Here is a 56,180-nt window from a genome sequence, read left to right as displayed (position 1 = left end):
AGAGATTTTCTACCGTCACCGCGGTGCGGCTATCGGTGGCGGGAGGCAGACAGCAAATGACTGACGCCGCAGCGGTTCAGGAGCGCGTAACCACCGGGATAGCGGTCGCCGCTACCAACGGGCGAACATATGCTTGTCAGCTCTTGCACGCGGCCGATGCCCTCAGAGCTTTGTCTGCACTGGAATAGCTCGAGTAGGTTTTCTTGCCGACAGCCGTCATCTTAACTCCGTCCGGCTTCATAGAGACCACCGTGCACGTCTTGGTGCTCGTGTCCTTGGCGACCCAATAGTGCGTCGCAGCAATTGCGGGAGCACCCGACAAGCCTACCAGTGCGGCGGCGACTATAACGGTGCGTATCATAGTTTCCTCCATGTTCGTCGTCCAACGACAGTTCGCTTGCCAAAGTCGAGCGGCAGACGAGCGACCGGACGGGTCAGCCACAACTGCGTCCGGGCGGCGAATGAACGACAATAAGGAACCATTGTTCCCCCCGAAATTTGTCTCCGACCTACAAATTTGCGAATCACTTGTTGCTTGCGAGCGAGCGGTAGATCGCCATACCGTTGCGACACATGCGCCCGACCAAGACCGCATTTCAATAGTTCCCGGACCCGTGCGCGGTCGAGACGAGCCATCCGCCGTCGAGCCTCCACAGCTTCGTCGACGCTGGCTACGATCGGTCCGACCACAATATCATCGATGACTTCCGGAACGGCACCGGGTCTGAAGGCTTAACGGATGCCGTTGCTGTTCCCATCAACTGGCCGGCACCGTTCGGCCTCTGAGCGCTGTCGCACTGCCGCCTTCTGCCGCTCATTGATCTCGCCCATGAACTCGACAATTGAATGCTGAAGCACCTGCGGTTCGACCCTGTCACCCCCAAACGATTTAACCGCGTCTATCTTGGCCGCGATCTTCGGCGGCATTCCGGCGCGTGCGGAAGTGCGGGGCCACCTGGGTTATGCCGATGCGGCGGGGACAAGGCAGGTGTGCCTCTCAATCCGGTGATGGGGGCCTTTCGCGCAGTCCAATCACTAGCGGAAGGGACAGCACACAAAGTCCTGCCATCATGAGGAACCCGGGCGGACCATAGGCTCCATAAAGCTGACCTGATACCCAGACAAGGCCCGCGGTGGCGAGCCCCGGGCCAATCGCGTAAAGGGCCTGCGCCGTGGCGGCAAGGTGTGTAGGTACGCTGCTGGCGATAACACGCATACACGCAAGATGCAGCAGTGCGAACGTAATGCCGTGAAGCGGCTGCACGAGCGCAAGTATCCAGACCGATGCGGTTTCCGCTTCCACGACCCAGCGCAGGATTCCGGCGACCGCCGCCAGAGCGGCGGCCCCGGCCACGCCAAGCCGGCGCAGCAGGATCGGCCCGACCAAAACAAACACTACCACCTCTGCTGCGACGGCTTCCGACCAAAGTAGGCTACTCGCAGCCGTGCCAACCCCGGCCGCAGTCCAGCGGATGACCGAGAACGTGTCATGCATCGCATGGCTGCCATAGATCAGCGCTGCAATCAACACGATGCGCCGGAAAGTCGGGAGATCGAGCAATTCACGTAGCCCGCCGATTACGCTTTGCCCCACCGGGTCCGCAGCCCGCTCGGCTCTAGTGTCTGCTTCCGGTACCAGCGCGGCGGCGGCCAGCGCTGCGGCGAGCAGCGCCGCGTACATCCATATAATGGCATCCAGCTCGAAAACTCCGAGCACCTGGCCAGCCGCGAGGGTACCAGCAACGAAGGCCGCTGATGCTGCACCCCGGACCCAACCATACTCAAAACCGGGCTCGCGCACCGACGCGCCCGCCGCAAGTGCGTCGGCCAGGGTTGTGATCGGTGCCAGCCCGGCTGACTGGGCCAGATAAACGATCAGCAGAAGAAAGACACCCTGCACGGCAGCCAGCCCAAGCGTCGCCGCCACCGCGATCCCGATGCAGACCGCTAGGGTGACACGGAGAGCGCCGAAAATGTCTGCAATTCGATTGGCGAGCGGTCCGGCAATCAGCCGGGCTGCGTTGCCTAACCCAAACAGAATGCCCAACTCTTGAGGTGTCAGGCCACGTGCCTCAAAATACCGTGGCCAGAACGGGGACGCTGTCCCGAATGCTGCATACATCGCAGCATAGAGCGCTAAAAATGCCAGCAGTGGGCGCAGGCGTGCCATGCCAAAATTCTGCCACGGACGTGCCTCGCGTCATAGGGGGATTGGGACCAGGCGAATCATAGCCTCCTCTGCTTCAGTACCATTCGGTCATGAAGAGCGACCGGTCGATCCGACCGAGCTCCCGTAGCGCCCTTCTGAGCTGGCTTTCCTTCGATGCGGACAGCTTCTTCAGGATCATAGACGGGATCATCGATCGCGCGAGTTCGACGGGCACTGTCACGTCGCTGGTCAGGCGAGGCTCGGCGCCCCGGCTGAGCGCACGAGCCCGCCCGGCCGCCGCGACGGCCAGCGCGAAACGGTTCGGCACGGCGTTTTCACAATCGAGCACGATCAGCGGATCCATGGTGCCACCTCACACTGCCTTCTGCTTCTGTTCAGGAATGGAAACGGCCAGGTTCGTCGCCATAACCGGCTCCAGTGCGAGCAGGGCCGATTCCACTTCGTCGAGCCGTGTCGGACGCGCGTTCTCCGGCATCCCCTCGGCGGTGGCGAGGTCAACCAGATACTCATTCCATGCCCAGTTGCGCAGGATGGCGCGTTTCTCGTCGGCTGTCAGAAGAGGATCGGCCACCACGTCCATCGGCGACGCATAAAGCACCTCCGGGTCCGTCAGAGCCGGTCCATAATGCGGCGCCTGCGAAACCCCGCCATGGCTGCTCTGCAGCAAGGCCAGCTGTAGGCGGTTCAAGACGACGTCTGCGCCGGCCTGTAGTCGCCTTTCGGCCTCGGAAGGCTGAACACTGGACTTTTCCGCCACCGGGCCTCCTTGCACCGTATAGGCAAGGCCTTGGCGTGGGGCATAGTCGATGGCCGCCTGGAGCGTCGGAAAATCAAGCTCCACCTGGGTCAGCGTGTCACCACTTCCGGTGTAGCCCATCAGCGGTTCGATGACCGGCGCGGCACGCCGCTCGAACACCAATCGCCAGCCTCTCGGCCTTGCGCGGCCCGAGGTCATGACTGAGCGGCAAGGCTTGTAGATCCGTGCGACCGCATCATGCGGGAACTCGGATCTGCCGAATGACAGCGCTCGCCCGCGGTTGTCGTTTGCCGGCACGAGATTTTCTACGGCTTGTGTGACTTCTCTTTCTAGCTTCTGCATCTCTCATCCCTCCCATTTTGGCGAAGGATGCGCCGGAGGCGGCGGCCTGCCGCCCTCCGGCTTGCTCCATGCGTCAGTGGGTGATCGGGATGCGCTTCACCTTCGACTGCGCGTTAGGGTCCTTCGGCAGCGTCAGGGTCAGGACGCCATTGGCAAAGGACGCCTTGACCTTGTCGTCCTCGACCTCGTAGCCGAGGGGTATGCGCCGCTCGAAGCGGCCATAGAAGCGCTCGGAGTAGCCCTTCTCGTCGGTCTCCGACCGCTTTTCGCCACGCAGGGTCAGCACGTCTTCGTCGAGCAGAACTTCGATGTCCTTCTCTTCCATACCGGGGACCTCGGCGGTGACGCGAAGCTCATTATCCGACTCCGAAATCTCCACCTTCGGCCAGCCGTTGTCGAAAGACGAGAGCTGCCCCATAGAGGGCAAACGCGTCTCGAAGCTCTTCAACATATCGTCAAAGAGCCTGTTTACCTCGCGGTGAAGCGACAGAAAGGGATCGCCACCGCCATAGATGCTCGGGGCCTGGTTGTTGTTGCGGCCCCACGGGATAAGGTCACGCATGTTCATCTTCATTCACCTCCATGTTCATCGCACGGCACCGGACGATCGCCGGTGCCTGTCGCGTCTGATTCTCTCCGACTTAGGCGGCGTTCTTCTCGGCTTCGATCTGCCGTGGCTTCGCCTGGGCCGTGCTGCCGGCGATGGCGATTCGGCGCGGTTTCATCTCTTCGGGAAGCTCGCGCTTGAGATCGATGTTCAGCAGCCCGTTATCCAGGCTGGCGCCGACGACCTTCACGTGGTCTGCCAGTTCGAACTGCCGCTCGAAGGCGCGCCCGGGAAGACCGCGATAAAGATACTGGCCGTTGTCCTCACCCGATTGCGAGCCGCTCACAAACAGCAAGTTCGGTTGATGAGTGATGGTCAGTTGATCCTGCGAAAAACCGGCGACCGCCATTGTGATGCGATAGTCGTCCTCAGCAGTCTTGACGATGTCGTAGGGCGGCCAATTGTCTATCGCGGTGACACGGCTCGCATTTTCAAGCAGGTTGAAAATGCGGTCGAAGCCGACGCTGGATCGGAACAGCGGGGTAAAATCGAGGTTTGTCTTCATAGCCACATCCTCCTTTGAGCAACATGGATACAAGAAGACGCCAAGAGAGCCTTGACGCCTCCTGACTTAGTGCCGGCCCCCTCAGGCGACCGGCGATTGTCGATTTAGAACAGCGAGTTCCGCGTTCAAGAGGACGATAGGAAAATTTTCAGGCAAGACCCCGACATATAGGGGAATGGCGGGAAGAACGCGCTCGGTGCTATCCGCTGGCGAATTCTTCGCCAGCGGATAGGGCCTCGGATTCCAAAAAGGGGCAGCGTTCCCTCAAAGTCGATCGACCAATGCTGTGAATCCGGCGGCCGCGATGTCGATCTCATGACTGCGACCGACGGCGGGAAGCGTCTCGCATTGATCCAACTGGCGCAATGCGTCCACGATAGCATCGAAGCTGACCGGTTCGGTGGCTCCGGGCGGCATGCGCAGCGCCGGCACCGATTCCACTGCACAAGCATCCGATGCCCATGACGAGAGGATTGCACGCTTCTCCTCGGCGTCGAGCGTCATGTCGGCCAGCACGTCCTGAGGCCGCTCGAAATGCCGTGCCGGATGGAGCAACCGGTCAAGAAAAACATCAGGACCCTCGGGCCCGACTGGGGGAAAACTCGTCGAAATGGCTCCTTCCATCGATGGTCCTCCGCTTTCAATAGGCTCCTCTGTTGACGTTACCCTGGTGGCTCGTGATTTCCACCGGCTGAAATTTGGAGAGTTTCGGCCAAATTTCAACGGCCCGGCAAAGGCACATGTTCAACCAGCAATCAACATTTTCCGGCCGGTGAAACAATCGGCTTCAATCTCAGTTCGAGCACTTAGCAGGCAACGTGCCGCGGGCGCCGGCGCGGTCCGGACAGGAGAACCGATCATGTCTTACATATCCAGGAAGCGGCTGTGCATTGGCCTCGTCGCGGGAGCGCTAATGCTCTCAGCTGGCGGCTTTGCTCCGGTTTCAGCACAGGAAATCCCAAACGACTTCAGCATGATCGTGCGCCAAAAGCTGCCGGCGGTGGTCGCCATCACGACCAGGCAGATCATCCAGGACCAAACGACCCTCAACGACTTTCTCGATCCCTTCGACAGCCGCGGACAGGTGCAGCCGCAGGTGCGAGAGGCGCTGGGCTCTGGCTTTGTCATCAGTCCCGAGGGTTACATCGTCACCAACAATCATGTCGTTGCCGGTGCAACCGAGATTCACGTCGTGTTCTCCGACAAGGAGACTTCGCCCGCGCGACTGGTGGGCCGCGATCCGGCCACCGACATCGCGGTGCTGAAGATCGAGCCACGCCCCAACATGACGACCACCGCCTGGGGTGACTCAGACGCAATGCAGCCGGGTGCCTGGACCATCGCGATCGGCAGTCCCTTCGGACTTGGGGGAACAGTCACCGTCGGCGTTCTTTCCGCCCGCTCGCGCGACATCCAAGCCGGCCCTTATGACGATTTCCTCCAGACAGACGCCTCGATCAACAGAGGCAATTCCGGCGGCCCCCTATTTAACGCGCGCGGCGAGGTGATCGGCGTCAACACGGCCATCGTCTCTCCGTCAGGCGGCAGCATAGGTATCGGTTTCGCCGTGCCGTCCCGAACTGCACGGAGCATCGCCGAACAGCTGATCCGCACCGGTCGTATCGAGCGCGGTTTCATCGGTGTGCGCCTCCAGGAGGTGACCCCGTCGCTTGCCGAGGCCCTTGGGATGTCGGGCACCAAGGGAGCGTTGGTCGCCTCGGTCGAGCCCGGCAGTCCGGCGGAGAAGGCCGGCTTACGATCGGGCGATGTAATCACCCGGTTCAACGGCAAGGACATCCAGGGCGTCCATGACTTGACGCTTGCGGCGGCGAACGAAAAGCCAGGGTCGAAAGCGACGCTGACAAGGAACCGCGGCGGCTCCCAGCAGGAGGTGGAGCTGACGGTCGGGCAACGCAAGGACGAGGAGGTGCAGACCGGTGCCGTTCCGGGTCCGGAAGCGGCGGACCAACGTCTTGGATTGTCGCTCAGCCCCATTCCGGACGAAGCGCGCCAGCAACTCGGTCTCCAGCCGGGTACCACCGGCGTGTTCGTCCAGGAAGTGGCGCCAAACAGTCTTGCCGCTGAAAACGGTTTAAAGCCCGGCGATGTGATCGTCTCGGCAAACAACCTGACGGTTACCCAGCCCTCGGATGTGCGAGAGGAGTGGACAAAATCCCGGCAGCAGAACAAGCCAATCCTGTTCCGCATCGAGCGGCAGGGGCAATCGCTTTTCGTGGCCGTCTCAACCTCTTGAGCGACAGTGCACAGATGAAGATAGCCCAGATCGCACCCCTGATGGAGTCGGTTCCGCCCAAGCTTTATGGCGGGACCGAGCGGATCGTTTCCTACTTGACCGAAGAGCTCGTTCGACAGGGCCACGATGTGACGTTGTTCGCCAGCGGCGATTCAAACACTTCGGCCGAACTGGTGGCGTGTTGCGACACCGCACTACGCCTGAACCCGAACGCCCATAATCACATCCCGTACCACGTCATGATGCTGGAACAGGTTCGCCGACGGGCGGATGAATTCGACGTGCTGCATTTTCACGTCGATGTTCTACACTTTCCTATAATCCGTGAGTTCGCGCGGCGAACCGTTACGACCCTTCATGGCCGGCTCGACCTTCCGGACCTGGCGCAGCTTTACGCGATGTTCCACGACATTCCGCTGGTCTCGATTTCCAATGACCAGCGCCGGCCCATGCCGCCGGTCAATTGGCTCGGAACCGTCTACCATGGCTTGCCGCCGAACATTCTCCGCTTCCAACCCAAAGCCTCGGGTTATCTGGCGTTCCTTGGCCGCATCTCCCCGGAAAAAGGGCCTGAAGTCGCGATGGAAATCGCTGGGCGAGCCGGAATGCCGCTAAAGATCGCGGCCAAAATCGACGCGGTAGATCAATCCTTTTGGAGTGAGAAAGTCGAACCCCAGTTGCTTCGACATTCGAAGGTCGAGTTCATTGGCGAGATCGATGAGCGGCAGAAGGCGCAATTTTTGGGCAATGCGACGGCGCTGCTATTTCCGATCGACTGGCCCGAACCGTTCGGCCTCGTAACGATCGAGGCGATGGCCTGCGGCACCCCGGTCATAGCCTTCAATCGTGGCGCCGTTCCAGAGGTTATCGACGATGGTGTATCCGGTCTGATCGTGGAAGGTGTGGACGAAGCTGTCGAGGCCGTACGGCGGGTAGGATATCTTGATCGTGCACGGGTGCGGGAAACTTTTGAAAAGCGGTTCACGGTTGGGCGTATGTGCCGCGACTACATGGCGGTCTACCGCTCGCTCGCGGCCGGCAAGCGACGTGCACTTGGGTCTCAAAATGGTTTTGCTGAAGATGCGGCTGCGATGGTCCTGGCCGAGACCGGGCCGGCGGCTTAGAGCCGATGGCTTCGCCGCTTTTGACCTGGCCAAAATAGACGTTCGTCAATTATTCGCCAAGAATTCGAACCACGCTTTGCGCGACCGCACTCGAGTGCGGGATTGACGCGAGATGCTGTTGATGAAGGATGCTTCGGTGCAGGCGTATGGGACCCCGTGCGTTTCTGCCGCCCAAGTCTCTTCTGAACAGGAGGGCTGACATGACCATTGAAGTCGAAGAACGCAAGCTTAATCCAGCGGTGGCTCTCCCGTCGCTCGACGAATCGGCACCGCGCGAGCCGCACCGGCAATTTGCTCTGAAGCATGAGGACTGTTTCATCGTCGCCGACAGCTATGGCGACATACGTGGCACTGGCGACGGGCTCTTCCGCGACGATACGCGTGTGCTGTCGCGCTTCCGTCTATTCGTCGGCGGCCGCATGCCCTCGCTGCTTGGCGCCTCGCTCTCGCAGGACAACATTCTATTCAGCGCCAATCTGACCAATCTGGCCACCATCGGACCAGACGGCAGCGAAACGCTACCGGGCGTCGTTCACATCGAGCGGACCCGATTCATCTGGCAAGATCGCATGTTCGAGCGAATCACATTCTCGAACTACTCCGGACGGGAGGTGTTGCTGCCGGTCCGTTTCGACTTTGACGCCGATTTCCGTGACATGTTCGAGGTGCGTGGCACCACTCGAAGCCGCCGTGGTCGCGCGCATGATGCACTGGTCGGCGAGACGAGCGTCACGTTCCGGTACGAGGGCCTCGACAATGTTTCGCGCCAATCCGTCATCGCGTTTTCGTTGCGGCCCGATCAGGTGCATGCCGATCACGCCGAGTTCCTCATTCTGGTAAAAAGGCGCGACAGAAGAGCACTGTATCTGGAGGTCGGTCACAACGAAGAGATCCCATCCAGCGATCGTTTCCGCGCTGCCGCGGCGCGAGCGCGATTTGCCATGCGCTCAAAGCGTCGACACGGCGCCACTGTGTTCAGCTCCGGCCGCGTGTTCAACGACTGGCTCACGCGTACACGCGCCGACATTGCGTTGCTGACCACGGATCTGGAGACCGGACCATATCCGTATGCCGGGATTCCTTGGTTCTCGACTGCCTTTGGCCGCGACGGCGTCATTTCCGCCTTGCAGATGCTGTGGCTGAACCCGGCGCTCGCCCGCGGCGTCCTGGCGTTCCTTGCCCGCTATCAGTCGACAGAGACCTCGATATTTGACGATGCCGAGCCCGGCAAGATCATGCATGAAACCCGCAAGGGGGAGATGGCTATTCTGCGCGAGCTGCCGTTCGGCCGCTACTATGGTGGCGTCGACACCACTCCGCTCTATGTCTACTTGGCTTGTTGCTACGCCGATCGCACCGGCGACCACGAATTCGTCGATCGCATGTGGGATTCGCTGTGCGCAGCAATCGGATGGATGGAGGAGGTGGGAGCTCGCAACGGGGACAGCTTCGTCACCTACAGCAGGGCGGCAGATACCGGGCTTTTCAACCAGGGCTGGAAGGACAGCGCCGATGCGATCTTCCATGCCGATGGCACGATACCGAGAGGGCCAATCGCCCTGGTCGAGGTGCAAGGCTATGTCTTCGCAGCCTATCAGGGCATGGCTGGGCTGGCGGCAAGGCGCGGCGACGCCGCCAAGGCAGCGCACTGGAGCGCCATGGCAGAAAAAATCCGCAGCGCGGTGGAGACGCGGTTTTGGATGCCGGAGCGAAACTTCTACGCTTTGGCAATCGATGGGCAAGGCAAGCAATGCGCGGTGCGCGCCTCCAACGCGGGTCACCTGCTTTATGTCGGGTTGCCATCGGCGGAACGCGCGCGATCAATTGCCGAGCAGTTGCTGTCGGCGCATCTCCACAGCGGTTGGGGCGTTCGCACCTTGGCCGACGATGAGCTTCCGTTCAACCCGATGTCCTATCATAACGGCTCGATCTGGCCGCATGACACCGCAATCTGTGCCGCGGGGCTCGCCCGCTACCAGGAGCGCACCAGCGTCGTGAAGCTCATGAGCAGCATGTTCGAGGCGGCGGTCCAGTTCAACATGCGGCTTCCGGAGCTGTTCTGCGGCTTTACGCGCGCCATCGGGGACGCGCCGATCGCCTATCCGGTTGCCTGTCTGCCGCAGGCGTGGTCTGCCGGTTCGGCTTTTATGATGCTGCAGGCCTGTCTGGGGATCCGCATCGATGGCTGGAAGGGCGAGATCAATGTCGAACGCCCGCGACTACCGATAGGCATCGACAACATCGTCATCCGGCATTTAGCCGTGGGCGAGGCGAAGGTCGATCTCAATTTCCAGCGCGTCGGCGACCGGGTCGTCTGCTACCTCGGCGAGGGGCACGAGGGCCTGGTGCCGCTGGCCGTTCGCTCTTAGAAATCGCCGCGGCAGGGCCTGCCATTCGGTGCCAAATGTCGCGTCGAGATGCTGCTGGCGGTCGCCTGCCAAGCTGCTCTTGAATTAAAAAGAGGTGCTTCCAACCTTTTTTGTGTCCAGTTGGATTCAGCGGTTCGAGTACGAGCAGTGCATCTGCGGAAACCATCGCCAGGTTCAGTTGTTGAAGGGAGGTCACTATGCAAAGTGATGCTTTCAAGCAGCCAGTTTTCGTAGGAAAAACTAGCTACATTCAAAAGATCGACTGCGTCGTGGATGCCATTGAGTTCTTAGAGGAATGGCCTGTCGAAAGACGGGGCCTCCTTCACGCGGCGGCCTGTGAGGCGTGCTACTCCGCCTACGACGGTCGGAAGCCTGTCGAGGTCGCGCGCAAGGCCTTTACGACTTGGGCCCGCAAGATCGGCCTCATTGAGCACGTGCCAGCCGCACCGCCGTGGATGACAGGACCAAAGATCAGTAACGCAGACCGCGTGTGAGGGTGCGGAAGATCTCTTCATCCAACGCAGCTTGCGAGGGGATCGCACCCGCGGAAGCGTATATCCGCCTTGGCCGGTCGGCGTCCGGGATCGATTGGGCCCGTTGTGTTGTCCGAGGAGGGGCGCCACGGAATTGCCGGCCGAAACGCAACGTCGCCGCTCTTACGCACGACGACCCCCTCTGGCCTGTCGGCCATCACTCCTCTGGCGGCGGGTTCCGCGCGCCATCTTACCCGGCGCGAAATCGCGTCGCTCGCCTGGTTGCGCTTGCCGTAAAGCCAGCGGCTCGCGTCCAGCGTGCGCGTCATTGTCGCCGGTTGCGCTACCACGGCGCCGCGGTGCCCATGCCATGGCACTGGCCGCGCGGATAGACACTTCGGCTTTGATCCCGGCGAGCAGGCAAAGTTTCAGCGACAACCCAGTCGAGACGATCTCGGCGCCCCGAGAAAGCTGGACGGAAACCTGTCATCGCGCGCGGCGACATCAGCCACCAAGGCTTTGCGCGCTCGCTGGTGCAACGGGCTATGGACGAATGCGGACGGCTCGACGTCCTGGTCAACACGCCACGCATTAGGCGACTTTCGAGAAGCTGGAGGATATCACAGCCGAGGAATGGGACCGCACTTTCCGCGCGAACATCTATTCGCTATTCTATCTCTTGCAGGAGGCCGTGAAGCACAGGCCGGCATGCCAATGGCGCTGGATGTCGTGAATGCAATGCGGGACGACGGTGTGCTGATCAGCACGACAGGGGCCAAGGAGGATCCATTGAAAGTGCGCCCGCCGCTCGTCTGCAGGGCTGAACAGGTCGACATCTTTCTTGCGTCCATGGAGCACGCGCTCATCAAGGTCGCTGGCTCGGCACTATCACGACGCGACCGCTGCTTTGCGCCCTATCTCGGTCGTCTGGGCTGCCTCGGCTGATTTCCAAATGCGGACCTTTCAGTGGCCAAGAAGGCTTTGCCCACCTCAAAAAGTCGGCGACAGTGGAGGCAACCCAAGACGAGCCCGCCCAGCATCCTCCATGGCGACACGCTGCAGGACGATTTGCCCCATGATTGCATGGGCGTCGCGATGTGCTCGCTCGAAAGGATGCGATTCCAAAAGTGCGTGACCTCCGGCTGCTCGGCAGCAGAGATCAACGGCTTCGACGCTGGCTTCCGCAGCATGCACCGAGGCGCGCCGGGCATGGGTCCGCTGCTCCAGGCTGATTTCGTCACCGCCGCCGACAGCTGCCCAGATATCGGCAATTGATCGGCGTAGGTATGCGCCGCCGGATTCGGTCAGCGCCTGCGCTTTGGCGACAGAATACTGGGCGAAGGCTTGGTCACGTAGGGACGGTCGCCCGGCAGGCCCGCGCTTGATCGCCGCGAGCTCCGTCAGCGCCTCGATCGAGCCAAGCGCGATGCCGACCGCCACAGTAGCGACGATAGCGCTGAAGAAGGCGCCTGGCAGCCTGAATATCTGGGCTGAGTGAAGTGGCTTGCCCATGAACATCTGGAAGGTCATCCCGGCGGGCACAAACAGATTTTCAACCTCATATTCGCTGCTGCCAGTGCCGCGCATGCCGCTCGTATGCCATGTGTCCAGGATTCGGAATGTCTCGCGAGGCGCAAGAGCCTGGAGGCCATTCATGCGGCCGCTCTCGCCCACCGTGAAGCCGAATACCATCCAGCGTGCCTGATCGACACCGCTTGCCCAGCCCCAATGGCCGCTCACTCGATATCCGCCGGGAACGGATATGCCACGCCCAATCGGCGCATAGGCGCCTGCAATGCAACAATCCGGATCCGCAAACATCTTCCTGCTCCGCTCGGGCGGCAGATAACCGGCGTAGAGACCAGAGCCGATTCCGATAGCCAGGCACCAAGCGGTCGACCCGTCAACGCGGGCGATGTCCTCGATGAGTTGTAGGTAATCGAGCGGGTCGACCGCCGAGCCGGCGAGATCATGTGGCAGCAGCAGGCGATAAACGTCGTGCCTGACGAACGCCTCTGCCAGAGGCGTCGGTAGTCTACGCATCGTGTCACCCTCGGCCTTGTGCTCGGCGGCCAGCGTAGCGATCTCGTCGCGAAGGGTATCAAGACGGCCGATTGTCGGGCGCATGGAAGTTTTCATTTCTCGTTGTAGATGAAGCACGTGCAAGCATCCTTCTTGTTTCCTTTGATGTCGTTTCCCAGCCCGTGGCCAACTTTTCGTATGTGGCGGCTTCTCGACAGCTCAGCTCAGCTCAGCTCAGTTCGGATCGGCTCGGTCGGACGAACCACGAAGCGCGGATGGCGCGCGTACCTTCAGCGCCGACATTGCGGCCGACATGGATCGGCCACCTAGCCCGGCAGTCCATAACATTGACGCCGAGGCTGCCTGTCGGTCTTCGTCGACGAGCAAAAGGTAGGCATGTACAGGTCGGGCCGCACACAAGCCCCGTTGCTGTCGCCATTACGCCTTCCGGTAAACGCTCACGTGACGCCAGCTTCTCGCGTCGAACGGCTCATGCCTCCAGCCGCCATAGCGCCGATCCAGCTTGAGGCCCGCGCAGCGCGCCATCAGGTCGAACTCCGGTGGATGCGCCAGTCGCAATCTGAGCGGAACCATTTGAATTCCGTCGTTGCTTAGATCGATATGCGAGAGATCGAGCACCTGGCTGACAGGGTCGTATCGGCAGGTGGCAAGGTGAACCGATGTGGTGCCGATATTGTACACGTCGACAAATCCTTCACCCTCCCGTTTGGGCGCCGTTGGGATCCGGCACTCGAGCACGAACAGACCGCCTTCATCGAGATGCCGGGCCGCGTTCTCAAAGCATTCGACCTGGCCATCCTGGGTGATCACGTTGCCAATCGAATTGAAGACCAGATAAACAAGACCATAGCGGCGACCCATGTCTGCCAAGGTCATGTCGGCATTAACGACTGTCAGGTTCGCACCGCCGGGTTTGGCGCGCAGCACATTGATCATATCGGGCGACAGTTCGATGCCGTCGACGCGAAGTCCTCTCGCAGAAAGCAGCAGTGCGATGCGTCCGGTGCCAACCGCAAACTCGAGACAATCCTTACCGGCCGCGAGTTCCTCCAAAAAGGCGACCGTCTCCTCTTCGTCACCTCGTAGGTTGTCGTCATAGCGTTTGGCGACGTCGCCGCGGAAACTGTTTTCAGGTTTGAATCCTTCCATGTTTCACCTCTTGGCTATCGTTTCGCTCCCGGGTTCAACTAAGCCCGCAATGAGGTCAGCATCGCCAGCGCCAAACCGCCCCTGGCTTCCTCGCCGGCGAGTGCGATGCGCGCCGGGGAAGGCTGCGCCAGCAAAAACCGGTCGGCCTCGACAGCGTCTTTCTGAGCCGCCGGAAAAGGGTGCTCGAGAGCCAAGCGGTAACGGGCTGCAAAAGTCGTTGCTTGCGCCTTTCGGCCCGCCTGAGCGACCATGTGCCGGTGGCTACGCAAGGAGCCTGTGACATAGCCGCCGCCGTGCAAAAACGTCACGATCCAAGTTGGGTCGACATGTGGCGAAGCGGTCCACTCGGCGGCCACGCTGCCTGCATTGACTGGCTGAACCTCGATGTCTGGTCCTAGTGGGAACTGTGCTGCCAGACCGTCCATTCGTTGCCGACCTTCGGCCAGAGCAGCATGTCGAGGATGCACCGTCAACGCCGCGCGAATTGCGTCCATATCGGGGTCCGCCACTGCTACTGTTCTCCATCACGTGTAACTTGGTAGCGGCCGAGCGATTGCTCTGGTTCACTCGCTCCACCGCTTCAACCTAGCCGATGCAACGACGTCGGCCATCAAGCGTTTCGGCGATAGATTATTCCGCAAAATGGAATACCGAATGGAGCGTTTGAACGATCTCGAAGCCTTTCTGGTTATCGTGGAGAAGGGAACGCAAGCGGCGGCCGCCCGCCATTTGCGCCGATCTTTACAATCGGTGAACCGGTCGCTTGCCGCAGTCGAGGCATCAGTCGGCGTGCAACTGATCCGGCGATCAACCCGTTCTTCTGAGCCGACCGAAGTCGGCCTGGACTACTACAACAGCATCAAGTCGGCTTTCGCCGACATCGTGCGGGCTCGGGACAAAGCGTCGAGCCAGCGCGACGGTCTGACCGGTCTGCTGACGATCGGCGCACCTCATCTGTTTGCATCCGCACATGTGGCGCCGGCCATCTGCGATTTTATGCAGCGCTACCCTGGGATCGAAGTCGAGTTGAAAACGGCTGATGAGCAGGTTGATGTGATCGCCGCCGGGCTCGATCTCGCGGTGCGGATCGGTAAGTCGTCGGATGAGGGACTGATTGCCCGGCAATTAGGTGGCATGCGCGTCGTGGTCGTTGGGGCCGCAAGCTATTTTGCCGTTCATGGTAAGCCGAATACGCCCACCGATCTAACCTCTCACGAGTGCGTCTTGCGGGCCGGCGCCGACCCGATTGCCGAGTGGCCGTTTGCAACGGACGGCCGTGAATTGAGGGTAAAGCTGCGTGGCAAACTTCGCACTAACAGCGCCAGCGTGATGCGAAGCGCCATGGCAAAGGGTCTTGGAATTGCCCGCTTGCCGTATTGGCAGGTTGAGCCGCTGGTCCGTGCCGGCGAAGCTGAAATCGTTCTGGCCACTTTCGAGCCTGACCGGATTCCGATGCAAATCGTATGGTCTCCTACGGGTGCGCTGTTGGAACGCGTTCGCAAGCTGATAGACTTTCTCGCCACCCGCCTGAAATCGCAGGGGTTCTGATCAGGGCGTGGGCCTCACGCTGGAGCGGATTAGTTTGGCGCGGTGGCAGCGGTTCCGCCCGGCGGTATGATCCGCATCATGGATCTCGACACCGTGTCGCCAGGCTTGAACCGACCCGGGACCTTGTTGCTTATCGGCTTCACACTTTGCAGGAACGCCGCGATCGCCATGGCATCGTCCGCTGTGAGATGCGCAAAAGCCGGCCAGGGCATAATCGGCGCCAAGGTGCGGCCGTCCGGCCGCTGGCCTGTCTGGATCGCAGCGACGAGCTGCTCCGGGGTCCAGCTGCCGATGCCGGTCTCCTTGTCGGGCGTGATGTTTCGACCGGCAAACACGCCCTGGGTATCTCGAAGCCCATATCCGAGCCAACGAGAAAACGCCGCTTCCGATCTCCGCTGCGAAAGTAGAGCGATGAGCGAGCGTTCAAGCATGGTAGCCCCAACAGAACGACGCTTAGCGCGATTGCTGAAACCAACGCCACAACGGAGCCTGACGCGAGCTCTCAGAATCCCGTCAGATTTGTAACTCTCATCATTCGGTATCCAGGCCTACGCTCCCTCACACGGACCACTACCGGAACACGCAAGGAGCGAGGGCTGACCGGTAAATTTAGCCGAGCACACTGGATAAAGAGGGCGTCATGCGATCAAAATCACCTCCTGGCCTCACGAAGCCTGGCAAGCGTCGGCGCGGTCCTGGATGGGCCTGGGCGTCATCGCACTACCTTGCATCCTGGTATCGATGGACATGACCGTGCTGAACCTCGCGGTCCCACATCTGGCCGCCGACCTCGGCCCGAGCGCAGCCGAGTTGCTGTGGATCGCTGACGTCTACGGCTTCATGGTCGCGGGCGCGCTCATGACAATGGGCACGCTCGGCGACCGCATCGGACGCCGGCGGCTGCTGCTGATCGGTGCTGCTTTCTTCGGCGTAGCCTCGGCAGCGGCGGCATTTGCGACCAGCCCCATTCAACTCATCGCGGCGCGGGCCCTGCTGGGCCTTGCCGCCGCGACTCTGGCGCCCTCCACCCTCTCCCTGATCCGCAACATGTTCGAGGAAGATGGTGAGCGGCGTATCGCGATCGGCTTGTGGATCGCAAGCTTCTCCGCTGGGGCTGCGATAGGACCCGTCGTGGGCGGGCTGCTGCTCGAGTTCTTCTGGTGGGGTTCGGTGTTCCTCGTAAACGTACCGATAATGATGGTTTTGCTCATCCTCGGCCCGATGCTGCTGCCGGAGTATCGCGACTCGAACGCTGGGCGGCTCGACGTGGTCAGCGCCGGCCAGTCGCTCGTCGCGGTGCTCTCAGTCGTTTGGGGCCTGAAACGCGCAGCGGAGCACGGGCCGGACGCGATTGTCGGAGCGGCGATCGTCGCGGGACTGGCGCTTGGTGTCATTTTCCTCCGACGCCAGCGTCGATTGGCAGATCCGTTAGTCGACCTCGAACTGTTCCGCAGCACGGCATTCAGTGTCGCGGTGGGCGTGAACCTGGCGGGCTTCTTCTTCATGTTCAGCATATTCTTCTTTGTCCCGCAGTACCTGCAACTCGTGGTCGGCTTATCTCCCTTCGAGGCCGGGCTGTGGACTTTGCCCTCGGGCATTGCCTTCATCGCGGGTTCGCTCCTCGTGCCGTGGATCGCGGCCAGGCTGCGGGCGGAACGGGTGCTGATAGCCGCGCTTGTGGTGGCTGCAACAGGGTTTGCGGTGTTGACGCAAGTGGATGCGACCGGCTCGCTCGCTACTGCTGTAGTCGGCTCGGTGGCTTTCTCGCTCGGGTTGACGCCGGTGATCACGTTGACCACCGACATAGTAGTGGGCGCGGCTCCCCCGGAGCGCGCCGGCTCCGCGGCCGCACTTAGCGAGACAAGCAACGAGCTTGGCGGAACGCTCGGGATCGCGGTCCTCGGCAGCGTCGCCATGGCGGTCTACAGAGGCGCAATGGCGAGCGAACCCGCTGCTGCCTCGTCAGAGGCGGCGCGTGCCACGATCGGCGGGGCGGTAGCCGCGGCTGAGATGCTCTCGGCGGACGAAGCCGGTGCGCTCGTTGCAGCGGCGCGGGAAGCTTTTACAGCCGGCATGCAACTGACCGCCGGTATTTCCGTCCTGGGCCTGCTCGCAACCGCAGCGCTCGCGGCGGTGTTGCTAGGCCGGGCGCGATCTGCACCCTTCCGCGAGGAGGCCTGAGGTCCCGTGGTGGTCCGAGTGGACGGGCAACGGTTGAAAGGAGTTGCGGAAGGCCGCCGACAAGGTGGGTTGCCGCAGCACTGAATCCCACAGGCGAAGATGGAGGAAGGAATGAACCACATTATGGGAGATCAAATCGCGGCCCCGGAGGTCGTTGATCGCACCGTGTTCGAGACGCGACTCGAGGCCTTGCGCATTCGAGAGAAAGCTTACACCCGCCTGGGCGATGCCATCGCGGCTGATCGCCGGCGGCTGCCGATGGTCGCGATCGATGGCACAACTCCGCTTGTTGGCGAACATGGGAATGCGACGCTGATCGATGCATTCGAGGAGCGCAGGATGCTCATCGCCTATTATTTCATGTGGTTTCCGGGCAAACCGGCGCCGCAACAGTGCGAAGGATGCACGTTCTTCAGCACACAGCTTCGAGAACTGTCGCACCTGCATTCACGGGATGTGACTTACGCCACGTTCAGCCAGGGTCCTTACGAAGAGAGCAAGCGCTACCGTGACTTCATGGGCTGGACGATGCCTTGGTATTCGGCGCAGGCCTCGCTCGATAAGCTGCTGGTCGGGCGCCAGATCGGCATGATGCACATCGTGTGCTATCTTCGGCGCGGATCCGATGTGTTCGAGACATACTGGACGACTCGGCGTGGCGTCGAGGCATTGGACAACACCTACCGGTTGCTTGATCTGACCGTCTATGGGCGGCAGGAGGATTTTGAAGACTCGCCAGCCGATTGGCCAAAGCACTGGGGCGAAGCCAGCCATCCGTTTCGTCGCGACGGCCGTCCGATTTCTCAATGGCCTCGGCTGGAAGCCGCGCATTCCGACAACCTTATGACCGGCGGAGGTGCGGACCGATAACGGGCGCCGTCGTTGACGTGAAGGCAAATACCTGCGCTTGGCAGCATCGGTTTCGTCGAAGTCAAGGATAGTCAATTTCGGAGCCGAAGCGTCGCGCTTCCTCGATGCGTCCAAGCCGACCTACGCTTCTGCGCGAGTTCTGGGGTGCCGACCTGCTGATCGCAGAGTCGCCGCGACAGAATCGCCGGCCGCGCTGCATGACTTTTCCGAAGCGGGGCTCGAGGCTGCGGCGGTCTTAAGCCGAATGCTCGCACCGGGGCGGATTGATTTTCGGCCGGCATCTGGCTAAGGCGATGGAGTTCTCCGCGATCAGTTCGGTCATCGACATCGGCGGAGGCCCCCAGGACCATTCTCGCCTGACTCGCAAGCGGTGGCCGCAGATTGCGGGGACGCTGGTGGAACTCCCGTTAGTCTCAGCGGCCGCGCCGGATATCTTGTCGGAATACAGTGCCGACGGCGTGGCCTTCGAAGAAGGGACATAACTGCCCTCAATCGGAGGGTACGATCTGGCGATCCTAAAGTGGTCGGGGTCAGCGCGACTGAGCGTCAACTATGTTGCCTTATATCACTGCCCGCGTCGGCGCGACCAAGTATGAAGTTTCAGCGTTCAGGGTCGGCATCGGTGAGCCAGCTGGACCACTGGCGTCGGCCTTGAGCACGCCTTCACCGACAAGGGAATCGCCGCCAAGAAATGTTGGACCGCTGGGAAACGACTTGCGGCCCGTAAAACCTCAAGAACACCTCCAATCGGGAGGCTGCCCCGCGATTGCGTTCACCTTGCGATACGTCCGCTTTTCGCTCCAATCTGCCTGATCGTCGATTGCATCCCTCTGCCAAGCGCAATAGGGACACTCGCGAGTTTTGCGTCGGCTGCGTGGGGCCCGACAGCACCATCCCCATCCGGGGCAGGGTAGTAGTCGCGTGATGTAGGAAACGCGGAAACCGACGACAAGCTGTTAGGCCCGCCGCCGTTCGGATCGTCCGGGCTCGGATAGTACGCGTTCGGGTCGGGTCTGCCTCTGTCACTATTCGGATCGGGCTTGCCCTCCTCGTTTTCCGGATCTGCGGGAGCTTCTTCGTCGTCGATCATCGAAAGCGTATCGGTATCCTCGCTCGCCTGATCGGCGTCTGACTCCGGGATGCCGCCGCTGGAATCCCCACTCGCATCGTTTCCCGAATGCTCAGGCTGTTTTGTATCAAGTAAGCCGAGGCCAACGCCAATGGCTACGGCTCCCGCAAAGGCGAGTCCAATTCCTACAGCCGGCGCGGCTGCGGCACTAGCCGTGGTGCCTGCCGCATAAATGAGCCCTCCGACAAGCATTCCGGCACCTGCTCCGACAAGCGGCGCGCCCATATCATGACTATCCGTGCGTTGTTCACCAGGCGATCTACCTCGACCGAACGGACCGGCGAGTTCACCCGAACCGGGACCGTAGCCGCCCATGCCGCCGCCGGGGCCGTAGCCGCCCATGCCGCCGCCGGGGCCGTAGCCGCCCATGCCGCCGCCGGGACCGTAGCCGCCCGTACCGCCGCCAGGGCCGTAGCCGCCCATGCCGTTGCCGCCGGGACCGTAGCCGCCGAACTTGCCCACTGCGCCGTTCGGTCGAGTCTTGACACGTCGCCCAAGATCAAGCGCTTCAAGGTCGGCAACATCGAAGAGATCGAACTCCGCGCTGCCGCCGTTAAGTACCGTTATTCCCTCCGAACGTGCCTGCGCTCCTGTTGGCACGTACCGAAGCCACGTTTCGCAAGCCATTGCTGCAAGCTCGTCGTTGCAATAGGGCCAGGCAGATTCGATTGCGGAGGACAGGATCGTCTCAAAGCCAGTGGCATCGCGTTTCCACAGGACAAAATCACATATCAGTTTCAAATAGCGCAGCCGTGAAATGGGATCACAGATGGACAACGAGTAAAGAACGGCAAGCTGAAAATTCTTCAGCGTTTGCAGCCGCCTTGCCGGTTCAATGCGCTTCGTGAAGGTCGATCTTGAACGGACCTCTCGACCGAACGTCAGCATTGCCAGTTCATGGCCATAAGCCAAACCGACTGACGTCTCCAAGGTCAACATTCCTGCGCGACGAAAAAATATTGTTCCGGTCGCGGTCCTTTCCGGAATGCGGAGGTAGTCTCGTTGACGCATGAAATACTTTTTTCTGGCTTCTAGCGCATTTTCTCTAAGTCCATCTTTTATATTTCGGCGCCCTATTGCATTGACCACAATTTTCTCCTCTGCATGTTGTCGGTTTGCGGGAACCAGAGCGCCGCGACGAAACGGACTGGGAAAACGGGACACTCAAAGACAACGGCATTTGCTGACTGGTGCCGGTTTTTGGTCGAGGAAGATGAGGCGCCGCCATTCGCGCCCTGAGCACGATACGCTCGTCATCTACTGGTGATCGTGTTGCCGTACGACGGGTTAGTAAGCGCATTGCGATCTCCGCACCGACTGGATGGGCGGCTGCTCATGCATAAATTCCGGAGAGACCGCCGACGAAGAATGCCGGCGAGGCCAGCAACCGCGCATACGCCTCAGGGTGGTCGCGTGAGTGGAGCGACTGAAGCGCGACTTTTCGCTTGTGTCGAATCCGTCGGTATTCGCCAGCAGGCCGTACCCTCTTTCGAGCTTCATCCTGTGCTCCGCTGGTGGTCATTGATTGCAAATGGCAAGGACGACCATCGGCACTTGGTACTGATGACCTAGAAACGGAGAAAGCGACAGTCGGCATTTGACGACTACAAGCCCTCAAAAACGCGCCCGTGCCATAAAGCACAGGAACCCAAAGCTGTCTGTTCCGGAGCCGGTCTGCCGTGATCCTGCGTTCAGGTGCCGCTTCGGTGAGGCTCGTTTTGGGGAATATGCGCTTAAGATATTTGCGGGCGGCGCGGCGGTGATATTGGCCCTTGCCGTCCAACGGCCTAGGCCAGCTAATCGACGACGGCCCGCCGTTTCCACCGGCCTGTACGAGAAATGCGCTTGCCACGAAGAATTCGCGCTCGTGGTCGCGTTGCCGATCCGGCGTGCAACGGGTCTTCGGTCACTCGTTTTCCCAAGTTGGCCCGCAGCAATCTAGGGTTGACCTCACCTTCCATTATGGCATTTTGGTCGTTCGAGAGCCGGTTGCGTGTAGGAGCTTTCGCAATCTCGACAGCTATGTGCCGATCCTAGAACAGGCTCGCTCCCATGTTTGACGATCTTACGGACAAGATCTACGAGGCCGCCTTTGTGCCGGATTTGTGGGCGGGGGCGCTTGAAACGGCCAGCGCTCTTTCGGGTTCGGCCAGCGGCTCGATTTTCGTCTTTACTGACGGTTCTCCTGCTCGCGGCAGGCTCAGTAACGAGTCGCCCGGTCACGCCAAGTCCCTTGAAAGAATCCGGCCTCTATTCGATGAGTTCCTAATCGGCGACAACTGGAAGTTATCGTCTGCGGTGATGCGGATGTATGACATGCGACCGGCGAGCTTTGTGCAGGTCGAAGATTTCTTGACAGCCGACGAGGTCGAACGTGATCGGGTGCGTATACAGCTGAGAGCGGCTGGTATCGGCGCTCACGCTTGCGCAGCAATTCCCGTTCCGAGCGGGGAACTTATCACATTCGTCTTTCAACGTTGGATCAAAGATGCTTCTTACGATCAGGGCGCGATCGACAGCCTCGACCAGCTTCGCCCGCATCTCGCGCGGGCCGGCATGGTCTCGGCGCGATTGGGATTGGAGCAGGCGAAGGCGACGGTCTCGGCGCTCGAGGCGCTGGGGTTGCCGGCCGCGGTGATGACCGCATCAGGGCGCGTGCTGACGGCCAACAGCCTTCTCGAAGACATGCCCGACGTTTTTCTGCCAACCGCGTACGGGGGTGTGGCGATCAGCAATGCCTCCGCCAATGCGCTTTTCCAAGAGGCGATCCTGGAAAACCGGCACAATTTCGCAGTGCGCTCCGTTCCCACCGCGGCGAACGAAAGCCGGCCGGCTCTGGTGATCCACCTTTTGCCGCTGCGTCGGGCCGCACATGATATTTTCTCCGGCGCCGACATCCTGGTCGCAGCGACAGCGGTGAGCGCCAGCTCCGTCGTACCATCACCAACAATTCTCATCGGCCTGTTTGATCTGACGCCCGCCGAGGCACGTCTGGCCGCCGCGCTGTCGCAAGGGCAGCCCTTGAAGGATGTTGCCTCAGGCTTAAAGATCACGGTGAAGACCAGCCGGACCTATCTGGAACGGATATTCGCCAAGACCGGAACGCATCAGCAAAGCCAACTCGTCGCGCTGCTCAAGAGCACCGAGCCGCTCAATCGCAGATAAGACGCTACATGTTTTAGCCCCCTCAAGAGCTCGGCTTCTGCCGGCGTCAGGTCGAACAGTCTGCGCACATGCACCTCGAAGCCGTCGGGAATGCGTTGCCCAACCTCCGTCATCGTGATCCGCGCATCGGCCCGACGCCAAGCCGTAGGCAGGGCATCGAATGGCGCTGCCGACAGCACCGATTGCGTCATGTCGGATCGCTGGCGATTAAATTGCACCAGCAAGTTTCCGCCGGTTCCTGGCATAAAAACGCCCACATTGCGGCATCAACTGGAAGAGCCTTTTAGTCGACGTGCCAGACATTGCAAAGTAGACAAGGGTCGCCATGCATCAGATAAATAGTCCGCTTTTTCTGGAGGAGGCCTACTATTCCCGATCTTTAGTTGCGGACGGTCTGCCCCAACAGCTTTACGCGCCCGGTGCCTGAACTCTAGCGCGGCCCGTTCCGCGTATGTCGTGGTGATCTCAATTCCAGCCAGGTTTGCGGGTTAGTTCCCCATCTACTCGACCCCGTCATGCTCCTGGGTGCACTGGACTTGCTTGGCTGCGAATGAAGCTGCCCACCGGTAAACCTGAACAGCCGACCCAATCCTCAGCTAACGCAGTAAGGTCGTCATGAGAACTCAATCACTGTGGAATTGAACGGCTATGTCGCCGTTCTTCAAGAGTCTGTCGTCTCCTTCAGGCTGGCAAAAGAGCTCCGGCCGGCGCCGGCTAGCCTGCCAGCGCTGCAGTGCCATGCCGCAGGATCGGTGATCGGATCTGCGCACTCCTCTTCTCGGGTCAGAGCCCGAGTGTCTGACCTGCTTCGAGGTGAAGGAAAGCTGCCGACGAGGTCCTGAAGACCGCGTCCTGAAATGCCACGACAGCAGAACCATGGGTAACATCAATCAGAACGGCCGCCGCACGCTCAACCTCATCGGCCAAGCGATCAACCCGGCCCATATAGTTCACGAGGCGATCGTGCAGCATCGACGACCGCGCGGCGTGGTAAAGGACGCTGCGCTTGTGACCGTCAGAGTTCAGTGGCTCGAACAGCATTGTCATGGCGGGAAACCTCAATGTGTCTTTGCGTCCGCAACCTCCATTAGAAACTCGTCACTTAACCCTTTCGTTCCGCTGGCGGACCCAAAAAGTGCCGCACCAAGTGCAACATCTGAGGCGGGTGCAGAATGACGAACACCGTGCGCAAGCTCGCACGCCTAAGCAGATCGCAATCACGCCGCCGGTCGGCGGGCGAATAACAGAACACAAACCTGCGGTCTCATCCGCTTCGCTTTGACGTTACGCCCGGCCGGCCATGGGATCGGTAGTCGGCGGCATCCCTGGCTTCCATTCGCGCGGGCAAGCTCATCGCGAGCTATCGACATACGCTCGCGCGTCCACACGTCTGTCACGGAGCTCACGCGCTAGTCGACGTCGGTTATGATGATTGATGGATCGGGAGCCAGCGCCCAACCCACACCCCGATCGTTCCGCGAACAACAACCGCAGCATCACGCAACGCCATGCGTAGGGATCAGAAGGGGTCCTCCCGCGAGCCAGATATCCGATCTCTTGCTCAGAAATTTCTATCAAACATTCCCGCCTCTGTACGTCTAATTTGATTGGAGGCTCGGTTCGAAAGGGATTAAATAAAATTCTACGAAGGGAGGCAGGCGATGCTCGACACGCATACAGAGATCACGCGCGCCATTGAAGCCACCTTCCTGCTGCGGCAAAATTCTATTGCTGGAACCGCCGCCTTTCGCCGCGATATAGACAATACCCGAAAGGCGATCAAAGCATCGCGCGAGCTGCTGAAGCACCTTCGCCGGCACCAGGGCGAGGACACTGCCCGACCCCGGGAAGATGCAGATCCGGCTGCCATTGCCGTGTCCGCGTTCGATGCCGACCTTCTCCACGCTTCATTTCGAAATTTGGTCGTAGAAATGAACTTGCCGGAGTCTCAATGGCACGATCTGGCCAAGAGCTTGGTACTCGAATACGCCGGGTGCGAGCAGATCGAAGGTGGCTTGGTAGGTTGGATCATAAGCAAGTGAGAGCCGTCCAACCTTGTTGCATTTTCCCACAGCTTGTCCCCATAGTGCCCGAGAGAGGGAGCTTGGGAGGTACCCAGTGGATCACCTGTGGAAATCCACCGACGCAATCATCCAGAATGCCATTGACGAAGCTCTCGAAGGCAACGTCGTCTCCCTAAAAAAGGCCGTCGCCCTAATTCGAGCAAAGCGTCCGGAATTGAAGGACGAGCTGGACGAGCTCGGCACGGTTAACGAGCTTTCAGAGCGGGTGGTCTTTGTGGCGTCAGCGACCGGAAAGGCGGTTCTCTTCGACCTCCACGAATAGGGAACCATCTGAGCGTCCCGGGAGACTCACTTCTTTTGGTTCGAGGGAGCCTTTCCATATTCTGCTGTCCAACATGACAAGCAGTTCGCGCGCCCGCTGGTGATCGGAGGAATAATAGACCGTATTGTTGTCGTAGCGGACACGAACCAAGCCAAGTCTTCGCAACTCGGCCATCTGTTGAGAGAGTGCCGACGGGCTAAGTCGCAGTTGCTCCCGAAGCGCCTCCGCCGACAATTCACGGTCTAGCACCAGGCTCAAAAATAATAAGGCGTCGCCCGTTAGACATGGCCCTCAGAAATGCGGGCAGCCCGGCTAACGTTGGCTAAAAATTGATCTGAGACCTCGAGACCTCCCCCTTATAACGTGGCGCTACGATGCGGCTCGGCCCGACACCGAACCAGTCGACGCCAAAGTAGTTCCGAGCGGAGGTGTCCAGTCGATGCCTCTCCGCGCCACGGGTGCGGAACCATCCAGGCAGCCTCGAAGTTCGATGCTGAACTAGTCGTGCAGGCCGACTATGGAAGAACTCGACAACGCACACCAGCGGGCCATCGCCCGCCTTATTCGCCAGTGGATCAAGACAGAGACGTTCCGCCGTCACCTTCGTCAGTTGCTGGGGCTGCGGGTAGACGACGAACTTCCCCAGGAGCATCGGTCCCTGCTCGACGAACTGAAACGCAGATACGGCGAATGGTCTCATGGACCCAAGGTACGAACTGAAAAGAGACCCCGAGGGATGGACGGTGGTCGACCGAAAGACCGGGAAACCCACTGAACCCGAGGGTCACCCCGCGGTCGGCCTCGAGATCACCTACGCGACGGACCTCGTGATGCTCCTGAACGCCATCTGCATGAAGGACAGGATCTCCTCAGGCCGGTTCTTCTGATGGCAACCCACTGGTTCTCCCCACCGGTCCCGATCAGCGGCAAGCAGTCAGGCATTATCTACATCGTCAGCAACGTCGAGGCAGCATGCGAACATCTCCTCACATGGACAAAGGGCGGCCCTAAGTGGAACCAGGCGGTGCGCACATGCATGAACGCTCTGGTGGACCGAGCGACACCTCAGGAGGCCCGAGAGGCGTTTCTCGCCGCCGCTAGGGAAGCGGGAGTGCTACGACCCAATTAACAAATGACACACGCCTGAGGGAACCTAGCCGGCCTCTTGCCGTTGACCCCGTTGGGGATTAGCGAAAGCGCAAATTTTAATGACATCAGGTGCCGTCCTGGTCGCCGAGGATGAGAGCATCATCCTCTTGGACGTCGAGCACTCCCTGGTCGAGGCCGGGTTCGAGGTGATGGCCGTCTACAGCGGGAATGATGCTATCGCAGCCTTTGATCGTGACCCGCAGCATATTGCCGCTCTTTTGACGGACATAAGGCTTAGAGACGGTCCAACTGGCTGGGAGCTTGCCCGGCATATGCGAAGCATCAATCCGACTTTGCCGGTCATTTACATGAGCGGCGATGGTGCCGAAGATTGGTCTTCACTTGGGGTGCCAAACAGCCTCATGATCACCAAGCCGTTCGTCATGGCCCAGATCATCACGGGGCTTGCAAACCTGCTCAATGCGCAAGGGGTAGGAACAGCTCCTGGCTGACTAGGTACCTGTTCTCCTCAGTCACACCTTGGGAGAACTGCGGGGGACCGAGAGCGAGCCTTGACGGAAGGCTATCAGGTGGATCATAGCCCTGGCTGCGGAGGAGTGCTCTTCGTTCGTCTTTCTCTTCCCCTTCGGCCGACGCGGATTCTGAGGCCTCCTCGTCCCTTTAGTGCATAGCTCCACCTGCCGAAGGCAAATACTCGCGGCCCTTCGAAGGCCGCGGGCTCCGGCCGGCGCTTTTCTATTTGGCAGCGAAACGAGACCGCCTCCGGCAAATTCGGAGATTAAAGGAGGTTCCGATGCGAGAGGACGGCGGCGGACCCGAAGATGACGAGGGCATGCTGTTGCGTGGTCGGCGGCTGGCTGCGGAGGCCGGCATCTCGGAACGAGAAGCGCACGGCTTGACCCAGCTCATTGGCACCGACTGGAGTTCTTTGCTGCGCGAAGCCCGTTTCCTAAAAACCAGCGCTGACCGTTTTGATCTCGACCAGGATCGCTGTCCTTGAAGGCCTTGCACGGCCGGAGGGCCTGCTGCATGTTCTTGGTGGTGGATTCCGGGAGAAAATCATGCCAATTCAACGAAAGGCGGCCGAGAGCGGTATTTTCGACGCATCTGAGTTGGCATTGCTTGGGCGGGTCTTCGACAAGCTTAAGCTGGGCAACCCATCGCCTGACGAGCGCGAGGTGATTGCCTCCCGAATTATCGCGAATTACATGGCAGGTGTGGTTGACGAGGCCGAGTTGGTTTTGCTTTCGAAGCAGCCGCTGGGCCGCTAGCCAACTCTCGGAACTTACCGCCCGCCCCGTTTTTGCGTTTCGGGGCCTCGTCGGTCTTTTTTCGTTGACGCGGAACAACGTGCTATTTCCGAAGTTGGAGCGCCGGAAGCTTCGCAGCGAGACTCCCAGCTTCCGCAGCCCGTCTCGCCCACGGCAATGGCTTGAGGCGGGCTGCTTTTGCATTTCGACGATGCTACGGCGGCCATTAAAAACGCGTCCACTGGCGAAAGGTGGCGGGTTTTTTGCTGTCCGGGGGAACCCGGCCTAGGGACACTCGTTCTGTGCGGCAACACTGGGCGGCAACGTCAGATCAGGGTAGTGATGCGGAAAAGGCAGCGGTTCACCGAGAAGGAAAAACAAGACAGAACGGAGCGCACCTCGGATGCTGCGCGCGAGTTGATCGAGGTCGAGCGCGCGGCAAGGGATGCGAAAACAGCTCGGCTGCGGGAGCAGCGGCTGACGCCTGACATTCCCTACACGACTTCGGCGCCCAGCAAAAAGCGCGAGAACGCGCGCCCCCAATAGCCCGCCAGCGCTCGACGGAACATCGGCGCGAGAGATCGTGGCACCAGTTAATCGATCTCGAGCGGCTCGTGGTCTGGGTGTTCATGCCCGGTGACCTGATGCAAAAAGGTAGCGCCGCCAGCCGGTATCCTTCATACCCATTCTGTCCAGCGAAGCGCAACCGCCACCGCAAGCCGACGTCCATCGGGTGAAAAGACGGCCGGCGCCGGTCGGGAGCTGGCGGGCATAGGGCGCCGGCCAAGTGGACACGGATCCGCCGAGTTTTATTTTATCGACGATCTCGTTATGGCGTCATCGCGGAAGCGCTTAGCTTAAGCGCTCCCGTCCGTTTCGCTGTCCTCATCGATTTGGCGCATCGGGAGATAGGCGTTAGTTTCCAGCCATTCGCGCAACACAATCTGAATGAGATCCGACCGGCTGATCTTCATCTCAGTCGCAAGGGCGGTGAGTGCATCTTCCGTTGCCGGCTCCAAGTTAACGCCGGCTATGTTTCGGAGCATCAGGGCGGCCCGGCGAAGGATGATTTGAAGTTCCGGCCGCGGAATGTCCGCAATGCGGTCGGCGGCACTTTCTAGCTCTTTGGCGAAGGATGCTCGGGTCATGACCCCATCTTTGCCATACCGCAGGTGCGCTGCCAAATAGTACACAGCAGTTCAATTCAACAGCGATGGTATCGGGGAACGTCGCAGACTCACCTTGGATGGATTGGCAGCAGCGATCACTTTCCACGCCGTCGGGCATCAATGGGCAAGCTTCCATGACGGCAGAACCTTCATGTCAACGCGGGCAATCTGCCGCCAGGTACAATCCTAATCCTTCAGGCCTCATGCCAGACGTTTGTATCGAGCCCCTGCGAAACGTCGGCCACCTCGGCGAGCGCAATCTGTAGGCCGAAAGCGTGGCCGGTGGAGTAATGCTGGCGCCCTGTCTGTATTGCTCCAGCGCAGTTTGCGCCGAACGGGACTAATAAGGTGCTTCGACCTGGCCTATTGATGCCTCGTCCGCTGTCGATGGCCGCTCGTGCGCCGCTGGGGGGCAGGAAAGCCCATTTGGGTGTCAGAAAGCGGTGGAGGATTTCGTCAGGGCCGATTTGGATGGTCTTCACCCGCGCGCCCCGTTTCGAGATCCCGGATAAAGGCGAGGACTGCTTCGACCTGGCCGTCGGCGACGAGCTCGGCCGCCGTGCGATGGCCACAGTCGGCGAAACCATCTCAGCGAGCCGCTGCGCCAAGGCCTTCTTGCCGGCGGCAATACAGATAAAAAGCGTCTCCTTCGGCCTTCTGTTGTCCAGCGGCACAAAGCCAAGCACGCCCTTTTTCCACGGCGTTACAGACGTCGTAGCAGGTGAGAAAGCTCACTCCCTTCTCCCCTACGAAAACCGACGCTGTGCTGATCGAAGGATCGGCGCCCCCGCCGTTGCTCAACCCGGGCCAAGAGCCGTAGCAGAAACGGCCAAGGGGTCTAATCGACATTGGGTAACAGTTCAGTGGCAGCAGAACTGAAATGACCTTCTCACGCTCCGCCCATGTAGATGTCCATGATTTGCCGGTCGTCGCGCACGTCCCGAGGCCTTCCCTCGAAGCGCCTTTCGCCGGCCGCCAGGATGTAAAGCTTGTCTGCGATGGGCATGGCCTCGCGGATATTCTGCTCCACCATCACGATGCCGATGCCATGCGCGGTGAGGGTGGTAACGCGTTCTAGCGTCTCGATGACCATGGCCGGCGACAATCCCGCGGAAGGCTCGTCAAGCAGAATGAAGCGCGGTTGCGAGACCAGCGCTCGCGCCAGCGCAAGCATTGCCTGCTCGCCGCCTGAAAGCGAACCGGCCGCGGTGCGCCGCCGCCGCGCCAAAGAGGGATATTGCTCGATCAGCGCCTCGATGCGCTGCTCGACTAGCCGGCGGTCCGCGATGGCGTAGCCACCCATACGCAAATTTTCCATCACCGTCAGGCGTGGGAACACGCCGCCGCCCTGGGGCATCAGCACCAGTCCTTCGCGCACTACCTCATGAACGGCAAGGTTGGAGAGCGTTGTATCGCCCAGGCTCGCCCTGCCGCTCCACACCGGCAGCGCGCCGGCAATGGCCTTGAGCAAGGTCGACTTGCCACAGCCGTTCGGTCCGAAGATGCAGGTGATCTTGCCAGCCTCCGCACTAAGCGAGACGCCGTGGACGATCTCCTGCTTGCCATAGCCGGTGACGATGCTTTCTGCGGTGAGCGTGGGGCTCATTACGGCCGCCCCAGATAGGTCCGCATGACTTCCGAGTCGCGAACGATGTCGTTGAAAGAGCCGCTAGCCACGACACGGCCTGCGTCCATGACGATGATGCGGTCGCACACATTGCGCACCATCTCCATATCGTGCTCGATGACCAGGAAGGTGATGCCGCGCTTGCGCAGCCGCGCGATGGCCTCGACGATAATCTTGCGGATGGTTGGATGCACGCCCGCCGTCACCTCGTCGAGCAGAATGAGCGAGGCCTGGCGCATGATGACGCGCCCGAACTCCAGCAGTTTCTGCTGGCCGCCCGAAACGTCGGAGGCGCGATTGTCGGCGACATGGTCCAGCTTGAGCAGCGCCAGTGTTTCGGCTGCCCGCTCGTGCGCGCCCTGCCAATGGCCCTCGGCCGCTGCCGCCAGTAGGTTTTCGGTGACGGTCATATTGTCGAACATGGCCGGAATCTGGAAGGTGCGGGCAAGCCCCAGCCGCGCGATAACGTGAGTCTTTCGGCCGCCGATCTCGTGACCGTCGAAACGGATCTGGCCGCGATCAGGGGCCACCGCGCCCGACACCAGGCTGAACAGCGTCGACTTGCCCGACCCGTTAGGCCCGATCAGGCCGGCGATCTCGCGCCGAGCGACATCCAGGGAGACACCGTCGACGGCTTTGATGCCGCCGAAATGGCGGTAGAGTTCGCGCACGACGAGGATAGGGTCGCGGTCACCAGCGGCTCTGTCGTCGGCCGCGCTCACTTGGGCCCTCCCTGGTCCTCGCCGACCAGCTTGCCGACCGCCTTGTCCAGCACGGCGCCGGAGTTGGCGGCGCGCGTCGAAAACAGGCCGGCGATGCCGTTCGGCATGAACAGCACTACCAGCACGATGGCCGCGCCCAATATGGCGATATAGAAGGCGGTGTCGCCCCAATACATCCAGATCAGCCGGTTGACGACGAATAGCCCCACGCCGCCCAGTGCCGGCCCCCACAGGCTGCCCAGCCCGCCCAGCAGCACCATGACCACCATCTGGTCGGTGATGTCGCCGCCGAAGACGCTCTTCGGATTGATGAAAGTGACCCAGTAAGCGAAGATCGCGCCAAACACGGAGGCGCTGACAGCGCTGAGCACGAAGGTCTGCAGCTTGACCAGCGAAGTGTTGATGCCCATCGCCTCGGCCGCTAGTTCGTGGTCGCGCAGCGCTTTGACCTTCAGACCAAACCGTGAGCGCTCGAACAGCGCCCAGGTGATTAGGTAAGTCAGCGCCGCTGCGGCGAACATGGCGAAGTAGAAGAAGCGCTCATCGAGAAAGGGCGGCAGCCCAATTCCGCCGATGCCGCCGGTGAAGTCCATCACCGAGGCGAACTGGATGAGCACCTCGGCGAAGGCCCAGGTGGCTATGGCGAAATAGGCGCCGCGCAGGCGCAGCGTCGGCGCGCCGATGATGATGGCAAACAGCGCTGTCACCACCATACCGGCGGGGACGGTGGCGAAGAAGGGCCAGGCGAGCTCGTCGCCCATCAGCAGCGCGGTGACATAGGCGCCGAGCCCAAAGAAGGCCGAATGGCCGAAATTGATGTAACCGGCGTAGCCGCCGAGTATGTTCCAGGAGCAGGCCAGCCCCGCCCACATCAGCGCGCCGGTGGCGATACGCAGCCAGTAGTTGTTGACCAGCATCGGCAGCAGCGCCAGCACGCCGATCACCGCGATCAGCAGGAGGAGGCCGGCCCAGCGTGGGTTCATGTCGGGTCTCACAAGCCGTGCCGCAGGATCCCGCGCGGGGATACGAGCAGGACGAGGAACAGCGTTGCGAAGATCGCCAGCAGCGAATAGCTCGACCCGACATAGGTCGCGACGAAGGCTTCGATGACGCCGAGCAGCAGCGCGGCGACAAGGGCACCGCCGACGGAGCCTAAGCCGGCAAGCACAGCCACGAAGAATGCGAACAGCGTATAGCGCAGGCCGACCTCCGGATTGACTGAGAAAATTGCACCCATCAGCACGCCGGCCATAGCAGTGATGCCCGCATAGAGCCCGTAAACATTGGCGCTGAGGCGGCGGATGTCGACGCCCATCAGCGCGGCGTTCTGCCGGTTTTCGGCCGTCGCTCGGATCGCCAATCCATAGCGGGTGCGGTAAAGGAATATGAACAATCCGCTGGCGATGGCGACCGCGAACACCGCCGCCGCCACGCGGATCAGCGGCACCGTCAACGGCCCGACGGCGAGGCTCTCGCCGCTCAAGGCCGTCGGAACGCTGTGGGTATTGAAGCCCCATGCGGTCAGCATGCCACCGCGCAGCAGCGTGAATAATCCGAAGGTCAGTGCCAGCGCCATCAATTCCGGCCGCGCCGTGCGGCTGTTACGGACATTGTAGAGGATCGGCCCGATCAGGTAGCCGATGGCGCCGAACAGCACGAAGGCGACCGGGATCGCAAGGAATCCGTCGACGCCTAGTCCGGCGGCCATGTAGTAGCCGAGATAGCCACCCAGCACGACCCAGCCTCCCACGGCGAAATCGATGACGTGCAGCACGCCGAAAGCGAGCTGGAATCCGATCGTGAAGGTGGCGATGACGCCGCCGATCAGAAGGCCGTTCAGCAAGGTCTGTAGGAAAAGATCCAAGGTGCAAACCGTCCCTCAGTCAGGCAAGCGAAAGAGCGGGAATGCCATGGCAAGGCGAGCGCGCTCAACGGCATGGTCCGTCATTTTCCGCGCACGCGCAACCGTGGTTCGGCCTGGCAGAGTGATGGCGACGAGGTCGCCCACACCCTGTCCAAAACCGCCTATTTCCAGGCCGGCAGCGGGTAGCTGAGGTCTGCTGCCGCGGCTTCCTTCGGCCCCACCGCCACCGTCTTGCCACCCTGAATCTGGATCAGCACCGGCACCGGCTGGACGTTGTCGTGGTAGTGGTTGCCTTCCTTCTCGAACTTGATCGGTCCATAAAAGGTCTGGATGTCGGTGGCGGCTATCGCGTCCTTCAGAGCCACCCTGTCTTCGGGCGTGAGCGCCGGCTTCTTGCCAAGCCGCTTGACGGCATCGCCGAAAACGAGCCCGCTGGCCGCGCAGGCCGCTTCGGTATAGTCGGGCTCGTGTCCAGACTTCTTTTGCGCCATCTCGGCAAACTGCCTTGCGGTGCCGAAGAGGTCGTCCTTGTATGGTACCGATGGCAACCACACGGAGACGCCGCAGGTGCCATCGGCGTCCGCGGCAAGCGCCTGGGCAAAGGCCGGGTCGGTGACGCCATAGTGCATTATCAGCGCCTTGGGCCGGAAGTTGAGCGACTTCGAGGTCTTGACGACGTTGATCAGCGGCTCCTCATGGCCGCCGACGGCGACGATGTCGGGATTGAGCGCTGCGATCTTGGAGATGACCGGGGTCAGGTCGCCCGAGGCCGGCACCAATTCGTAGGCGACGAGTTCCAGTCCGGCTTCCTTGGCCCCGTCGCGAAAACCTTCGCCGGTTTCCTTCGAGAAGGGCTCGTTGACACCAATCACCGCAATCGTCTTGGCCGTTGGGTTGGACAGTTTCGCCAGCACGGCCAGCGACTTGCCTGCGGTGGTGTCGACGGCCGGGATGATGCCGAAGTTGAATTCCGGTTTGGCCTTCCAGACGTTTGGCGATTCCGCGGAGCCAGAAATCATCGGTACCTGGTACTTCTGGCAGATCGGCTGCACGGCGATGGTCGAGCCGCTGGTGTAGGGGCCGAACAGCACATCAACCTCGTTCTGCACGATCAGGCGTTCGGCAGCGTCGGCGCCGGTCGCTGGGTTACTCTGGTCGTCACCGTAGAACATGTCGACCTTGAAACGCTGGCCGGCGACCTCGACGCCGCCCTTAGCATTTATGGCCTCTGCCCAGAGATCGTACCCGCGCTTGGTCAGGTTGCCACCGAGTATGTTCTCGCCCGACAGCGAGGTGATGACACCGGCCTTGAAGGTCACCACCTGCGCGCGTGCCGTTCGCACGAACGGTATCCCCAACGTGCCGGCCGCCAAGGCGACGGCGCTGCCGCCGAGGAACCGGCGGCGAGAAACTTTGCTTTTGATGGACATCATTCAACTCCCTTTGTCCGACTGTCAGATTGGAAACCGATGATGTTCTTGTTCATACCACAAGACGCGGTTGTGCGGCCAGGAAGATTGCCTCACGAGGCGGCTTTGGGTTCGAGCGGTCTTCGCTGGATCGAAAAGACGGAGAGCTTTGTGGGAGCTACAGGACGGTTCACACCGACCCCAGCGGGATGGCGCCCAGGCTGAAGGAACGGGCTGGCACGACAGGCCGAGGTTCTCGTAGGGCGTGACGCTCCCGGCGCTGTTGGAAACGGCGGCCGCCGAATGATCGATGCCAAGACAAGTTTCGCCGCCTGATTGTTCGCCCGCTTGAACTTCAGCACCTTGTCCGGCGCGCTGAAAGGCAGAAACAGCACGCCCAACAGGCAGCGTACAGCGAACGTGGCGAGGATGGCGGGCATCGGATGCATTCTTCGGGCTCCGGCCGAAGTTCGCGCCGGATCATCCGTGCGCGATCGGCGCACTCTCGACCCACTCTTACGTTGGAGCGTTGAATTGGTTCGCAAGCCGCGATCACATTCATGTTCCTGCGCGTTACCGCATTGTAATGGCGCCAGCCGGACCTTTTGGTCTTCGCTTGCGTTTCATGGGAGCCGGCTGACCTGGCATTGGCATAATTTAGTCCGAGGCTACCTTCTCTTCGAATGAGTTCTCCATGGCCGATCACAAGCCTCTGGCGCGGCAGAAAGCCATCGTAACCGGGGCCAATTCAGGCATCGGCGAAAGCGTCGCCCTTGCTCTTGGCCGGGCGGGCGCCGACGTGGTGGTGAACTATGTCGAAAACGAGGACGCCGCGAAGGCCGTCGTGGACCAGATCCATCAGGCCGGCAGCAAGGCGATCGCCCACATGGCCGATGTCTCGATGGAAGATCAGGTTGGAGACATGTTCCAGCGCACGGTGCGCGAGTTCGGCACCATCGACATCCTTGTCGCCAATGCCGGCCTGCAACGCGACTCAGCGTTTGCTGACATGCCGCTGGCGAGCTGGACTAAGGTTCTCGGCGTCAATCTGACCGGCCAGTTCCTTTGCGCCCAGGCTGCGACACGCGAGTTCCTGCGGCGCGGCGTGGTGCCGTCAGTCTCGTGCGCGGCCGGCAAGATCATCTGCATCAGTTCGGTGCACCAGGAAATCCCGTGGGCAGGCCATGCGAACTACGCCACCTCCAAGGGTGGCATCAAGCTGCTCATGGAAAGCATGGCGCAGGAGCTTGCCCCAAGACGCATCCGTGTCAACGCCATCGCGCCGGGTGCGATACGCACGCCCATCAATACCTCCGCCTGGGATACGCCCGAAGCGCTCAAGGGCCTGCTGACGCTGATTCCGTATGGGCGCATCGGCCTGCCGGAGGACATCGCGCGGGCAGCCGTCTGGCTGGCGTCCGACGAGTCCGACTACGTTGTCGGCACCACGCTTTTCGTCGATGGCGGCATGACCCTCTTTCCTGGCTTTTCGACCAACGGTTGATCGGAATGGGCGGCAATATGATCTCATCGTCATCGGAAGCGGATCTGGCGGCGCTTCGCTCGGCCATCATCTGGCGCGGAACGGACTGCGCGTGTCGCTCATCGAGCGCGGCGGCTACCTGCCGCGCTCGCGCGCCAACTGGGATTGCAAGACCGTGTTCGTGGTCGGCGCCTACCAGACGAAGCAAACATGGCGGCGCAGGGATGGCGATGCGAGCTTCTTCTCTCGATCGCGGTGGTCAATCCCACACTGACAATCATCGCCAACGCGCTGCGCGTGGCGGGCGGCTTGTATGACGGCGACATTTTCATGCGATCTCAACGGACCGGCGACGGCACTGCCGCATTTCTGGGAACACACGATCGGCAGTGGGCACGCCACGCTCGGCCTGCGTGCAGACTGGCAGGCGCAATTAAAGCGAACGCATGACGAGCTCGGCATGCGCTATGTCCGCTTCCACGGGATATTATGCGACGAGATGGGCACGCTGATCGGCGAGGGCACCACATTGTTCTATTCGTTCTTCAACGCCGATCTCATCTTCGATTTTCTGCGCTCGATCGGTATGAGGCCCTTCGTCGAATTGAGCTTCATGCCCAGTGTTCTGGCTTCGGGCGACAGAACCGTGTTTCATTATCGCGCTAATATCTCGCCGCCGAAGGACTACGCCCAATGGGCGGTGCTGATCCGCAAACTGGTGAGCCACTGGGTGGGCCGCTACGGCCTGGACGAGGTGCGCCAATGGTTCTTCGAGGTCTGGAACGAGCCGAACCTGACCGCCTTCGGCAGCGGCAAGCAAAGCGACTATTTCGAGCTTTATCGCTATACCGCCAAAGCCATCAAGGGTGTCGACAAGCTGTTGCGGGTCGGCGGTCCGGCGACGGCCGACAATGCGTGGATCGGGGATTTCCTGAATTTTTGCCGGACAAGCGCTCTGCCCGCTGACTTCGTCAGCACGCACCATTATCCGACCGATGATTTCGGCCAACCTGGCGACGATACCGAAGCGCAGCTCGCCGCCAGCAAACGCAGCGCGTTGCGCGAGGAAGCGCGAGGCGCGCGCAAGCAGGCAGGCGATGTGCCCCTCTATTATACCGAATGGTGCACCTCCTCGAACCCGCGCGATCCCTTGCATGATGATCCATATGCCGCCGCGTTCATCGTCAAGACCGTTCTGGAAGCGACCGGACTGGTTCAGGGATACAGTTACTGGACTTTCTCCGATATTTTCGAGGAGAACTTTTTTCCCTCGCTGCCCTTCCAGGGCGGGTTCGGACTGTTGAACATCCACGGCATCGCCAAGCCGGCCTATCGTGCCTTTCAATTGCTGCATGAAGTTGGCACCGAGATGCTGCCGGTCGAGGGCGCTCATGAGACGGTGGACGCCTGGTTCGTCCGCGGCGATCGCGCGTCCACGCTGATACTGACGAATTTCGCCCTGCCGCGTCATCCGATCGAGACCGAGGAGGTGTTGTTCACGCTGAAAGCCGCATCGAGCGCGACTTCGGCTTGCGTGCAACGCATCGACGCCGAGCACGCCAACGCCAAGCGCCGCTGGGAAGAAATGGGCAAGCCCGAATATCTTGACGCGCCGACCGTGGATGAGCTCAAAAATATTTCGGAGCTTCGCAGCGAGCCGGTCGCGACCAAGAGCGAGGCCGGTAGCTTGGTCCTCAAAATTGCGCTGCCCCCGCTATCGGTCGCCGCCATTCGTCTGGCGAACACGTGAAGCCGAAGCCCGCTTTGGGAGACGTACGCCAGGCCGACCGTTTTTTGTGCTGTCCTGCTTTTGAATAGGCTCTTACCCCGCGCCAGCCGCCGATCGGGGCGCCGGAACGGAGCCGATCGTGAAATCCTGATGGAACGCCGAGGTGCCAGAGGCTCGCAGGCTCCGCGATCGTTCCATGTGGATCAACGCGTCACCCTCGGTCGGCCGATGTCGGCTGCTACGGATTAATCGGGTTAGGAGAATCCCTTAACCCACTATTGTGAGCGCCGCGAAAAATTCACGAAAGAGCAACGCGGTCAGGCAGTTGCGTGCGCCGGTGCCCGGGTCACTTTTAGCCCCAATTTCACTAATCTGGAGAATTCGCAAACACACTACCCATTCGGCTCCCGTCCAACCATTTTGGTTGTGGAACGGCGTGTAACAGTTTGCGGGTGTATATGTGCCGTGGTTCAGCGAACAAAGCCTCCGTCCTGTTCTCCTCGACAACCTTGCCTTGCTGCATCACCAGGATGCGGTCGGCGAACCGGCGAACGACAGGCAAGTCGTGAGTGATAAAAATGTAGGACAGGCTCAGGCGCTGGCGAAGATCGGTAAGCAGCTCGATCACCTGCATCTGAATCGATACGTCCAGGGCCGAGACGGCTTCGTCGCAGACGATCAGCTCCGGTTCGCTCGCCAGCGCGCGTGCGATCGCGATGCGCTGTCGTTGGCCGCCGGAAAACTGGTGCGGGTGACGGTTGGCATGTTCAGCCCTGAGCCCGACCACTTCAAGAAGCTCGACCACGCGGTCTTTCCATCGATTGCGCGGCAGGATGTCCCGGTGGATCGCCCAGGGTTCAGAAATGATGGCGCGGACGTTCATGCGTGGGTTCATAGAGCCGAACGGGTCCTGAAACACCATCTGCACCTGCCTGCGGAATCTCTTTAGAGCGACATTCTCCAGCTTGAATATATCCTCACCGGCGAAGACGGCGCGTCCGGAAGTTGGTTCGTTGAGACGCAGTAGCATCCGCGCGATAGTCGACTTGCCGGAACCGGATTCCCCCACGATCCCGAGTGTCTCGCCGCGCTGAACGGCAAAACTGACATCATCGACAGCCCTGAATTCGCGCTTGGCCGAAAAGACAGAAGATTTGAGAGTGTAGTATTTGCTCAGATGCTCCACCCGCAGAAGCGTTTCGTCCTGGCGATCTGGTCGTGGTTTTGCGGTTGAATACGCATCAGGCAGGGCTGTAACGAGCCCCCGAGTGTAGGCATGTTTTGGTTGCTTGAAGACGTCTTCGGCCTTGCCGGTCTCGACGATTTTGCCAGCATTCATCACGACGATACGATCCGCCATGGCAGCCGCAACCTGCAGGTCATGGGTGATCATAATAAGCGCCATACCGGTTTCCCGCTGTAGATCGCGCAGGAGATCGAGAATCTGGGCCTGGATGCTGACATCGAGCGCCGTGGTTGGTTCATCGGCAATGAGGATGTCGGGTTTGAGGGCGATCGCCATTGCGATCATCACACGCTGCCTCTGTCCACCGGAAAACTGATGCGGATAATAGTCGATGCGCTTTTGCGCGTCAGGAATGCCGACACGCTCGAGAAGCGCGATCACCTTTTCCCGGACCGCGCTGCCTTCGCCGGCCTCATGGCTTTCGAAGACCTCGGCGATTTGCCGCCCAACCGTGTAGACGGGATTGAGATAGGCCAGCGGATCCTGGAAGATCATGGCTATGCGGCGCCCGTTCAATTCACGCCGGCCGTTCTCGTCCAGTTGCGACAGGTCGATCCCATCCAAGACAAAGGAACCCGACACGACTTCACCGGGCGGGCAATCGATCAGCCCCATGACGGTGCCTGTGCTGACGCTCTTGCCGGAGCCGCTTTCACCCAGAATGACGAGCGTTTCGCCACGGCAGACATTAAACGAGACCTCGTCGACCGCACGCACCGGGTCGCCTTCCGACAAGAAATCGACCGTCAACCCGTCGATGGTCAGAATAGGTGTGGCTGCTTCCGTCATCGAGAGATCTTTCGCAACGATTGCAATCGCCAGCGCTGCTGTGGATCCGCGACCGTTCGCGCCCAGCTAGACAGAACGTTCAGAGATAGCGTCGTGAGCAGGATGGCGAGCCCCGGCCAGAATGCGATCCACCAGGCCGTCGCGAGATAGCCCCGGCCGTTGGCGACCATGGCGCCCCAGGTAAAGTCCGGCGGCTGGATGCCGAGGCCGAGGAAACTCAGCGCGGATTCTGTCAGGATGACGGTGGCGACGTCGATCGCTGCGATAGTCACAAGCGTCGGCAAGGCCAGCGGTGCGATATGGCGCACCAATACCCTCGTCGAACTCGCCCCCATGGACCTGGCCGCGCTGACGAACATGCGCTCGCGAAGTTCCAGAACCTCGGCGCGCGCCGTCCTGATGAAGACAGGCATGCGCGTGATGGCCAGCACGATGATAAGATTGAGCATGCTGGGACCGAGCGTATAGAGCACGATCAGCGCCAGGAGGAGCGAAGGAAAGCTCATCACCACATCGGCCAGCCGCTGGATGACGTGGCTGTACCAGCGCTCCGAATAGCCGGCGACGAGACCGAGCGTGCCGCCCACGATCATCGAACAGAGAACGGCCGCCGCGGCAATGGTAAGAGTCTTCTGCGCTCCGACGACCAGCCGGGCAAGGATCGGCCGCCCCAGGGTGTCTGCGCCAAGCATATAGATCCAGCCCTGTTGGGTCGAGAAGGGCGGAAGATTGCGCTGGCGAAGGCCGAGCTTGGCGGCTTGTTCTCCGACAAGCAGCGGACCGAACAGAGCGCAAAGCAGCAGCAGCGTCAGAAACGCCGCTGCAACCAAAGCGAACTTGTCCCGGGTGAGATAGATCGCAAGCTGCCGCGCGCTTCCGGGCGACTTTGGCGAAGGCGAGGTCACGTCGGTCACCGTCGGCTCCCTAGTAGCGGATGCGCGGATCGAGGCCGACATAGAGAAGGTCGATCGCGATATTGACGATGAAAATGGCGATTGCTGTCACCAAGATGGTCGACTGAACCACGGCGAAGTCGCGCTGGATGATGGAATCGATCATCAGCTTGCCGATACCGGGCCAGCCGAAGATGGTCTCGACAACCACGGCGCCGTTGATCAGCCCGGTGGTCAAATCCCCCGCCACCGTGACGACCGGCAGCAGCGAGTTCCGCAGAGCATGTCCGAAAATGATCTTGCGGCGCTTCAAGCCCTTGGCGTGGGCTGTCTTGATGTAGGGCGACGCCAGAGCCGAGATCATCGTTCCACGCACAACCTGCACCAGAAGGCCGAACGGCCGCAGCGTCAGGACGAAGACCGGCATGATCCAGTGAAGGATGCTTCCGGTTCCCGAAGTGGGCAGGATACCCAGGCCGACGGAGAACACGAGAATTCCAACGATGGCGATCCAGAAATCCGGTGTGCTGGCCCCCGCCAGCGAGATAAGGCCGGCGATGCGATCGAACAGGCTGCCGGGGCGGGCGGCCGCCAGGGCCCCAACGACGATGGCCAGCACGATGGATAGGGACATGGCGACAACCGCGAGCTTCAGCGTCTGGGGAAAGGCCTCGAGTGCGACATCGATGGCCGAGCGATGCTGGCGCAGCGACTCGCCGAAATCGAGGGACAGCAGATCGCGCAGATAGTGGAGGAACTGCACGTAGACGGGCTGGTCGAGCCCATTGAGCCGCGCAAAAGCCTGACGGGCTTCGATGCTTGAGTCGAGAGGTAGATAGAGCGCCGACGGGTCACCGGTCAAACGGGTGAGGAAGAAAACGAGCGTCAACAGGCCGATCACGCAGAGGATGCTGTGATATGCCCGCCGCCCGATATAACCGAGCATCATGCGGAGCCTCTGAATTCGCTTGAAGGCCAGGCGAAGCGCGAAAAGCTGTGCCCACGCCTCGCCTGCCACGCCGGTTCAGTTCTTGAGAGCGATATTGGCCAGCGGAATTTCGCTGTTGGTAGAGATGTCCGGCTTCCAGTCCAAACGCTTGCCAACACGGGTGTAGCCGATCATATGGAACATCGGAACGTCGGTCACCACGTCGTTGCGGACCTTGTCGAATATCGCCTTGAAATTCGTGGTGCGCGCCTCACCGGTGGATGCCATGGCATTCGCAACTTGTTCGTCGAGCGCCGGGTCGCTGACCGTCGAATAGCTGCCGTTCGAGGTGTAGAAGATTGGGATGGTAAAGGCGGCGTCGCCCTTGTTGTTGTCGTGCATCATCTGCAGCAGATTCGGGCCGCGGCCTTCCGGGAACGGCTTCTGCAGGAAGCGCAGCCAGTCGTTCACGTCGAGCATGGTCAATTTCACGTTCAGCCCGACATCCTGCCACATGGCCATCACGGCCTCCATGGCTTCGGCGCCGTTCGGATAGATGCCGTTGCGACCGATGAGTTGGATCTGCGTATCGGTCGGCGCGCCAGCAGCCTTGGCTTCGGCGATCAGAGCGCGGGCCTTTTCGACATCATATGGCCAGGCTTCCAGCTTGTCGTCGTGGCCGTTAATGCCGGGTACGACCATCTGCGAGGCGCGCTTGATATCCTGGCCGAACAATTGCGCCAGCCCGTCCCAGTCGATGGCGAGGTTGAGCGCCTTGCGGATGCGAACGTCGTTCAACGGCGCGAAGCCGGCGTCGATGCGGATCGCGGTCGTTTCGGAGTTCAGATAGGCAAAGTCGGTCTCGGGATTTCTAGCATCCTGGGCTGCGATGGAAGGCGTCAGATCGGCTTCGCCGGTCTCGACCATGGCGGCGCGGATAGAGGATTCCGAGCGCCAGACATAGCTCGCCTTGGTGATGGCGGGTTTCTTGCCCCAATAGCCGTCGAACGCCTCGAGTACGACGGTTTGCGGGGTGAAGCTGGAAATCCTGTAGGGTCCTGTGCCGACAGGATCGTTGACCGCCCTGTCCACAGGCGTATTCGGCGAGACGATCATGACCACGCTAAGCAATGTCGGCAGGATAGGTTGCGGCTTGTCCGAGATGATTTCGACGGTCAGGTCGTCGACCTGTTTCACCGTCAGCTTTGCGTCGCCGAATTTTGCGATGTTGCTGCAGGTTAACTTCCCGCCGGTCATGCGCTCGATGGAGAATTTCACCGCCTCGGAGTTGAATGGTGCGCCGTCCTGGAATTTCACGCCTTCGCGAAGCTTGAGCGTCCAGCTGTTTGGATCCTTTTGTGTCCACTCCGTAGCGAGACCGGGCTTTGCCTGGCCCGAGGCCGCGTCGATGATCGTCAGCGGCTCGACCACGTTGCGCGCCAGGATTTGACCGATATTGGTGATGATGGTGCCGCATGGCTCCAGGTTTGCCGGCTGTTCTGGAAGGACGATGCGGACTTCGGACGCATCCTGCGCCACGGCCGAGCCGATCCATCCGCCTGCGAGCAGGACGCCTACCATGATTATAGTTGCGCTTCTCATGCATTCCTCCCGATTGAAACAATGACACTCCACGCGACAATGCCATCCGCTCGCCGTCGCACCGCCGATGATCAGTTGCGCGCGGCCTCAATCAGCCCGCGCAGCGCCTCGCGTTCGTCTTGTGTCAGATTGACGAGCGGCGGACGCACGGGCCCCGGCGTATAACCTACGAGATCGACGCCAGCCTTGATGATCGAAACAGGGTAGCCGGGCTTGCGGTCGCGCAGCGCTGCAAACGGGAAGAAGAAGCTGTGAAGGATTTCCTCCATCATCGTCCGGTCGCCGGAACGCATCGCGCGATAAAAGCGCAGGGCCAGTTCGGGTACGAAATTGAAGACCGCCGATGAATAGGTGGTGACCCCGACGCCGTTGAACCCTTCCGCGAAAAGCTCATGCGTCGGCATACCGCCTATGTAGCAGAGCCGGTCGCCCAGCTTGGCGGTGATGTGGCGCACCAGATCGATCCTGCCGGTGCCGTCCTTGAACCCGATCAGGTTCGGGCATGCTTCCGCCAAGCGCGCCACAGTATCGGCGCTGGCGACGGAATTGGCCCGGTTGTAGAGAATGACGCCAAGGCGGGTCGAATCGCATACAGCCTTGACGTGAGCGAAGATGCCGTCCTGCGGGGCTTCCGCCAGATAGTGGGGCAGGAGCAGCATGCCATCGGCTCCCGCCGCTTCGACGATTCTTGCCGTCTCCACTGCGAGCGCCGTGCCGTAGCCGCAACCGGCGATAATCGGGACATTTCCCGCGGCTTCTTTTGCCGCGGCGGTAACCTGCCCCACCTCGCTAGGCGCCAGCGAGAAGAATTCGCCGGTGCCGCCGGCGGCGAAGAGCGCCGCTGCCTCATAGCTGGAAAGCCGCTCCACGTGCCGGCGGTAACTGTCGAGATTGAGCTCAAGATTCTCGGTGAAATGAGTAACCGGGAACGACAGCAGTCCTGAACCGACACGCGATTTTATCTCTTCCGGCGACAACGAATTTCCTCTCATCTTGTTCGTTCATGACCAGAAAATTCATATGATGACTTTTGAGATGAGTCAACCGTCCCCATCGGATTTCGGGGCCGGCCTCCACGCGGTCAGCGACCGGTAGCGCTTGATGCCGGTGACCAGATGTCGGCGCATCGCCTCACGGGCCCGGTCGGGATCGCGCGCCAGGATCGCATCGGCGATCTCGCGATGTTCCAGCAGGATCGGTTCGTCCCGGCTGGGCAGGGGATCGACGCCGCCCATCACCGAGCGGAACTTCACGCGCGGAATCATGCGACGCCCGACATGTTCGAGAAAGCTCCGGAAGCGAGCGTTGTTGGTGGCTGTGGCGATCGCCATATGGAACAGGAAGTCGGCCTCGGCGGTCGGTTCTCCCTGTGCAATCAGCGACGCGAAATGATCGACCTGCGCCTGGATTTCAGCCTCTTGAGCAGGGGAGCTCCGGGCCGCTGCAAGTCCGGCAGCCTCGACTTCGATGGCGATGCGCAGCTCGAGCTCCTCGATGATATCAGAAATCTTGTCGGTCTCGCCAGTGAACAGTTTCAGACCCGGATCGATCTGGCGGGGACCGATGACGAACACGCCGGCTCCCTGGCGGGATTCGACCAATCCGTCGGCGCGAAGGGCGGCAATCGCCTCGCGGATCACCGTGCGACTGAAACCGAACCGGTCGATCAGCGCGGGCTCGGTCGGCAGTTTGTCGCCGGGCGCGTAATAGCCAGCCTCGATCTGCGCCCGCAAGGCGTCCGATACCCGCGACGATAGCGAACGGCGCGGCCTTTGCCGACCTGAACCTTGCATGGCGCCTCCAGACGATCAATGCCAAAAGCCATCATATGAATCGGACTGTTCTCCGATGATGATCTTACGGGGGAATGGAGGATTTGTAAAACGGCAGCACCATTCCAGTTCTTGGTCAGTGCCGAGTGCGGGAAATCCGCGCGCCGGGTCTGTGAGGGCAAGCCAAACGGCTGAGCTGTTCGACAGCGACGCCGCGGTGGAGCCCATTGAATTGCATCGCAATAATCGTCTTTTATAGAACGTGCCATTCGATTGGACCCGATGTAATCGGCGCTCAGCGACACTATCAGGACGCTGGAGCAGCGGGAGCCCGGCTGATCTGACACACCAGACGCAGCCTGTCCGTGACCGTCGGCGGAGAGCGCTTGCTGCGAAGCCTACGACCGGCCTTCGATCACATCGAGAGCGAGATCTCCGCCGTCACGGCCCAGCGCGACAAGCCCGTTGGTCTCATTCGCCTGACAGAGTCCGGTATGCCGCCAGATCGGTACTGTGGCCGGTCATCGCTAAACTCCTTCTGGACCTGCTCGCCCTCCGGACCCCATGGACCGACGAGCCGGCGGATGCGGCCTGCCTCACGACCGCGGTCGTGGCCAGAAGCGGCAGGGGGCGCCGAGGCTTCATCCAGTGGAGCCAACGAGGCATGCGGCGAAAGCCCATCTGACCCATGGGCTTTCGCCGCTTTCGGTGCGCAGGCGGCGGTCATTTGCTGCGTGGCTGCTTTGACGGAGCCTACCGCGGCGCTTGCAAGACCGTTCAGGCCAATTCTGCACTACAATCATTTATGTGCAGTTGGCGGCCGCGCTCGCGAAGCTCGGTCGGCTCGAACAAGCCAGGGCAGCTGCCGCGCGGGTGCTCGAACGGCGTGATCCAACCATGGCACGTTCGGCGGCAACGTCACATCACCGATTTCATCCACTCAAAAAAGGCCCCGATGTGCGACCGTAGGGAGTGATCAGGCTCGACACGAGATGGAAACCCTAGCCTGGGAAGGAGCACAATTTGACAGGTTGGGTAAACTTCCATACAAGTGATGCACACTAGTATGGAAGTGAGCGGACATGGTTGCCGTCGTCGTTGAAAGACCGGGCAAGCTTACCCTAGTTGACAACGAGCCTGGCGCGGTGGCGGTGGATGATGTGCTGGTGCGTGTGCAGCGCGCAGGCATCTGCGGCTCGGACATCCATATACTTCACGGCACCAATCCCTTTGCAAAATATCCACGCATCATCGGCCATGAATTTGCCGGAGTCGTTGAGGCGGTAGGGCGGCAGGTGTCCGGGCTGGCACTGGGCGACCGCGTCGTCGTCGACCCGGTTGTTTCCTGCGGCCATTGCTATGCCTGTCGTCTCGGCCGTTCGAATGTCTGCGCTAATCTGGAAGTGCTGGGCGTCCATCGGGACGGCGGCTTCCGCGATCGGATTGTCGTGCCCGCCGCCAATGCGGTGAAATTGACGCCGACGCTGCCCGTTGAGATCGCCGCGCTTGCCGAGCCCTTCTCGATCGCCGCCAACGTCCTTTCGCGAACCGGCTGCTCGGCTGACGACGTGGTATTGGTCTATGGCGCTGGCACAGTGGGCCTGACCGTGCTTCAGGTGGCAAAGCTCCATGGCGCGCGGGTGATCGTTGCTGATCTCGATGCCAACCGCCTGGCGCGCGCGGAGGCCTTCGGAGCCGACCGCGTTATCCACTCCGCGAAAGAAACTGTACCGCTCGCCGTCGCCGGTGAGAATGAAGGTCTCGGGCCGTCCGTGGTCATCGACGGCGCAGGCGTCCCCGCACTTCTGGCGGAGGCCTGCGCGCTGGCAAGTCCTGCTGGCCGGATAGGCCTGCTCGGCTTTTCGCCCGCACCGTGCAACGTCAGTCAGCAGGAAATCGTCAAGAAGGAACTGTCGCTGCACGGCTCAAGACTCAGCCAAAAATTATTGCCGCAAGTTGTCGGCTGGCTTGACCAAGGGAGGTTGAGTCCGGCCGCCATGATTACCCACACCTTCGCCGCCGCCGAGGCGAAGGCTGCGTTTTCGCTGATCGAGAGCGAACCGGGGCAGGTCGTCAAGGTCCATCTCGACTTTGATCCATAACCACTGAAGGAGGAACGACTATGTTTGCAACGAGAATTTCACGTCGCGGCGTGCTGGCCACCGCTCTCGGCGTTGGCGCCAGCATCACCATCGTTGGCCGTGCCCAGTCCAAGACCGTACTGAAGCTGGGTCACCTCGCGAACGAGCAGAACAGTTGGCACAAGGCCTCGCTGAAGTTCGCCGACGAGGTTGCCAATCGCACCAACGGCGAGATCGAAATCAAAGTCTTTCCGAACGAGCAGCTAGGCAAGGAAACCGACCTCATCAAAGGCATCCAACTCGGCACCGTCGATTTCACGATCACCGGTGAGTCGCTGCAGAACTGGGCGCCGCTGGCAGCTTTGCTCGCAGTGCCCTACGCCATACGCGATCTCGACCATATGGAGACCGTGATCGAAGGCCCCGTCGGGCAGAAGATCGCCGCCGATATCGAGGACAAGACAAAACTCGTGCCGCTGACCTGGTTCGCGCGGGGGCCTCGCGAGCTGACGGCCAATAAGGCGATCCGTACGCCCGATGAGTTGGCCGGTCTCAAGCTGCGTGTGCCTAACGTGCCGCTGTTCGTCTCGTTCTGGCAGGCGCTCGGTGCCAAGCCGACACCGATGGCCTTTTCCGAGGTCTTCACCTCGCTGCAGAGCCACGTCGTTGACGCGCAGGAGAACCCGCTGGCACTGATCCAGTCGGCAAGTTTCTTCGAGGTGCAGAAGTATCTGAACAAGACCGACCACGTGCTCAGCTGGATCTATCTCGTTGGCGGCAGCCGAAAGCTCGGCAAATTGCCACAAGAGCAGCAGAAGGCCATCCGGGAGGCGGCGAAGGTGGCTCAGGAATTCGAGCGCAAGCTTTTCCTGGCAGACGAGGCTCGCATTGCCGACGAATTGAAGGCCAAGGGGATGGAGTTCGTTGAGGTGGACAGGAAGGCTTTCGCCGCCAAAGGCAAGGATGCAGTAACCGCCTCGCTCAGCTCCGACCTGAAGCCGCTCTACGAGGAGATTCTCGGCACAAAGTAGACGAGTGCTCCGGGGTCGCCGTTTGGGCGGCCTCTGCGCACAAAGCACCAACAACGCCGGTCCGCGATGAAGGCCCGGCCTCTGTCTGGGAGGAGCCCATGAAACGAACCGTCGGCATGCTGTTGGCTGGCCTGAAGGCGATCTGCAAGGCTGGAACCATTTTTGCTTTCGCGGTTCTCATCGCCGTCGTGACCGTCCAGGTGCTCGGGCGTCTGCCAGGCTTCCCGTCCCCGGCCTGGACTGAAGAGGTGGCGCGTTTCGCCTTGCTGCACATGGTCGCTTTTTCGTGCGGCCTCGCCGTGCTGCGTGGAGAACTGGTCAATGTCGATCTCTTCACCGCATCCCTGCCAGCCCACGCCCGGCGCCAGGTTGAGCGGGTGGCAGACATCATCACGATCCTGTTCAGCCTCGCGGTCATTCCCGGCGCCTATGCCTATGTCTCGGGAAGCGTCGGCGAGCGCGCACGCTCCCTCGACGCACCGATGCTTATCGTCTACGTCACCGTGCTGATTATCCCGGTCGCGCTTGCCATTTTCTCGCTGGCCCGGCTGTTCGGCTTCGGACAGCCAATGCGACACGAGGAGCTGATCTAATGCTGGTCGCGGCCCTTTTCGGCAGCTTCGCCGTCTGCCTCATCCTCGGCGTGCCCGTTGCGATCGCGCTCGGCGTCGCGTCGGCCATTTATCTTTATCTCGCCGACATCGACCTGACGGTCGTGGCGCAGTTCATGTATTCGGGCATGGACAGCTTTGTGCTCTTGTGCATCCCCGGGTTCGTGCTGGCCGGCAATCTCATGAACGGCGGCGGCATCACCGACCAAATCGTGCGTTTCGGCAACGCGCTTGTCGGCCACATACGGGGAGGGCTCGGCCTGGCCAACGTTACCGGTTCGATGATCTTCGCCGGCATATCGGGCACGGCAGTCGCGGAAACCGCCTCGATCGGCGCAGTGATGATCCCGGCGATGAAAAAGGCAGGCTACGATGCCCCCTTTGCTTCGGCACTCACCGCCGCCGCCTCCACGGTCGGTCCGATCATTCCGCCCAGCGTTCCGATGATCATTGCCGGAACGCTCACCGGCCTATCGGTTGGCAAGATGTTCGTGGCCGGCGCGATCCCCGGCTTGCTGCTCGGTCTCGGTATGCTCATTACTGTCTATATCCTGTCCCGCCGGCGCGGCTACCCCAAGGGCGAATGGGTCGGCTTCCGTGCGTTGCTGCGTTCCAGCCGCGCCGCGATCTGGGCGATCCTTATGACGCTGATTATCTTGGTTGGCATCGTCGGCGGCGTGTTCACGCCCACGGAAGCGTCCATCGTCGCCTCGCTCTATGCCTTCCTTGTCGGCCTGTTCGTCTACAAGGGATTCGGTGTCAAAGACCTGCCTGGCATCCTCTTGGAAAGCGCAGTCGGGTCGGGCGCGTTGATCCTGCTGGTCGGGCTTGCCAACGTCTTTGGCTGGATCATGACGAGCGAGCAGATCCCGCAGGCGATCGCGGCAGCGATGCTAGCGGTGACGACGAACAAGTACCTGATCATTCTTTTCATCAACATTCTGCTGCTGATCGTCGGCACCTTCATGGAAACGATCGCCGCCCTGATCATCCTGTTTCCGCCGTTGCTGGCAGTGGCTACGCAGGTGGGCGTCGATCCGATCCACTTCGCAATCTTCTGTATCCTAAATCTGATGATCGGCCTGACCACGCCGCCGGTCGGCGTATGCCTGTTCGTCGCCGCCAATATAGGCAAGGTTTCGCTTGCCCAAGTCAGCAAGGCCGTCGTGCCCTTCCTGATCTGCAATATTATCGTTCTGATGCTTGTATCCTACATACCCGCCATATCGCTGTGGCTGCCGAGCCTGTTCTTTGAATAGGAGGATGGACGTGACCAAGGGCCTCCCGGCGACCCGATCGACCAGCCTGTCCGGCTTTCGCGGAATGCCTGCTTCGGTGCGTGAGATCCATGCAGCGCTGCGGCGGGACATCGTCTCGTTGCGCCTGACCCCCGGCGAGCGGCTGTCGGAGAACGAACTGGCTGTGCGTTTCGGCACCAGCCGCACGCCGGTGCGCGAGGCGCTGATCCGCCTGGTCGAGGAAGAGATGATCGAGGTGTTGCCGCAGCGCGGCAGCTTCGTGCGCCGCATCTCGCTCAAGGCCGTGGAGCGTGCCCGCTTCGTGCGTGAGGCGCTGGAGGTCGCCGTAGCACGGAGTGCCGCTGCCAACGGAATCAGCGAGGAAACCGCACGGAATATTCGTGCCGCCCTTTCCCGTCAGCGCGATGCTGGCGGCGACGCGGCCCGCTTCACCGAAGCCGATGACGATTTCCATGCTGCCCTGGCCCGAGGCATCGGCCAGAGCAGTGTCTGGGGGGTCATCGAGCGCGAGAAGGCGCAGTTCGATCGTCTGCGCTTCCTCAGCCTGCCGGCGATCACCCCGGTCGATATACTGATCGCCCAGCACGAGGCGATCTTCAAGGCCGTGATCGACAGCGATGTCGCGGCGGCGGAAATCGCCATGCGCGAGCACCTGTCGGAGGTGCTGAAGATTACGCGTGGCCTGGCGGCCAGCCGGCCCGATCTGATCCAGGCCGACGAGTAACCGTCACGGCCACACCCACTTTCCCATTGAAAAATACGCAAGGATCGCAAAGCGATGGAACAGACCTTCCGCTGGTTCGGACCGGACGACGTCGTCCGCCTCCCCCATATCAGGCAGGCTGGAGCGACAGGCATCGTCACCGCGCTGCACCACATCCCCTATGGCGTCGTGTGGAGCATCAATGAGATCGAAAAGCGCAAGCGCCTGATTGCCGATGCCGGGCTCGGCCTGGAGTGGCGCGTCGTGGAGAGCCTTCCGGTTCACGAGGCCATCAAATCCGGAGACGGCGATCTGGATCCGCTCTTCGCCAACTACCGGCAATCGCTCAGAAACCTGGCCCATTGCGGCATCACCACCGTTTGCTACAATTTCATGCCAGTGCTCGACTGGACCCGCACCGAGTTGTCCGCGCCGCTGCCCGGAGGCGCCTCGGCGTTGCGTTTCAATGCGCACGAATATGCTGCCTTCGATTGCTTCATGCTCGAACGCACCGGTGCTGAAAGGGAGCACACGCCCGAGATCCTGGCACGAGCCACAGCATGGTTCGACGCCTCTTCAGAAAGCGCCCGCTCGCGCTTGCTGGCCAACATCATGGCCGGCCTGCCTGGCGCCTACGAGCGCTATGACGTGCCGGGGCTGAAGGCGGCGCTCGCTCGCTACCACGGCATTGGGAAGGCGGAATTGCGGCAGAATTTCATGCGCTTTCTTGCTGCCGTCATCCCTACCGCCGAAGAGGTCGGCATCAATATGTGCGTACACCCCGACGATCCGCCGCGCCCATTGTTCGGCTTACCGCGTATCATATCAAATGCCGAGGACATCGCCCTCATCCTTGATGCAGCTTCGTCGCGCTCGAACGGTTTCACGCTATGCTCCGGTTCCCTGGGGGCGGGGGCGGACAATGACGTGCCGGCGATCGCGGGGCGTTTTGCCGAACGGATCCATTTCGCTCATCTTCGCAATGTGGCCAAGGAGTCGGACGGCTCCTTCATGGAGGCCGATCATTTGGGGGGCGACACCGACATGGTGGCCGTGGTTACGATATTGCTACGCGAGCAAAAGCGGCGGCTCGAGGAAGGGCGGCGCGACTGGCGCATCCCGATGCGGCCTGACCACGGTCACGAGTTGCTCGACGACGTCGGCAAGCTGACCCATCCTGGCTATCCGATGATCGGCCGCCTCAAGGGGCTTGCCGAGTTGCGCGGCGTCATGATGGCCGTAGCAGCGCTGGAGCGCTTGCCACTCTAGCTGTACCCACCCTTGCCGCAGGCCGCCGCATGAGGTGCGGACGAAACGATTCAAGAAAGCATGCTCAGCCCTGTTTGACTGGCCTAAGGGGTGCAAGAGCAAGATCAAAGGTCGCGGGCAAAGGCGGGTGCGAGCTGCTGACTACGGCTGTGATATCCGAATGGGCAGGCAGAATGATAACCATTCGCGCCTGACGCCTCGGGAAGAGCGGTCTTCCCGCTACCAGAAATACGATGGCGAGAGCGCATAGCGCCAGGATTGCGGCGAAGGTGTTTGCGATGAACTTGCCAAGTTGCATCACCATCCTCGTAAGGGCACCCGGTTAGACGATTACCCGAAGATACCGACGAACAAGGGATCTTATTCCACGGTCCTTCGCAAAAGCGCGGCAAAAAAGTTCGATTGGAATGGAATAATATCCGGCACAGCTCAGTAGATGGCGCAAGAACGAGGGTGAACGGAAATGCGTGGCGCATAAACTGATCGTCACAATGATACAGGGAGCGGTAGCGAGTGCTGGAGGGTGGCTTGCCTCTCGCAGCTTGCAGGCGGGAGGAGCACGCTCCCATCGGCCCAGCGGTTGCCTGTCCCTGTCCCTGACCGCTGGGCCGATCCTCGGGTTTTCGGCCGGCAGACGAAGAGTCCGAGTTGGAAATGGCGCTCGGGCTAACGCAGTATGAGACGGGATGAAAACGACGATCGACGTCATACCGCATCTGGAGGATCTTTGGCGCTACGGCCGGGTGCTCACAGGCAACGATTCAGACGCCGACGATCTGGTGCAGGAGGCTCTCGCCCGTGCGCTGTCGATGGCGGGCGGCTATGACACCTCCAGACCGCTGCTTCCCTGGCTGATCCGGATCGTTAGGAACACTTTTTTGACCGGCGCTAGCCGGGCCAATGCTGACCGACGACGCTTGGCGTCCGTCGCGGACACGTCCGACACGGCGTGGCCGCCATCACAAGAACATTGCGCCGAGCTCTCCAAAGTCGGAAGGGCGCTCGCGCGAATGCCGGCCGATCAGGCCGAAATACTCCATCTGGTTGGAGTGCTGGGCTTTACCTACTCCGAAGCGGCCGAACTGCTTGGACTGCCGCCAGGAACCGTGATGTCCCGGCTTAGCCGAGCTCGCGCTGCCTTGAAGCACAACATGGAAAATTTGGACGATGGAGCTTCCCCTCATTTGAAGGTCGTGGGAGGGCGTTATGTGGCCCGATAATCGTGTATCGCAAGAGGATATCGGCCGCTTGCTGGATGGCGAGCTGTCGCCCTCGCAGAGATCCGAGCTGGAAGCCAGGCTTGCCCGCGATCCGGAACAGGCGGCAGAGGTTTTTGCCCACGCGCAGCGCATGGAAGCGTTGCGCAAGTCCCAACCCCGGCGGTTGTTTCCGCCCAGCGTGAGCCTGAAGAAAGCCAGGCAGCTGGAGAGGGCGTTTCGCCGCAGGAAGATGTTCGCATTGCTCAGACTTCAAGTCGCGGCCGTCGCGCTGGTTGCGATCGGGTGGTCGGCCAACTCGCTGACCGTGCCGCTTCGCCAGGGAGGCAAGACAGCCGATGAGACCTTCATCCTGGCCGCCCGAGATGCCTTGCGGGTGGCACAACTGAATGCAGGTCCGGAGACGGGCACCGAGCCGAAGCAGGACAAGATCGAGCGACTGGTTGGCGCCGTCAACGTCAGCATGCCGACCCTTCCATCGGTGTGGGTGGTGAAGGATGTCCAAGTACAGCCTTGGAACGGACAGCAAAGCCTGGTCGTGACGGCCGACACACCAAGCGCCGGTCGAATCACACTTGTCGCGGCTCCGATGAACGGCGAGGACGCCGTTTCGCCGACCACAGCGACCGACGGTCGCGTCCCGACAGTCTATTGGCAATCGGGAGGCACAGCCTACGCCCTGATGGGCTCGGCCGCGCCGGACCGGCTTGAGGTGGAAGCAAAGCAAATCGAAGTGGCAACGCGAAGAAACGTCTCTGCGAAGATCAGGGGCTAAAAAGTTGGCAGTGGCATGAGGTAAACAAATGCGCTCAGCAATTGGTCTATGGAACTCCGTACCGTTCGTGATCAGTTGGAAAGGTATAGGTTGGACTTGCTTTGATCGGTCGGCGACGGCCAGCGCGCCAATAGCAAAGACAGAACAATGAACGTCTTGTCATTCGAAAGGCGGTATTTTCCCGCCACGTGTCCTGTCTGCACCGGCACGGCGCTCGAGGCCGACGTCACTCTTCGCAAGATCGAATTCCAATGTGCGTCTTGCGGAGGTTTCGAGATCACCTCCGCCGCGCGCTCTGCAATGAAAGGGCTGTCGCAGGAAAACCGTTCACTGTGGTTGTCGCAAGCTAGGCAACAGGGGGCCACGATTCCGCTGGTTGCTTGCGCAAACGAGACCCTCCTAACCGAGCACTTTGATGAGACAGGCTAATGCGCCGGGTGACGGAGAGTACATTGCCGTTCTGCGAGACAGCGAGCACCAGAACTGGCTGCTCGGCGGTGAACGGTGTGGGCTGAACGGGACCGTCCTGGCGCATCAAGCAGCGGCTCTGCCCAGGTACTACCCGCACGGATCTCGCCTCGTCCTGGTGACGATAAGAGACAATTGGATCGTTGCGCTCCGGGACTACGGCGGCGCGGAAATCAGCCAAAACGCCAACGGAGGATCACGAGAAGGGCCTTGACTGCTGGGAAGAAGGATACGGCCATGCGGCACACCGATCTTCAGGCCGCGGCCATGCTACGTGCTTCGACGATAGCCTTTGATGTGCGCACTGAAACGGCAATTTCGGAAGTCGCCGCCGAGATGAGCCTCGATCGGTTGGAGGTCATTCGCCTTGCGCTTCGAGAATGGCTGGCCATGCGCAAAAGCCTGCGCATTCCCTCGGACATCCCCGAGTAGTCCACTATCCATGGCTGACGCGAGCCATCCCGCACAGGCACGTCAAGGCCGGCACAGTCTGGACTCCTACGAGCCGATCAACGTCCTCAACCCCGTGGCCTCGATCTGGATTGTCGATGGACCTGAAATCAGGTTCGGCGTGGGCTGGCCGAAATTCCCCTTTTCAACACGCATAACGATCCTTCGGCTGCGCTGTGGCGAGATGGTCCTGCATTCGCCTGTGAGATCTTGCCCAAACTGCGATCGGCGCTTGGAATGCTGGGACCAATTCGATGCCTGGTTGCGCCGAACTCGTTTCAACGTTGGTGGCTGCCTGATTGGAAAGCTGCTGTCTCCCAGATATGCTGGTGGCCACCGGCACCGGCCCTTGAAACCACGCTTCATACATGGTCAGCCTCCATTGCGACGGTCGCTCGGCATAGCGCTGCCTGGCGAAAGTCCAAGATCGGCAATCAACTCTTGGTGTTGTCCTGAGCTACACTGTTCGCCGGGATTGTGTCCATCGCTGCCAATTTGTCCGCACATAGATCTGCGGCGCCTGGCACATCTTTCTTCACGCCGGCCAGTTTGACCCACCCGCCGTCGCTGATGAAGCTGTCTCTCTGATAGGAAGACGTTCCCTTCAGCTTGGCCAGGTTGTCGCTCGCGTTGGACGCAGTGATGAATTTCTCCACACAAAGATTGGCCGCAAGTTCAGCCTTGGCCTTGATGGCGGATGTCTTCGCCATCGCCGATGCCGTCCCTGCCGTCGTCCAGCCACCGGCGGTGAAGCCGACGACCATCGTCAGTACAGCAGCACCCACTAGCGACCAAAACCAAAGTGTCTTGGAAGGTTGGTATTCGTCGAAGCGTTGCGACAGTGTTCGATCGGTTGTCATGGTTTCCTCCTTTTGATATACGCTCTTCGTTTCAGCGTCATTTCCGCAGCTGTGGCCCGACAGTGGCCGGAATTCGAGCGATGATCGACAGGACAAGGCTCCCCGGCAGGATCGATCCAGTTCAGGAAACAGGGCAGGGGGATGCAGGGTCCGATTGGCAGCACTTTCGGGCGCGAGCACGTGGGCGCCGATCCTCTATCGTCCTCACGCATCTCCCGCACTCTGGCGCCTGAGACGACGTGCTTGAGCACCCGGAAATTTCCCAAAACGGCAAGAACGGACAAAACTTCACCTCGATGCTGCATATACCGAGGCTGCCGCCAAACTATTCCAAGCCTGGCGCGATTATGTGAACTCGCGGGTAGGCTCGGTCGCTAATTGCCGGAGCTGACGACTTCGCGGTCGGGCAGTGCGGAGCAATGTGCGCACCTATTCGGGACGATTGAGGCGAACAAACAGCCGGCCAATACTCAAGTTCTTGTGGAACTCCCGGTGTTGCCGCGGTGACAATTTTGGCTCGGGTCACCCGCACTAGAGCATTTCCTATTTTGGGAGAATCGTAGGATTCCCAAAACCGGATGTTTGTGATTCAAGATGCTGGCTGGATTGGAGGCCAGCATCTGATGACGCGAGCGCTTTCAAATGATCTTCGTGAGCGTGCAGTAGCGGCAGTTGTCGACGGGGAGACCTGCCGTGCGGTTGCCTCGCGCTTTGGCGTTGCGGTTTCCTCTGTGGTGAAGTGGTCGCAGCGTTGCCGTGCCACCGGCTCGGTGGCGCCGGGCAAGATGGGCGGACACCGTAAGCGCGTTCTGGAGCCCCATCGGGCTTTCA

Annotated in this window: 56 protein-coding genes and 1 pseudogene; 31 read left to right on the top strand and 26 right to left on the bottom strand. The window is 60.9% G+C overall.

The features are described 5' to 3' along the window. Positions 1-997 precede the first annotated feature (997 nt). The 6 genes from FJ426_RS26210 to FJ426_RS26185 all read right to left on the bottom strand — a co-directional run bounded on the left by FJ426_RS26210 (position 998) and on the right by FJ426_RS26185 (position 5,005). A complete protein-coding gene (locus FJ426_RS26210) occupies positions 998-2,170 on the bottom strand; it encodes an MFS transporter (protein WP_140825615.1) in 1,173 nt (390 codons plus the stop codon). Between the two features lie 73 nt (positions 2,171-2,243). Further along, the gene (locus FJ426_RS26205) at positions 2,244-2,513 is read right to left on the bottom strand and encodes a DNA-directed RNA polymerase subunit omega (RefSeq protein ID WP_140825614.1); all 270 of its coding nucleotides are present in this window, start codon (positions 2,511-2,513) and stop codon (positions 2,244-2,246) included. Positions 2,514-2,522: 9 nt separating this feature from the next. After that, positions 2,523-3,269, bottom strand: coding sequence for an NADH dehydrogenase ubiquinone Fe-S protein 4 (locus FJ426_RS26200; RefSeq protein ID WP_140825613.1), 747 nt, complete (start codon positions 3,267-3,269; stop codon positions 2,523-2,525). A 73-nt stretch (positions 3,270-3,342) separates the two neighbouring features. Beyond that, positions 3,343-3,837, bottom strand: a complete 495-nt coding sequence (locus FJ426_RS26195) for an Hsp20/alpha crystallin family protein (protein ID WP_140825612.1) — start codon at positions 3,835-3,837, stop codon at positions 3,343-3,345. A 73-nt stretch (positions 3,838-3,910) separates the two neighbouring features. Beyond that, positions 3,911-4,381 carry an Hsp20 family protein gene (locus FJ426_RS26190; protein ID WP_140825611.1) on the bottom strand — a complete coding sequence of 157 codons (471 nt, stop codon included), beginning with the start codon at positions 4,379-4,381 and terminating at the stop codon, positions 3,911-3,913. A 264-nt stretch (positions 4,382-4,645) separates the two neighbouring features. Then, on the bottom strand, positions 4,646-5,005 hold the full coding sequence (locus FJ426_RS26185; protein WP_140825610.1) for a hypothetical protein: 360 nt from the start codon (positions 5,003-5,005) through the stop codon (positions 4,646-4,648). Positions 5,006-5,240: 235 nt separating this feature from the next. Here FJ426_RS26185 and FJ426_RS26180 point away from each other — a divergent pair, with 235 nt between their 5' ends. The 5 genes from FJ426_RS26180 (at position 5,241) to FJ426_RS26160 (ending at position 11,546) form a co-directional block, all read left to right on the top strand. Then, complete coding sequence (locus FJ426_RS26180; RefSeq protein ID WP_140825609.1) at positions 5,241-6,635, top strand: Do family serine endopeptidase; 1,395 nt, start codon at positions 5,241-5,243, stop codon at positions 6,633-6,635. A 14-nt stretch (positions 6,636-6,649) separates the two neighbouring features. Next, the gene (locus FJ426_RS26175; RefSeq protein WP_140825646.1) at positions 6,650-7,759 is read left to right on the top strand and encodes a glycosyltransferase family 4 protein; all 1,110 of its coding nucleotides are present in this window, start codon (positions 6,650-6,652) and stop codon (positions 7,757-7,759) included. 200 nt (positions 7,760-7,959) lie between these two features. Continuing rightward, a complete protein-coding gene (locus FJ426_RS26170) occupies positions 7,960-10,128 on the top strand; it encodes an amylo-alpha-1,6-glucosidase (RefSeq protein ID WP_140825608.1) in 2,169 nt (722 codons plus the stop codon). A gap of 197 nt (positions 10,129-10,325) precedes the next feature. Further along, complete coding sequence (locus FJ426_RS26165; protein WP_140825607.1) at positions 10,326-10,622, top strand: DUF982 domain-containing protein; 297 nt, start codon at positions 10,326-10,328, stop codon at positions 10,620-10,622. Between the two features lie 693 nt (positions 10,623-11,315). Next, positions 11,316-11,546 (top strand): hypothetical protein, encoded by a 231-nt coding sequence (locus FJ426_RS26160; RefSeq protein ID WP_348643712.1) that lies wholly within the window; start codon positions 11,316-11,318, stop codon positions 11,544-11,546. 45 nt (positions 11,547-11,591) lie between these two features. Here the strand turns inward: FJ426_RS26160 and FJ426_RS26155 are convergent, their stop codons facing one another. From FJ426_RS26155 to FJ426_RS26145, 3 genes are all read right to left on the bottom strand, one after another. Further along, positions 11,592-12,740 (bottom strand): hypothetical protein, encoded by a 1,149-nt coding sequence (locus FJ426_RS26155; RefSeq protein ID WP_140825606.1) that lies wholly within the window; start codon positions 12,738-12,740, stop codon positions 11,592-11,594. Between the two features lie 321 nt (positions 12,741-13,061). Then, on the bottom strand, positions 13,062-13,793 hold the full coding sequence (locus FJ426_RS26150; protein WP_140825605.1) for a class I SAM-dependent methyltransferase: 732 nt from the start codon (positions 13,791-13,793) through the stop codon (positions 13,062-13,064). A 38-nt stretch (positions 13,794-13,831) separates the two neighbouring features. Further along, the gene (locus FJ426_RS26145; RefSeq protein ID WP_246675603.1) at positions 13,832-14,287 is read right to left on the bottom strand and encodes an alpha/beta hydrolase fold domain-containing protein; all 456 of its coding nucleotides are present in this window, start codon (positions 14,285-14,287) and stop codon (positions 13,832-13,834) included. Between the two features lie 160 nt (positions 14,288-14,447). Here FJ426_RS26145 and FJ426_RS26140 point away from each other — a divergent pair, with 160 nt between their 5' ends. After that, a complete protein-coding gene (locus tag FJ426_RS26140) occupies positions 14,448-15,341 on the top strand; it encodes a LysR family transcriptional regulator (RefSeq protein WP_181176994.1) in 894 nt (297 codons plus the stop codon). Positions 15,342-15,370: 29 nt separating this feature from the next. On the opposite strand, the pseudogene FJ426_RS26135 reads toward FJ426_RS26140, so the two are convergent. Further along, a pseudogene (locus tag FJ426_RS26135) lies at positions 15,371-15,720 on the bottom strand (cytochrome c); the annotation flags it as partial. A 320-nt stretch (positions 15,721-16,040) separates the two neighbouring features. Between FJ426_RS26135 and FJ426_RS26130 the strand changes: the two are divergent. The 3 genes from FJ426_RS26130 (at position 16,041) to FJ426_RS31900 (ending at position 18,874) form a co-directional block, all read left to right on the top strand. Beyond that, positions 16,041-17,522 (top strand): MFS transporter, encoded by a 1,482-nt coding sequence (locus FJ426_RS26130; protein ID WP_140825602.1) that lies wholly within the window; start codon positions 16,041-16,043, stop codon positions 17,520-17,522. A gap of 111 nt (positions 17,523-17,633) precedes the next feature. Then, complete coding sequence (locus FJ426_RS26125) at positions 17,634-18,392, top strand: DUF899 family protein (RefSeq protein WP_181176993.1); 759 nt, start codon at positions 17,634-17,636, stop codon at positions 18,390-18,392. A gap of 293 nt (positions 18,393-18,685) precedes the next feature. Then, entirely contained in the window at positions 18,686-18,874 is a 189-nt protein-coding gene (locus FJ426_RS31900; protein ID WP_246675601.1) for a methyltransferase, read from the top strand. Between the two features lie 290 nt (positions 18,875-19,164). Here FJ426_RS31900 and FJ426_RS31520 read toward each other — a convergent pair whose 3' ends face one another. Beyond that, complete coding sequence (locus FJ426_RS31520) at positions 19,165-20,610, bottom strand: hypothetical protein (RefSeq protein ID WP_181176992.1); 1,446 nt, start codon at positions 20,608-20,610, stop codon at positions 19,165-19,167. 963 nt (positions 20,611-21,573) lie between these two features. Here FJ426_RS31520 and FJ426_RS26110 point away from each other — a divergent pair. After that, positions 21,574-22,686, top strand: coding sequence for a LuxR C-terminal-related transcriptional regulator (locus FJ426_RS26110; protein ID WP_140825600.1), 1,113 nt, complete (start codon positions 21,574-21,576; stop codon positions 22,684-22,686). A gap of 783 nt (positions 22,687-23,469) precedes the next feature. Here the strand turns inward: FJ426_RS26110 and FJ426_RS26105 are convergent. Then, a complete protein-coding gene (locus FJ426_RS26105; protein ID WP_140825599.1) occupies positions 23,470-23,733 on the bottom strand; it encodes a hypothetical protein in 264 nt (87 codons plus the stop codon). Between the two features lie 614 nt (positions 23,734-24,347). On the opposite strand from FJ426_RS26105, the gene FJ426_RS26100 reads away from it, so the two are divergent. From FJ426_RS26100 to FJ426_RS26065, 7 genes are all read left to right on the top strand, one after another. Then, complete coding sequence (locus FJ426_RS26100; RefSeq protein WP_140825598.1) at positions 24,348-24,728, top strand: hypothetical protein; 381 nt, start codon at positions 24,348-24,350, stop codon at positions 24,726-24,728. A 76-nt stretch (positions 24,729-24,804) separates the two neighbouring features. Beyond that, a complete protein-coding gene (locus tag FJ426_RS26095) occupies positions 24,805-25,032 on the top strand; it encodes a hypothetical protein (RefSeq protein ID WP_140825597.1) in 228 nt (75 codons plus the stop codon). A gap of 698 nt (positions 25,033-25,730) precedes the next feature. After that, a complete protein-coding gene (locus FJ426_RS26085; RefSeq protein ID WP_140825595.1) occupies positions 25,731-25,919 on the top strand; it encodes a hypothetical protein in 189 nt (62 codons plus the stop codon). Next, a complete protein-coding gene (locus FJ426_RS26080; RefSeq protein WP_140825594.1) occupies positions 25,919-26,161 on the top strand; it encodes a DUF982 domain-containing protein in 243 nt (80 codons plus the stop codon). The genes FJ426_RS26085 and FJ426_RS26080 overlap by 1 nt, the downstream gene beginning before the upstream one ends. 79 nt (positions 26,162-26,240) lie before the next feature. Next, positions 26,241-26,633, top strand: coding sequence for a response regulator (locus tag FJ426_RS26075; RefSeq protein WP_140825593.1), 393 nt, complete (start codon positions 26,241-26,243; stop codon positions 26,631-26,633). A 302-nt stretch (positions 26,634-26,935) separates the two neighbouring features. After that, a complete protein-coding gene (locus tag FJ426_RS26070) occupies positions 26,936-27,142 on the top strand; it encodes a hypothetical protein (RefSeq protein ID WP_140825592.1) in 207 nt (68 codons plus the stop codon). 61 nt (positions 27,143-27,203) lie between these two features. Then, positions 27,204-27,413, top strand: coding sequence for a hypothetical protein (locus FJ426_RS26065; protein WP_140825591.1), 210 nt, complete (start codon positions 27,204-27,206; stop codon positions 27,411-27,413). Between the two features lie 836 nt (positions 27,414-28,249). Here the strand turns inward: FJ426_RS26065 and FJ426_RS26060 are convergent. From FJ426_RS26060 to FJ426_RS26030, 7 genes are all read right to left on the bottom strand, one after another. Further along, positions 28,250-28,540, bottom strand: coding sequence for a hypothetical protein (locus tag FJ426_RS26060; RefSeq protein WP_140825590.1), 291 nt, complete (start codon positions 28,538-28,540; stop codon positions 28,250-28,252). 215 nt (positions 28,541-28,755) lie between these two features. Next, a complete protein-coding gene (locus FJ426_RS31895) occupies positions 28,756-29,247 on the bottom strand; it encodes a hypothetical protein (protein WP_246675600.1) in 492 nt (163 codons plus the stop codon). Between the two features lie 203 nt (positions 29,248-29,450). Beyond that, the gene (locus FJ426_RS26050) at positions 29,451-30,167 is read right to left on the bottom strand and encodes an ABC transporter ATP-binding protein (protein WP_140825589.1); all 717 of its coding nucleotides are present in this window, start codon (positions 30,165-30,167) and stop codon (positions 29,451-29,453) included. Beyond that, entirely contained in the window at positions 30,167-30,910 is a 744-nt protein-coding gene (locus FJ426_RS26045; protein WP_140825588.1) for an ABC transporter ATP-binding protein, read from the bottom strand. Before FJ426_RS26045 ends, FJ426_RS26050 begins: the two co-directional genes overlap by 1 nt. Continuing rightward, the gene (locus FJ426_RS26040; protein WP_140825587.1) at positions 30,907-31,893 is read right to left on the bottom strand and encodes a branched-chain amino acid ABC transporter permease; all 987 of its coding nucleotides are present in this window, start codon (positions 31,891-31,893) and stop codon (positions 30,907-30,909) included. The genes FJ426_RS26045 and FJ426_RS26040 overlap by 4 nt, the downstream gene beginning before the upstream one ends. Before the next feature lie 8 nt (positions 31,894-31,901). Continuing rightward, on the bottom strand, positions 31,902-32,774 hold the full coding sequence (locus tag FJ426_RS26035) for a branched-chain amino acid ABC transporter permease (protein ID WP_140499499.1): 873 nt from the start codon (positions 32,772-32,774) through the stop codon (positions 31,902-31,904). A 161-nt stretch (positions 32,775-32,935) separates the two neighbouring features. Further along, positions 32,936-34,204 (bottom strand): ABC transporter substrate-binding protein, encoded by a 1,269-nt coding sequence (locus FJ426_RS26030; RefSeq protein WP_210242341.1) that lies wholly within the window; start codon positions 34,202-34,204, stop codon positions 32,936-32,938. A 673-nt stretch (positions 34,205-34,877) separates the two neighbouring features. Between FJ426_RS26030 and FJ426_RS26025 the strand changes: the two genes are divergently transcribed. Genes FJ426_RS26025 through FJ426_RS26015 form a run of 4 tightly spaced genes read left to right on the top strand, consistent with a single transcriptional unit; the run spans position 34,878 to position 37,416 of the window. Then, entirely contained in the window at positions 34,878-35,687 is an 810-nt protein-coding gene (locus FJ426_RS26025; protein ID WP_140825586.1) for an SDR family oxidoreductase, read from the top strand. After that, positions 35,665-35,940 (top strand): FAD-dependent oxidoreductase, encoded by a 276-nt coding sequence (locus tag FJ426_RS32200; RefSeq protein ID WP_140825644.1) that lies wholly within the window; start codon positions 35,665-35,667, stop codon positions 35,938-35,940. The genes FJ426_RS26025 and FJ426_RS32200 overlap by 23 nt, the downstream gene beginning before the upstream one ends. Beyond that, positions 35,877-36,116: a hypothetical protein gene (locus FJ426_RS31890; protein ID WP_246675616.1), complete on the top strand. Its 240-nt coding sequence runs from the start codon at positions 35,877-35,879 to the stop codon at positions 36,114-36,116. The genes FJ426_RS32200 and FJ426_RS31890 overlap by 64 nt, the downstream gene beginning before the upstream one ends. Further along, a complete protein-coding gene (locus tag FJ426_RS26015) occupies positions 36,025-37,416 on the top strand; it encodes a glycosyl hydrolase (protein ID WP_246675615.1) in 1,392 nt (463 codons plus the stop codon). Before FJ426_RS31890 ends, FJ426_RS26015 begins: the two co-directional genes overlap by 92 nt. A 346-nt stretch (positions 37,417-37,762) precedes the next feature. Here the strand turns inward: FJ426_RS26015 and FJ426_RS26010 are convergent, their stop codons facing one another. From FJ426_RS26010 to FJ426_RS25985, 6 genes are all read right to left on the bottom strand, one after another. After that, entirely contained in the window at positions 37,763-39,430 is a 1,668-nt protein-coding gene (locus FJ426_RS26010) for an ABC transporter ATP-binding protein (RefSeq protein ID WP_140825584.1), read from the bottom strand. Next, positions 39,427-40,344: an ABC transporter permease gene (locus FJ426_RS26005; RefSeq protein WP_140825583.1), complete on the bottom strand. Its 918-nt coding sequence runs from the start codon at positions 40,342-40,344 to the stop codon at positions 39,427-39,429. The genes FJ426_RS26010 and FJ426_RS26005 overlap by 4 nt, the downstream gene beginning before the upstream one ends. Positions 40,345-40,354: 10 nt before the next feature. After that, positions 40,355-41,269, bottom strand: coding sequence for an ABC transporter permease (locus FJ426_RS26000; RefSeq protein WP_181176997.1), 915 nt, complete (start codon positions 41,267-41,269; stop codon positions 40,355-40,357). Between the two features lie 78 nt (positions 41,270-41,347). Then, positions 41,348-42,853 (bottom strand): ABC transporter substrate-binding protein, encoded by a 1,506-nt coding sequence (locus tag FJ426_RS25995; RefSeq protein ID WP_140825581.1) that lies wholly within the window; start codon positions 42,851-42,853, stop codon positions 41,348-41,350. 71 nt (positions 42,854-42,924) lie between these two features. Further along, complete coding sequence (kdgD, locus tag FJ426_RS25990) at positions 42,925-43,830, bottom strand: 5-dehydro-4-deoxyglucarate dehydratase (protein ID WP_140825643.1); 906 nt, start codon at positions 43,828-43,830, stop codon at positions 42,925-42,927. 63 nt (positions 43,831-43,893) lie between these two features. Continuing rightward, the gene (locus FJ426_RS25985) at positions 43,894-44,646 is read right to left on the bottom strand and encodes a FadR/GntR family transcriptional regulator (RefSeq protein WP_140825580.1); all 753 of its coding nucleotides are present in this window, start codon (positions 44,644-44,646) and stop codon (positions 43,894-43,896) included. A 1,061-nt stretch (positions 44,647-45,707) separates the two neighbouring features. On the opposite strand from FJ426_RS25985, the gene FJ426_RS25970 reads away from it, so the two are divergent. The 9 genes from FJ426_RS25970 (at position 45,708) to FJ426_RS25925 (ending at position 54,471) form a co-directional block, all read left to right on the top strand. After that, entirely contained in the window at positions 45,708-46,727 is a 1,020-nt protein-coding gene (locus FJ426_RS25970; protein WP_140825579.1) for a Zn-dependent oxidoreductase, read from the top strand. A gap of 20 nt (positions 46,728-46,747) precedes the next feature. Continuing rightward, positions 46,748-47,737: a TRAP transporter substrate-binding protein gene (locus FJ426_RS25965; protein ID WP_140825578.1), complete on the top strand. Its 990-nt coding sequence runs from the start codon at positions 46,748-46,750 to the stop codon at positions 47,735-47,737. 98 nt (positions 47,738-47,835) lie between these two features. Then, complete coding sequence (locus FJ426_RS25960; RefSeq protein WP_140825577.1) at positions 47,836-48,330, top strand: TRAP transporter small permease subunit; 495 nt, start codon at positions 47,836-47,838, stop codon at positions 48,328-48,330. Beyond that, complete coding sequence (locus FJ426_RS25955; RefSeq protein ID WP_140825576.1) at positions 48,330-49,607, top strand: TRAP transporter large permease; 1,278 nt, start codon at positions 48,330-48,332, stop codon at positions 49,605-49,607. The genes FJ426_RS25960 and FJ426_RS25955 overlap by 1 nt, the downstream gene beginning before the upstream one ends. 10 nt (positions 49,608-49,617) lie before the next feature. After that, the gene (locus FJ426_RS25950) at positions 49,618-50,331 is read left to right on the top strand and encodes a GntR family transcriptional regulator (protein ID WP_181176991.1); all 714 of its coding nucleotides are present in this window, start codon (positions 49,618-49,620) and stop codon (positions 50,329-50,331) included. A 54-nt stretch (positions 50,332-50,385) separates the two neighbouring features. Further along, the gene (gene uxuA, locus FJ426_RS25945; protein WP_140825574.1) at positions 50,386-51,579 is read left to right on the top strand and encodes a mannonate dehydratase; all 1,194 of its coding nucleotides are present in this window, start codon (positions 50,386-50,388) and stop codon (positions 51,577-51,579) included. Positions 51,580-52,265: 686 nt separating this feature from the next. Further along, the gene (locus FJ426_RS25935; RefSeq protein WP_140825572.1) at positions 52,266-52,799 is read left to right on the top strand and encodes a sigma-70 family RNA polymerase sigma factor; all 534 of its coding nucleotides are present in this window, start codon (positions 52,266-52,268) and stop codon (positions 52,797-52,799) included. Further along, positions 52,786-53,571 carry a hypothetical protein gene (locus FJ426_RS25930; RefSeq protein ID WP_140825571.1) on the top strand — a complete coding sequence of 262 codons (786 nt, stop codon included), beginning with the start codon at positions 52,786-52,788 and terminating at the stop codon, positions 53,569-53,571. The genes FJ426_RS25935 and FJ426_RS25930 overlap by 14 nt, the downstream gene beginning before the upstream one ends. 705 nt (positions 53,572-54,276) lie before the next feature. After that, complete coding sequence (locus tag FJ426_RS25925; RefSeq protein WP_140825570.1) at positions 54,277-54,471, top strand: hypothetical protein; 195 nt, start codon at positions 54,277-54,279, stop codon at positions 54,469-54,471. 452 nt (positions 54,472-54,923) lie between these two features. Here the strand turns inward: FJ426_RS25925 and FJ426_RS25920 are convergent, their stop codons facing one another. Next, the gene (locus FJ426_RS25920) at positions 54,924-55,349 is read right to left on the bottom strand and encodes a hypothetical protein (RefSeq protein WP_140825569.1); all 426 of its coding nucleotides are present in this window, start codon (positions 55,347-55,349) and stop codon (positions 54,924-54,926) included. A gap of 623 nt (positions 55,350-55,972) precedes the next feature. On the opposite strand from FJ426_RS25920, the gene FJ426_RS25915 reads away from it, so the two are divergent. Then, positions 55,973-56,180: helix-turn-helix domain-containing protein (locus FJ426_RS25915; protein ID WP_348643714.1), on the top strand; the 208-nt coding region annotated here is incomplete at its 3' end.

Source organism: Mesorhizobium sp. B2-6-4 (genome assembly GCF_006441495.1).
Taxonomy (GTDB): Bacteria; Pseudomonadota; Alphaproteobacteria; order Rhizobiales; family Rhizobiaceae; genus Mesorhizobium.
This window is presented reverse-complemented; position numbering and strand designations above follow the sequence as displayed.

Bases quoted from the DNA above. Each gene is read 5' to 3' on its own strand.
- FJ426_RS26210 (WP_140825615.1), bottom strand. From the start codon at position 2,170: ATGGCACGCCTGCGCCCACTGCTGGCATTTTTAGCGCTCTATGCTGCG.
- FJ426_RS26205 (WP_140825614.1), bottom strand. From the start codon at position 2,513: ATGGATCCGCTGATCGTGCTCGATTGTGAAAACGCCGTGCCGAACCGT.
- FJ426_RS26200 (WP_140825613.1), bottom strand. From the start codon at position 3,269: ATGCAGAAGCTAGAAAGAGAAGTCACACAAGCCGTAGAAAATCTCGTG.
- FJ426_RS26195 (WP_140825612.1), bottom strand. From the start codon at position 3,837: ATGAACATGCGTGACCTTATCCCGTGGGGCCGCAACAACAACCAGGCC.
- FJ426_RS26190 (WP_140825611.1), bottom strand. From the start codon at position 4,381: ATGAAGACAAACCTCGATTTTACCCCGCTGTTCCGATCCAGCGTCGGC.
- FJ426_RS26185 (WP_140825610.1), bottom strand. From the start codon at position 5,005: ATGGAAGGAGCCATTTCGACGAGTTTTCCCCCAGTCGGGCCCGAGGGT.
- FJ426_RS26180 (WP_140825609.1), top strand. From the start codon at position 5,241: ATGTCTTACATATCCAGGAAGCGGCTGTGCATTGGCCTCGTCGCGGGA.
- FJ426_RS26175 (WP_140825646.1), top strand. From the start codon at position 6,650: ATGAAGATAGCCCAGATCGCACCCCTGATGGAGTCGGTTCCGCCCAAG.
- FJ426_RS26170 (WP_140825608.1), top strand. From the start codon at position 7,960: ATGACCATTGAAGTCGAAGAACGCAAGCTTAATCCAGCGGTGGCTCTC.
- FJ426_RS26165 (WP_140825607.1), top strand. From the start codon at position 10,326: ATGCAAAGTGATGCTTTCAAGCAGCCAGTTTTCGTAGGAAAAACTAGC.
- FJ426_RS26160 (WP_348643712.1), top strand. From the start codon at position 11,316: ATGGCGCTGGATGTCGTGAATGCAATGCGGGACGACGGTGTGCTGATC.
- FJ426_RS26155 (WP_140825606.1), bottom strand. From the start codon at position 12,740: ATGAAAACTTCCATGCGCCCGACAATCGGCCGTCTTGATACCCTTCGC.
- FJ426_RS26150 (WP_140825605.1), bottom strand. From the start codon at position 13,793: ATGGAAGGATTCAAACCTGAAAACAGTTTCCGCGGCGACGTCGCCAAA.
- FJ426_RS26145 (WP_246675603.1), bottom strand. From the start codon at position 14,287: ATGGACGCAATTCGCGCGGCGTTGACGGTGCATCCTCGACATGCTGCT.
- FJ426_RS26140 (WP_181176994.1), top strand. From the start codon at position 14,448: ATGGAGCGTTTGAACGATCTCGAAGCCTTTCTGGTTATCGTGGAGAAG.
- FJ426_RS26130 (WP_140825602.1), top strand. From the start codon at position 16,041: ATGGGCCTGGGCGTCATCGCACTACCTTGCATCCTGGTATCGATGGAC.
- FJ426_RS26125 (WP_181176993.1), top strand. From the start codon at position 17,634: ATGAACCACATTATGGGAGATCAAATCGCGGCCCCGGAGGTCGTTGAT.
- FJ426_RS31900 (WP_246675601.1), top strand. From the start codon at position 18,686: ATGGAGTTCTCCGCGATCAGTTCGGTCATCGACATCGGCGGAGGCCCC.
- FJ426_RS26110 (WP_140825600.1), top strand. From the start codon at position 21,574: ATGTTTGACGATCTTACGGACAAGATCTACGAGGCCGCCTTTGTGCCG.
- FJ426_RS26105 (WP_140825599.1), bottom strand. From the start codon at position 23,733: ATGACAATGCTGTTCGAGCCACTGAACTCTGACGGTCACAAGCGCAGC.
- FJ426_RS26100 (WP_140825598.1), top strand. From the start codon at position 24,348: ATGCTCGACACGCATACAGAGATCACGCGCGCCATTGAAGCCACCTTC.
- FJ426_RS26085 (WP_140825595.1), top strand. From the start codon at position 25,731: ATGGACCCAAGGTACGAACTGAAAAGAGACCCCGAGGGATGGACGGTG.
- FJ426_RS26080 (WP_140825594.1), top strand. From the start codon at position 25,919: ATGGCAACCCACTGGTTCTCCCCACCGGTCCCGATCAGCGGCAAGCAG.
- FJ426_RS26075 (WP_140825593.1), top strand. From the start codon at position 26,241: ATGACATCAGGTGCCGTCCTGGTCGCCGAGGATGAGAGCATCATCCTC.
- FJ426_RS26070 (WP_140825592.1), top strand. From the start codon at position 26,936: ATGCGAGAGGACGGCGGCGGACCCGAAGATGACGAGGGCATGCTGTTG.
- FJ426_RS26065 (WP_140825591.1), top strand. From the start codon at position 27,204: ATGCCAATTCAACGAAAGGCGGCCGAGAGCGGTATTTTCGACGCATCT.
- FJ426_RS26060 (WP_140825590.1), bottom strand. From the start codon at position 28,540: ATGACCCGAGCATCCTTCGCCAAAGAGCTAGAAAGTGCCGCCGACCGC.
- FJ426_RS26050 (WP_140825589.1), bottom strand. From the start codon at position 30,167: ATGAGCCCCACGCTCACCGCAGAAAGCATCGTCACCGGCTATGGCAAG.
- FJ426_RS26040 (WP_140825587.1), bottom strand. From the start codon at position 31,893: ATGAACCCACGCTGGGCCGGCCTCCTCCTGCTGATCGCGGTGATCGGC.
- FJ426_RS26030 (WP_210242341.1), bottom strand. From the start codon at position 34,204: ATGTCCATCAAAAGCAAAGTTTCTCGCCGCCGGTTCCTCGGCGGCAGC.
- FJ426_RS26025 (WP_140825586.1), top strand. From the start codon at position 34,878: ATGGCCGATCACAAGCCTCTGGCGCGGCAGAAAGCCATCGTAACCGGG.
- FJ426_RS31890 (WP_246675616.1), top strand. From the start codon at position 35,877: ATGGCGGCGCAGGGATGGCGATGCGAGCTTCTTCTCTCGATCGCGGTG.
- FJ426_RS26010 (WP_140825584.1), bottom strand. From the start codon at position 39,430: ATGACGGAAGCAGCCACACCTATTCTGACCATCGACGGGTTGACGGTC.
- FJ426_RS26000 (WP_181176997.1), bottom strand. From the start codon at position 41,269: ATGCTCGGTTATATCGGGCGGCGGGCATATCACAGCATCCTCTGCGTG.
- FJ426_RS25995 (WP_140825581.1), bottom strand. From the start codon at position 42,853: ATGAGAAGCGCAACTATAATCATGGTAGGCGTCCTGCTCGCAGGCGGA.
- FJ426_RS25985 (WP_140825580.1), bottom strand. From the start codon at position 44,646: ATGCAAGGTTCAGGTCGGCAAAGGCCGCGCCGTTCGCTATCGTCGCGG.
- FJ426_RS25970 (WP_140825579.1), top strand. From the start codon at position 45,708: ATGGTTGCCGTCGTCGTTGAAAGACCGGGCAAGCTTACCCTAGTTGAC.
- FJ426_RS25965 (WP_140825578.1), top strand. From the start codon at position 46,748: ATGTTTGCAACGAGAATTTCACGTCGCGGCGTGCTGGCCACCGCTCTC.
- FJ426_RS25960 (WP_140825577.1), top strand. From the start codon at position 47,836: ATGAAACGAACCGTCGGCATGCTGTTGGCTGGCCTGAAGGCGATCTGC.
- FJ426_RS25955 (WP_140825576.1), top strand. From the start codon at position 48,330: ATGCTGGTCGCGGCCCTTTTCGGCAGCTTCGCCGTCTGCCTCATCCTC.
- uxuA (WP_140825574.1), top strand. From the start codon at position 50,386: ATGGAACAGACCTTCCGCTGGTTCGGACCGGACGACGTCGTCCGCCTC.
- FJ426_RS25935 (WP_140825572.1), top strand. From the start codon at position 52,266: ATGAAAACGACGATCGACGTCATACCGCATCTGGAGGATCTTTGGCGC.
- FJ426_RS25930 (WP_140825571.1), top strand. From the start codon at position 52,786: ATGTGGCCCGATAATCGTGTATCGCAAGAGGATATCGGCCGCTTGCTG.
- FJ426_RS25925 (WP_140825570.1), top strand. From the start codon at position 54,277: ATGCGGCACACCGATCTTCAGGCCGCGGCCATGCTACGTGCTTCGACG.
- FJ426_RS25920 (WP_140825569.1), bottom strand. From the start codon at position 55,349: ATGACAACCGATCGAACACTGTCGCAACGCTTCGACGAATACCAACCT.